The sequence below is a fragment of the Mycobacterium sp. NGS62 genome, assembly GCF_059812285.1.
Genome location: NZ_JCALCK010000015.1, coordinates 1 through 57,258, shown reverse-complemented (window position 1 = coordinate 57,258; position 57,258 = coordinate 1). Strand labels below are relative to the sequence as shown.

The window sequence follows — 57,258 nt, the reverse complement described above, 5'->3', positions numbered from 1 at the left end:
GCGAACGACCGCTTTGACGAGGACCGCGTCGGCTTGGACCATCTCGCCTTCCGGGCCGCCAGTAAGGACGAATTAGACGCTGCGGCCGAGCATCTCGACGATTTGGGTATCGACCACGGGCCGGTCAAGGACATCGGACCGTCCTACATCCTGGAGTTCCGCGACCCGGACAACATCGCCTTGGAGTTGACCGCCCCGAAGTAGTCGACACCCCCCGCGAGTGTGCGCAGAATGACATCAGTTGCGGCGTGTCGACGTACAAACACGCACTCTCGCCGGAGATCTGGAGATATGGAGCAGCACAATGCCGATTGCTTTCAACCACACCATCGTCGCGGCTCGCGACAAGCGGGAGTCTGCGACGTTTCTCACCGAATTGTTCGGGCTGCCCGATCCGGTACCGTTCGGGCACTTTTTGAGCGTCCGACTCGAGCACGGCGCCGACCTCGACTACTCCGAGGTGCCCGACGACGCGGAGATCCATCCACAGCACTACGCGTTCTTGGTTTCCGAAGAGGACTTCGACGCGATCTACGGCAAGATCCGGTCGCGCGGGCTGCAGCACTGGGCGGATCCGCGAGGTCAGCGCCCCGGCGAGATCAACCACAACGACGGCGGTCGCGGCGTGTACTTCCAAGACCCCAGCGGCCATTTTCTGGAGATCATCACCCGGCCATACGGTTCGGGCTAAAACTAATCGCCAGGTGCGCGAGCGAGGCGAGCGTGCGCAAAACCGGGAATTATGTCGGCGTGTCGGCCGGGGACACGCACGCTCGCGCGGTTAGCCGGTAGAGCGGGGGCCGTGGCGCTGGCTTTCCTGGTCCCGATAGTCATCGGCAAGCTGGGCGACGTGTTTGGGCAGGTTGCTCGACGCCACGTCGGCCACCGTCGTTTCCTCCAGCACCGAGCGCATGCTGGCCCGCAGCGCCCGCCACACGTCGGTGAGCGCGGCGGTCGGCCCCGAATACGGCAGATCGCCGAGCCCGATGTCGCGGACACTGGCCAGCGGCCCGTCAATGCAGCGCAACACGTCGCCGATGCTGATTTCGGTGCCGGGACGCGCCAGTTCATAGCCGCCGTCGCGGCCGCGGTGGCTGCGGACCAGACGATCAGTGCGCAGGTCAGACAGAATGTCGACGAGAAACTGCGAGGGTATGCCCTGCGCTTGGGCCAGCTCGTCGGTTTTGACCAGTGCGCCGTCGTCGACCGTTGCTAGTTGCACCATCGCGCGCACCGCGTATTCCGCCTTGGCCGACATCCGCATGCTGTGGATTCTGCCACTGCTCTGCGGTTAGCCGGTTGCAGCCAACACGGCCTTGGCGTATTCGGGCCGGCACACCACCAGGTCGGGCAGCAGCGGATCAGCACGGTTGTACTCCAGTGGTGTCCCGTCGATCCGCGAGGTGTGCAGTCCGGCCGCCCGGGCCACTGCGACAGGTGCTGCGGAATCCCATTCGTATTGCCCGCCGGCGTGGACGTAGACATCGGCCAAACCCTGCACGACGGCGGCGACCTTGGCTCCGGCCGATCCCATCGCCACCAGGGTGCCGTCGAGGTGGTCACGGACCTGCAGGGCAATGGCCGGCGGCCGGGTGCGGGATACCACGATCCGCGGCGGACCGGAATATGCCGGTGGGAACGCGACGTCGGGTGTGGCCAGCGTGACCCCTTGCGCGGGCAGCGCGACCGCCCCGGCAACGAGTTCCCCGGATTCCCACAGTGCGACATGAACTGCCCAGTCATCGCGGCCGAGCTCAGAAAACTCCCGAGTGCCATCCAACGGGTCGACGATCCACACCCGGCGGGCTTGCAAGCGCACCGGATTGTCGGCGCCTTCTTCGGAAAGCACCGCATCCTCGGGCCGCTCACGCGCCAGGGCATCCATCAAGAAATCGTGGGAGCGCTTGTCCCCCGCCGCTTTTCGCTCGCTCTCCGTCGCTTGGGACAGCTCGTCTCGCACGGCAAGCAGCAGCTCACCGGCTTGGCCGGCTAGCTGCGCGGCCAGCTCGTGATCGTTCACGCGCCGGGCTCGAGCAGGTCGAGGACTTGCTGCGCCAACTCCTCGAGGCTGCGGTCCGACGCGAGCCGCAGATCTGGGTTCTTCGGCCGCTGATACGGACTGTCGATACCGGTGAAATGCGTGATCAATCCGGCGCGCGCCTTGGCATAAAGCCCCTTGGGGTCCCGTTTTTCGCAGTCCTCCAGCGGCGTGTCACAGAACACCTCGAGGAATTCGAGGCCGGCCTCGACGTGGACCTGCCGGGCCAGTTCGCGGTGCTCGACAAGTGGGCTGATCGCCGGTACCAGCACGGTGTGGCCCGAATCGGCGAGCAAGGCCGCCACGTGCGCCAGCCGACGCAGATTCTCGGCCCGGTCGGCCATGGAAAATCCCAGATCGGCGTTCAGGCCGTGCCGCAGGTTGTCACCGTCGAGAACATAAGCGGGCACGTCTTGTTCGAGTAGTTTGCGCTCGACCAGCATGGCCACTGAGGACTTGCCCGACCCCGACAGACCGGTGAACCACACGGTGCGACCCCGCGCCATCCGGTCCTCGGCGGTCACCAGCGACTTGTGCTGCACCGTGTTCGGGCTCGAGGTGCGGGCCGAGACGTCGCGCAGCACCATGCCCGCCGCCACGGTGCCATTGGTGGCCGGATCGATGAGGATGAACGATCCGGTGCTGGCGTTACGGCTGTATTCGTCGAGCAGCAGCGGCACCTGGGTGCGCAGTGAGATGCGGCCAAGCTCGTTGAGCTGCAACGCTGTTGCGGACTTGTCGCGGTGCAGAGTGTTGACATCGAGCCGGTAGTCCAGCTCGGTGACCCGCACCCGAGTGGTGCGGGTCGTGTGTTTGATGATGTAGTCGCGGCCGGGCTCCAGGGCCGCGGAATCGGCCATCCAGCACACCGTCGCGTCGAACTCCTGGGCCACCCTGGGCTGATTGGTGGGCCGGGCGATCATGTCGCCGCGGGAGATGTCGAGGTCGTCGGCGAGGCTCACCGAAACCGCCATCGGCGGAAACGCTTCCTCCACCGGTCCGGTCGCCCCTTCGATCGCCGTGATGCGACTGGTTTTGCCGGTCGGCAGCACCGTTACGTCGTCGCCGGGACGCATGACCCCACTGGCCACGGTGCCGGCGTAGCTGCGGTGGTCTTGATGCTCGCGGGTCTGGGGCCGGATGACGTACTGAACGGGGAACCGCACGTCGACCATGTTGCGGTCGCCGGCGATATAAACCTCCTCGAGATGCGACAGCAGCGCCGGCCCGTCGTACCAGGGTGTCTGGTCGGACTTGGTCACCACGTTGTCGCCGTGCAGCGCCGACATCGGGATGGTGGCCACGTCATGCACGTCCAGACGCGTGGTGAAGGCATGGAACTCGTCGCGAATCGCCTCGAAAACTTTAGGATCCCAGCCGATCAAGTCCATCTTGTTGACCGCGAGCACAATGTGCTGGATGCCCAACAGCGACGCCAGGAAGGTGTGCCGACGGGATTGCTCCAGCAGGCCGTGGCGAGCATCGACCAGCACAATCGCCAACTGGGCCGTGGACGCCCCGGTCACCATGTTGCGGGTGTACTGGATGTGGCCTGGCGTGTCCGCGATGATGAATTTCCGCTTGGGCGTGGCGAAGTAGCGGTAGGCCACGTCGATCGTGATGCCCTGCTCACGCTCGGCGCGCAGACCGTCGGTGACCAACGCCAGGTCGGTGTAGTCGTGGCCGCGCTCTTTGGAAGTGCGCTCCACCGATGCCCACTGGTCTTCCATGACGGCCTTGGAGTCATACAGCAGCCGCCCGATCAGCGTGGACTTGCCGTCATCGACAGAGCCCGCCGTCGCGATGCGAAGCAGTGTCGCCATCAGAAGTACCCCTGCCGTTTGCGGTCTTCCATGCCCGACTCGGAGATGCGGTCGTCGGCCCGGGTCGCGCCGCGCTCAGTCAGGCGTGACACTGCAGTCTCGGCGATGACCTCGGCCACGGTGGTCGCAGTCGATTCCACGCAGCCGGTACAGGTGACGTCGCCAACGGTGCGGAATCGCACCGTCGTCTCGAACACCTCTTCCTCGGCGCGGGGTTGCATGTGCCGGTGGACGGCCAGCAGCATCCCGTCGCGCTCGAAGACCTTCCGTCGGTGGGCGAAGTAAATCGACGGCAACATCACCTTCTCGGCGCCGATGTAGGACCAGATGTCGAACTCGGTCCAGTTCGACAGCGGGAACACCCGAATGTGCTCACCCTTGTGATGGCGCCCGTTGTAGAGGTTCCACAGCTCCGGGCGCTGGGCCTTGGGGTCCCACTGGCCGAACTCGTCACGGAAACTGAACACCCGCTCTTTGGCGCGGGCCTTCTCCTCGTCGCGCCGCGCGCCGCCGAACGCCGCGTCGAAGCGGTTCTCCCGGATCGCACGCAGCAGCGTCACCGTCTGAATGGGGTTGCGCGACGGGATGGTCTCGACGACCCGCCCCGCATCGATGTCGTCTTGCACCGACGCCACCACCAGTCGCACGCCTGTCTGCGCGACCAGCTCGTCGCGGGTGGCGATGACCTCGTCGAAGTTGTGCCCGGTGTCCACGTGCATCACTGGGAACGGCAGCCGGCCCGGGCGGAACGCCTTGAGCGCCAGATGCAGCATGACAATGGAGTCTTTGCCGCCGGAAAACAACAGCACCGGACGCTCGAACTCGGCGGCCACCTCGCGAATGATGTGGATGGCCTCGGCCTCCAGCAAACGCAGATGGCTGAGCTCGTATTGCCCGGGAACCGGGCGGCGATCATCGTGTCCGGCCGCTGGGCCGGCGGTCACATGGCTGGTCATGGGCCCCCGCAGGATTCTGGGTAAAGTAGGCTGGATTGGCCATCTTTCTGAGCTTTACCACGTATGAAACCAGCGGTGACCGCGGCTTGTCAATCAACTGGCGCGCGGGACAGGAAGCGCAGGCCGGCGCGCTCGTCCGCGCGCCTAGACGGTGACCTCGTTCAGCTTGCCGGTGGCGACGTCGAAGACGAAGCCGCGCAGCGACTCGTGCTTGGTGACGAACGGGCTGGACTCGATGCGACGTAATGACTGCCGGACATCTTCGGCCGAGTCGGGAAAGGATTCGGCGGCCCAGGACGGTCTGATACCGGTCTCGTCGGCAATGCTGCGCTTGAAGTCGTCGTCGGTGAAGGTGAGCATTCCGCAGTCGGTGTGGTGGATCAGGATGATCTCCCGGGTGCCCAGCAACCGCTGGCTGATCGCCAGCGACCGGATCGCATCGTCGGTAACCACGCCGCCGGCATTGCGAATGACGTGCGCCTCGCCCTCCTCGATCCCGAGCATGCGATAGACGTCCAGTCGTGCGTCCATACACGCGACGATTGCCACGTGTTTGCTTGGCGGCATCGGCAGCGGCCCGTTGAAGGAATTTGCGTATTCGGCGTTGTGAGCCAGGTAGTCATCGGTAACCGTCACGCCAATCTCCTTGATTTGTTTGCTGGATCAAGCACTCGGGTGGCTGATTTTAACAATCGGCAACTCCGGTTTCACCGGTCCGAATCAACCGGATCGGATCTGTTCGCGTGAATCGTTGAGTGCATCTCATACCCTGTGCCCATGCGACACGGGCGGGGCCGGCGGGCATGATCGGCTTCCTGGTGCGCCGGCTACTGAACTACATCGTGCTGTTGGCGTTGGCGTCGTTTTTGGCGTTCTGCCTGACCTCGCTGACCTTTCATCCGCTGGACAGTCTCATCCAGCGCCACCCAGCGCCGCCGCCGGAGGCCATCCACGCCAAAGCCGCTCAGCTTGGCTTGGACAAGCCCATACCCGTCCGGTACGCACACTGGATATCCGGCGCGGTCCGAGGTGACTTCGGCGCCACGGTGGACGGTCACCCCGTCTCCGAACAACTGTGGCGCCGGATCGGGGTCAGTCTGCGGCTGGTCGTGATCGGTTCGGTGCTGGGCACGGTGATCGGCGTCGTCGCGGGGGCCTGGGGAGCGATTCGGCAGTACCGCTTGAGCGACCGCGTGGTCACGGTGTTGTCGCTGATCACCCTGAGCATCCCCACCTTCGTGATGGCGGGTCTGCTCATCCTGGCCGGGTTGCGGGTGAACATGCTGACCGGGGTGCGCATCTTTCTGTACACCGGTGAGACGTCGCCGATTCCGCTCGCTGGATTTTGGGACCAGTTCGTCGACCGCGCGCAGCACATCGTGCTGCCGACGCTCACACTGGCACTTGGCGCGATCGCAAGTTTCAGCCGCTACCAGCGCAACGCGATGCTCGACGTGCTGGGCGAGGACTTCATTCGGACCGCTCGCGCCAAAGGCCTGAGCCGTCGGCGCGCCCTGTTCAAACACGGCCTGCGCACCGCGCTGATCCCGATGGCCACGCTGTTCGCCTACGGAGTCGCCGGGCTGGTCGTTGGCGCGATTTTCGTCGAGAAGATCTTCGGCTGGCATGGCATGGGCGAATGGGCGGTGCAGGGCATCTCGGCTCAAGACACCAACGTTGTCGTGGCGATCACGGTGTTCTCGGGCGCGGCGATTCTGTTTGCCGGACTCTTATCCGACGTCATCTACGCGGCACTGGATCCGAGGATTCGGGTGTCATGACGCAGGAAGCTGCCACACCGGTGCGATCGACCACACACCCGGCCGTCTTCATCTCGCGACGAAACCTCGTGGTACGTCGGTTCCTCCGCAACAGGCCCGCGGCGGTGGCACTGGCTCTATTGGTGTTGCTGTTCGTCAGTTGTTACGCGCTGCCACTGCTCCTTCCCTACGGCTACACCGCTCTCGACTACGACGCGCTGCTGCAGCCGCCGTCATTGCAGCACTGGTTCGGCACCAACGCGCTTGGCCAGGATCTGCTGGCGCGGACCCTGCGCGGCATGCAGAAGTCGATGCTGATCGGTTTCTGCGTGGCAGTGATCTCGACCAGTATCGCCGCCACCGTGGGGTCGGTGGCGGGTTACTTCGGCGGCTGGCGCGACCGGACGCTGATGTGGCTGGTGGACCTGCTGCTGGTGGTGCCGAGTTTCCTCCTGATCGCGATCATCACCCCCCGCATCAAGGGGTCAAGCAGCATTCTGTGGCTCGTCGTGTTGCTCGCGCTGTTCGGCTGGATGGTCAGCTCGCGGATGGTGCGCGGTTTGACGATGAGCTTGCGTGAACGCGAATTCGTCCGGGCGGCACGGTATATGGGAGTGCCAAGCCGCCGCATCATCATTCGTCACATCGTGCCGAACGTCGCTTCGATCCTCATCATCGATGCGACGCTCAACGTCGGATTCGCGATCTTGGCCGAAACGGGCTTGAGCTTCCTGGGGTTCGGTGTTCAACCACCCGACGTGTCGCTGGGCACGCTGATCGCGGACGGCACCCCTTCGGCCACCACGTTCCCGTGGGTCTTCCTGGTTCCGGCGGGGGCGTTGGTGCTGATCGTCTTATGTGCCAACCTCGCCGGAGACGGTCTACGGGACGCACTGGATCCCGGCAGCCGATCACCAGGCCGCAAGAAGCGACACCCACGGTGAGCGCGCTGCTGGAGGTGACGGATCTGAACGTCAGCTTCGAAACCGACGACGCGCGCGTGCCCGCGGTACGCGACATGAGTTATCACATCGATCCAGGTGAAGTCGTCGCTATCGTCGGCGAATCCGGCTCGGGCAAAACCACTGCCGCGATGGCCGTCGTCGGATTGCTACCCGAATACGTTGACGTATCGGGATCAGTACGGTTGCACGGCGAGGAGCTGCTCGGGCGGTCCGACCAAGCGATGTCACGTATTCGCGGTAAGGCGGTCGGCACCGTGTTTCAAGACCCGATGTCGGCGCTGACGCCCGTCTACACCGTCGGCGACCAGATAGCCGAGGCCATCGAGATCCACAACCGCGAGATCAGCCGAGCCGGTGCCCGCAAGCGCGCCGTGGAACTGCTCGAACTGGTCGGCATCGCGCAGCCAGGGCGCCGGGCGCGAGCCTTCCCGCACGAGTTGTCCGGCGGCGAGCGGCAGCGGGTGGTGATCGCGATCGCGATCGCCAACGATCCGGACCTGCTGATTTGCGACGAACCGACCACCGCACTGGACGTCACCGTGCAGGCGCAGATCCTGGACGTCCTGCGAACCGCGCGCGACGCCACCGGCGCCGGCGTGCTGATCATCACCCACGACCTGGGTGTGGTGTCGGCGTTCGCCGATCGCGCACTGGTCATGTACGCCGGACGTCCAGTCGAAATCGCTGCCGTCGACGAGCTTTACCGTGACCGTCGGATGCCGTACACGGTCGGGTTGCTGGGTTCGGTGCCGCGACTTGACGCCCCGCAGGGCACCCGGCTGATTCCGATCCCGGGCGCGCCGCCGGTGATGACGGCGCTGCCGCCTGGGGCCTGCCCGTTCGTTCCCCGCTGTCCGCTGGCGATCGACGAATGCCGTTCGGCCGAGCCCGATCTCGTCACTGTCCGGGATGGCCACTGGGCAGCCTGCATCCGCACCGACGACGTCGCGGGACGCAGTGCGGCCGAAGTCTTCGGCGTGTCAACGGAACCGGTGACCGGCGATAACACGGACGGCGAACCACCGGTGGTGCTGCACGTCACCGACCTTACCAAGACCTACCGACTCACCAAGGGTGTGGTTTTGCGCAGACAGGTAGGTGAGGTACGCGCGGTCTCTCGCGTCAGCTTCACTGTGGAGCAGGGCCGCACCCTGGGCATTGTCGGTGAATCCGGTTCGGGCAAGTCGACGACGCTGTCCCAGATTCTCGAACTCGCCAAGCCCCAGGCGGGTTCCATCGAGATTCTCGGCGCCGACGTTGCGACCCTGAACTCAGCTGCCCGTCGCAAGCTGCGAACCGAGTTGCAGGTCGTGTTCCAGGATCCGGTCGCGTCGCTGGACCCCCGGCTGCCGGTGTACGATGTCGTCGCGGAACCGTTGGTCGCCAATGGGTTTGACAGAAGTCAGCGCGAGGAACGGGTCGCCGAGCTGCTGGCGATTGTTGGGCTGAACCACGCCGACGCCAGCCGCTATCCCGCCGAGTTCTCCGGCGGGCAGAAACAGCGGATAGGTATCGCGCGGGCACTGGCACTGCGGCCGAAGATTCTGGCGCTCGACGAGCCGGTGTCGGCGCTTGACGTGTCGATCCAGGCGGGCATCATCAACCTGCTGCTGGACTTGCAGCAGCAATTCGAATTGTCGTATCTGTTTGTATCGCATGACCTTTCGGTGGTCAAACACCTGGCACACCGGGTGGCGGTGATGTACCGGGGAACGATCGTGGAACAGGGTGACGGCGAGCAGGTGTTCACCAACCCGCAGCACGAATACACTCGTCGACTACTGGCCGCGGTCCCGCAGGCGCACGCAGATGTTCGTTAGCATCGTCCGGGTGATCGTTCGCTGGCTTGCGCTGCTGGCTTGTGTGATCGTCGCCGGCTGCTCAGCCGGGTACCAGGACGTGCCGGAGACACACGCCGCACGGGTCGGCACCACCAGTGACATCAACCCCCGCGACCCGGCGACGCTGCGCGACGGCGGCGACCTGCGGCTCGCGCTGACGTCGTTCCCGCCGAACTTCAACAACTGGAACATTGACGGCAACACGGCAGACCTCGGTTCGGTTATCTCCCCGACGTTGCCGGGGGCGTTCATCACCCAAGCCGACGGGTCGCTCAAACTCAACACCGACTACTTCCTCGGCGCCGAGCTGACCGGCACCGACCCTCAGGTCGTCACCTACACCATCAACCCGAAAGCAGTGTGGAGCGACGGCACCCCAATCACCTGGGAAGACCTCAAATCGCAGGTCGATGCGTGCAGCGGCCGCGACAAGCGGTATTTGATCGCCAGCCGAGCCGGGTTCGAACAGGTGAAGTCGGTGACCAGAGGCGTTGACGAGCACCAAGCGGTGATCACGTTCGACAAGCCGTACGCGGAGTGGCGCGGGATGTTTGCCGGCGGCATGCAACCACGCAGCATGACGGCGAACCCCGACGTCTTCAACAACGGCCAACTCGACGCTCCGGGCCCGTCGGCCGGGCCGTTCATCGTGACCACGATCGACCGGACCGCGCAACGCATTGTGCTGAACCGAAATCCAAGCTGGTGGGGCGCCAAGCCGCGGCTGAACTCCATCACATTTTTAGTCCTCGACGCCACCGCCGTCATCCCCGCCCTGCAGAACAACGCGATCGATGCCGCCGGCGTGAGCACGCTCGACGACATGGTGACCGCGCAACGCACCCCTGGCATCGTGATCCGGAGCGCACCGGCACCTACCTGGTATCACTTCACCTTCAACGGCGCACCCGGATCCATCCTGGCCGACGAGAAGCTGCGGCTCGCGATCTGTAGAGGCATCGACCGTCAGGCCATCGTCAGCGTCGTGCAGCACGGGCTGACCGGCAATCCGGCGCCGCTGGACAACCATATTTACGTCGCCGGCCAGGTTGGTTACGAAAACAACAGCGCGCCAGCAGCTTACAACCCTGACCAAGCGCGCAGGGACTTGGACGTGCAAGGATGGAAGCTCAACGGCTCAGTGCGCGAGAGGAATGGCAAACAGCTCGTTATCCGCGACGTGTTCTACGACGGCCCATCGGCGCGCCAGATCGCCTTGGTGGCCCAGCAGAACCTGGCGCACATCGGTGTCAAGCTGGTACTCGACCCCAAGCCGGGCACCGGGTTCTTCAGCCAGCACGTGGCCGTCGGTGACTTCGACATGGTGCAATTCGGTTGGGTGGGTAACGCTTTCCCGCTGTCTGCGCTGCCGCAGATATACAAATCCGACGGTGACAGCAATTTCGGCAAGATCGGCAACCCCACGATCGACGCCAAAATCGACGAGACGTTATCCGAGCTGGACCCGGACAAGGCCAGCTTGCTCGCCAACCACGTCGACACGATGATCTGGCAGGAAGGCTTCAACTTGCCGCTGTTCCAATCGCCCGGTGACATCGCGGTGCGCAGCAATCTGGCCAACTACGGGGCGCCCGGACTGGCCGACGTGGTGTACACGGCGGTTGGGTTCTTGCGGGAGTAAATCGCTCGCCGAGTGTGAAGCCACTGCGAAAAAACCGCGAAAACATCGCAACAGCTTCACGTTCGGCGAAGCGCACTAACTGCAGATCAGATCCGCAGCTTTCTCCCCGATCAGGATCGACGGCGCGTGGGTATGCCCCCGGATGATGCTCGGCATCACCGACGCGTCGGCAACCCTGAGCGCATCGACGCCGCGGACCCGCAGCTGCGGATCCACGACGCTGGTGTCGTCGCTACCCATCCGGCACGTGCCGACCGGGTGATACAGGGTGTGTGAACAGGTCTCGAGCGCCTCCTCAAGGGTGGCCTCATTGAGTTCAGTGGCATTGCGCGGTCGTGCGATCGCACCGAGGAGGCCCTTCAGCGCCGGGGCTTCGGCGATCTGCGCGCAGATTCGCAGGCCGGCCATCATCGCGGCGCGGTCCACGCCGGCGGGATCGGACAGATACCGCGGTTCGATGGTCGGCTTGGCGTACGGATCGGCCGAGCGCAACAGGATCTGCCCACGGCTTTCCGGTCTGACCAGGATCGGTCCGAACACGACGCCGTGTCCGGGCGGTGCGGGTAGCAGCCCCTCGTCGTAAAACGGTGCGGGGGCGAAGATCAACTCGAGGTCGGGCAGGGCCAACTCGGGCCGGCTGCGGACAAAGCCATAGGCCTCGCCGACATTGGAGGTGAGCATGCCCCGGTGGCGAAGCAGGTAGTTGATCAGCTGTTTGGGCTTCTCGGCGGCGAACAGGCTGTCCTCGGCTACGTCGAAGCCCAGCGGCGTGACCAGGTGGTCGCACAAATTCTGGCCGACCTCGGGCGCATGGCACACCGTGTCGATGCCGTGGTCGTCGAGGTGGTCGCGGTCGCCGATGCCGGAGAGCATCAGCAGCTGCGGGCTGTTGATGGCGCCGCCGCAGAGCACCACCTCCCGGCGCGCGTGCGCCATGCGCCGTTGGCCGTCCTGTTCGAATTCGACACCGACTGCGCGGCCGCCGTCGATGACGACACGGGTCGCGATCGCTTCGGTGAGCACCTGCAGATTCTTGCGGCGCATCGCCGGCTTGAGATACGCGTCGACGCTACTGCATCGACTACCCTTTCGCTGAGTGACGACGGTCTGGCAGAAGCCCTCCGGCTCAGCGGAATTCGGGCGCGCCGCACCGAATCCGCATTCGCGTGCTGCTGCCAGCCACGCTGCCGTCAACGGACGCGCGCTGCGCTGCGGCGACACATGCAGCGGACCGGTCACGCCGCTGTCGTCACCGCTGACGAACGGCCACGCCGCGGTGACGTTCTCGATGCGACGGTAGTAACCCAGCGCCTCGGCGTAGCCCCACTCCGGTCCGGCACGATCGGCCCACTCGTCGTAGTCGGCCTGAAAACCGCGCACCCACATCATCGCGTTCATCGACGACGAGCCGCCAAGCACTTTGCCTCGCGGCCAATAGATTTCACGACCGCCCAGCTCCTTCTGCGGCTCGGTCAGATAATCCCAGTCCACCTCGCTGCGGTAGAGCTTGGAGAACGCCGCGGGGATACGGATGAATTTGTTTTTGTCCGGCGGTCCGGCTTCCAAAGCCAGCACCGTGATCGCTGGATCAGCGCTGAGCCGATTGGCGAGCACCGAACCCGCCGAGCCGGTTCCGACGATCACGTAGTCGCAGTCGACGTCCGCCATGATGTCTCCCCTATTGTCCTGCTCATTGAATCAGCTATCGGCTCACGTGGCTGTCGGATTTGGTGCTCAGCCGGACAGGGGGCCATTGCTACTGTAATGCTACTTCAGTAGTATTCGAGTATGAAGCTGAGCGTGAGCTTGTCCGACGAGGACATCGCGGTGTTGGACGCATACGTCAAGAAAGCGGGTCTGCCGTCGCGGTCGGCGGGTTTGCAACGCGCGGTATCGATGCTGCGCTACCCCGCCCTCGAGGACGACTACGCCGCAGCGTGGGCGCAGTGGTCGGCCGACGAGGATTCCACTGCGTGGGAGACCACCGTTGGAGATGACGTGACCGATGCTGCGCGGTGAGATATGGCAGGTCGATCTGGATCCCGTCCGCGGGAGCGAGGCGAATAAGCAGCGGCCAGCTGTCATCGTCAGCAATGACCGGGCCAACGCTGCAGCGACACGTCTCGGCCGTGGCATGGTCACTGTCGTCCCAGTGACCAGTAACACCGACAGGGTCTATCCATTCCAGGTGCTGTTGTCGGCGGCGGCAAGTGGTCTCGCCGTTGATTCGAAGGCGCAGGCCGAGCAGGTCAGGTCCATTGCGGCGCAACGTCTGTTGCGTCGGATTGGTCGCGTCTCCCCTCCCGAGCTGACCGACCTCGACGATGCGCTTAGACTCCATTTAGCGCTGTAGCCGCAGGAATGTGCAGAAATCGAATATGCAGGGTTACCGGTCTGCCCTGCGTATTCGACGGTGCCGCCTCCCGTGGCGAACCGGCCACCGCGCCCGTTAAGCGCTCAATTCGATACGGTGCGCACCCTTGACGCCGTCGTAGCGGTCAGGAGTGCAGGTCAGCACGATCACCTGTCCGTCGGCGCCCAGGGTGTCGAAGACCTCGCCCATCTTGGCCAGCCGCGCCGGGTCGGTGAACCCGAGCGCGTCGTCGATGAGCACTGGGACGGTGTCCTCCTTGGCCACCAGCGCCGCTCCGGCCAAGCGCGCCAGAATTCCGAGCTGTTCTTTGGCGCCGCCCGACAGCGACTCGTAGGGCACCGTGCACCCGTCGAGGGTGCGGCTACGGATGCACAAGGCGCTGTCGACGTCGACCTCGAAACTCGGACCGAACACCGGACGCCCGAGCCGCTCCAACTCGACGCGGAACGGCTCGACATAGCGCAGCCGGGTGGTGTCGCGGTGACGCGCCATCACCGACCGCAGCAACTGCGCCGCGCGGGCTCGCCGGCCCACCCGGGTGTATTCGTTGTGGGCGTGTTCGCGCTCGATTTCGGCGGTGTCAAGCTTGCCCTGACGTCCCTCGGTGCCGAATACCGTGAGTTCGACGGTGATCTCGCGTACCGCGCGATCGGACTCGTCAAGGCGGGTCCGCAGTGCTTCGACCGCCTTGGTGGCCTCGGCCAACTCGGTGGCCACCGCGTCGGGCGAGGCAGCGGCCAGTTGCTCGGACAGCTCGGCGACCCGCTGCTGCGCTGCGTGTGTCGCGCATTGATCGGCAGCAGCGGTAGCCGCCAGATCGCCGTCGGCGCTCGATGCCCGATGCTGGGCCAGCCGGTCGGCAACCGCAGTCAACTCCGCGCGTTGGGACGCCAGCTTGTCACGCAGAACGGTTGCCTGCGTGGTGATCTCGCTGAGCCTACGGCGGGCTGCGGCCGCGACTTGTCGGTGTGTTTCGCAGTCTTTGGTGGCTTGCACGCTGGCCGCGTCGGCCGCCTCGAGTTCGGCGCGGGCCGCCGCACTATCCATCGCAGCGCCGGCGGGATCGGGTTGATCGGCTCGCAGTTGCGCCAATTGCGAACGCAGCTGCCCGATCTGGTCCTCGCCGCACAGCCCGATCAGAGTGGCAGCGAGCCGGTCACGGCTGTGCTGCAACTCGCGGCGACGCTGGTCGGTGTTTCGCGCTGCTGCGGAGTCGGCGACCTGCCCCGCAGCCAGTGCAGCTGCCAATTCGTCTTGTGCCGCAGCGTAGGTGGCTTGGACCTCGGCTGCGGTGACCCCCGGGCTGAACCGTACCGTCAAAACGCCGGGCAACTCGACTTCGGTTGCTGCACTGGCTGTCAGCGTCCAGCTCTGACCGGCGGCCAGCGACACCTGTTGCTCATCGACGGACAGGTCGACGTCCGCGGCCGCGGTGAATTGCACCGTCGTCGAAATCAACGTGAGTTGCCCGTCGGCCCGGTCGACGGCGGCAGCGGCTTGTTCGATGCGCTGCATCGCCTCGTCGGTCAGCGCGATCGCGGCCAACTCGCCGCAAATCTGGTCATGTTCGCGCTGGGCGGCGTCGATCTTGTCCAACCGGGCAGCCAACCGCTCGGCTTCGTCGCGGCGGGACAGCTCATCGACGATCCGCCGGGCAGACCCGGCCCGCTGCTGGGCAGCCGCCAGTCGCTGGCCGGCCTGTTCGACAGCGGAGTCAGCGGCCGCGACGACCTCAGCAGCCGTCGACTCCGCATCGGCGGCTTCGTGCACCTCGGCGTCCAGCGCAGCGATCGTCGCGGTGCGCGTGCCGATTTCGTTGCCCAACCGCACCCGTTCGCTGTGCGCGACCGTCGACGCGGTACTGGTGGCGGCCGCGGCCGCAGCGATGAGCTCGGCTTCTCGCAACTGTTCGGTGAGCCAGCCGATGTGGTCTGCCGCGGCTTGAGCCGCGATGTGCCGCTCCTTGGTAACCTGCCGTTGCTGCGACAACTCCGCCAACTCCGCGGTCAGCGCGGCATGCCGGTGCAGGCGGTCGTCGATCTCGGCGACCGCGGCCGTGTATTGCTCTACTTTTTCCTCGGCGCTGCGCAGCGCCGACATCGCGGCCGCCCACTCCCCCGTCGGCCGACCGGTCGCGGTGAAATAGCGGCCGTATTCGGTGTCGATCCGTTCGACGAGCGCCGGCTCGGTGCCCGACGGCGTGACCGCGTCGCCCGCGGCAAGGTCGAGCGCCCGGGACAGCGCGTCGCAGCCGGACAAGTCGACCGCCGCCGTCGAAGCTGCCTGCAGCACCCGCTGGGCCTGCCACAACTCGGTGTCGACTGTCTCGGCCAGCATGGCGCGCACCCGCTCGTGCGCCTCGTCACCAGTCAGCTGTTCGCGGCGGGGCGCCAGCACCGTCAACTGCGTCTCGGGCCTTTTGTGGAAGCGCTTGTGATAGACGAAACGGTAAGGGCCGGTGCTGATCTCGGCGGTGATCTCGGAGCCGACGTCGGCGTGAGTCGGCTTGACCTGCTTGACGTCTTTTTTCGTCGAGCGGTCCTTGGATTCCAGCAGCAGATCCAGCGCCTCGATCATCGACGACTTGCCGACCTCATTGGCGCCGCACACCACGACCACGCCATGGTCCGGAAAGTCGACGTCGCGGTGGCCGATGCCGCGGTAATTGGTCAAGACCAGCCGGTGCAACTTCACGCCGCACCTCGGTCTGCGAGCCGTAGGAGCAGCGCCAGCGCCGCCTGGGCATCCTCGGCGGCTTCGGCGTTGTCCGCACGTGCCGTCGCGACCAATTCCTCGACGGCCGCCGCGGCAAATCCCCCGACCCCGAGGTCGTCGAACTCGCCGTCGCCCGGGATCACCGCCAAATCGGTATGACGATCCCAGCAGCCCAGCCAGGCGAATAACCGCGAATATCGGTCCAGGCAGGCATCCAGGGCAGCACGGTCGGTGACGGTCAACGAGCCCTCCAGGGCCAGTCGGATCACCGTGCGGTCCTTGTCGCCGATCTGGTCGAGGTTGAGGTCCAGATCGACGATGTCGCGGTTGTTGTCGAGTTGATGGCGCAGGGTGAGAAACCGCCACCGGCCAACCGGGCGGGCGTCGACGGTGACCGGGCGCTGCGGATCCGCTTCGTCGATGTCGACGACCAATACGTGTCCCGGTCGCGGTTCGATGTCGTCGAAGTTGGTGACTTCCGGTGACCCGGAATACCAGACCCGACCGCTGCTGCCCACCTCGGTGACCGAATGCTTGTCACCCAGTGCGACGTAGTGGATGGCGCCGCGGACCAGCGCGTCGTCGACTCCGGCCAGCCGAATCAAGGATGGCTTTCCGGGATCCGGGTCGAGCACATCAACGCCGCCGTGCGCGACCAGCACCCGGGCGACGCCGTCGGCCGGCAGCGACTCGAGCACCTCGCCGGTCAGGTCGATGGTGGGTGCTTTCGACCGCCACGGGGCGGCCACGAGCTGCAGACCCGGGCGCACTTCATGGCTTCCGGCCCGGCTGAGGACCACCACGTTGTCGGGACATTCGGCGATGAAAAGTGCGCTGGTGTAAACCGATGCCGCATCTAGCGGGTCATGGTTGCCCGGCAACAGGTAGACCGGAATACCGATGGCGCGCATGGCTTCCAACGACTGGCTGACAACCTGCGGGGCGAGCTGGTTGTGTTCGAAGACGTCGCCGGCGACAACAATGAACTCGGCGTTGACCTCGGCGGCCAGCGCGCCGAGGCCGACCACCACGTCGCGCCGCGCTGCCGAGTATCGGGGCTGGGCTTCGCCGGCAAGGAAGTGACGGGTCATGCCGAGCTGCCAATCGGCGGTGTGTAAGAACCGCATATCGATCCCGTCCCCTCTGCCCTTCGTGATCAGGCATCGCGAGTGTAGGACTGGGCCCCGACAAGTGTGGGGAGGCCGATCGGCAGGTCTGAGTTCAGTAGCGGTGCGGTGCCTTACCGTTGGTTGCGTGACTGGTCGACACCACATGCTGGTGCTGCTGCGGCATGCGAAATCCGCGTATCCCGATGAGGTAGCCGACCACGATCGGCCGCTGGCACCGCGCGGCGAAAGGGAGGCGGCTTTGGCCGGTGATTGGCTGCGCGCCCAACTGCCCGCCGTCGACGCCGTGCTGTGCTCGACCGCCACGCGCGCCCGACAGACACTGGCGCGAACGGCTGTCGACGCGCCGGTGCAATTCGTCGAGCGGCTCTACGGCGCCAGCCCCGGAACGGTGATCGATGAAATCAACGCGATCGACGACGAGATCGCCACGCTGCTCGTCGTCGGGCACGAGCCGACGATGTCTGCAGTGGCGATCATCCTGGCCGGCGCCGAGGGGACCAATGCGGCTGCTGTCGACGCGGTTGCGGCGAAGTTCCCGACGTCGGGCATCGCGGCGCTGCAGGTCGTCGGTTCGTGGAAAGATCTCGCGCCCGGCGGCGCCGCCCTGACCGACTTTCATGTGCCCCGCTGAGGCGCGTCGATAAGGAGAACATTAATGAATACGCGCTTCCCTCAGGTTAATCTCAGCTAGTCTCTGACAAGCCGAGTATTGCCTGAGAGCGCGCCTTTAACGCTGAGTAACGACTGCCGTCAGAGGACATGGTCATGGAATCAGTCGTCCGCCCGTATGCGGTGGCGACCGTGCTGCTCATGGGTGCCGGCATCGTCATCGCCAATCCGGTGAGGCCGCCCCTACCCGAAGTGCAGACGCCCTCGACCGAGCTCACCACCAATGAATCGGTGTTTTTCAATCCCGGCGGTATCAGTGCCGACCACGAAGTTCTTACTCCGGGAAGCGAGGCTCTGGGCGGATCGGGGACAAGCGGCGGCATCGGCCAAGTGCCGATCCTCGACGACTTCGACCCGCTCCCGATGCAGGTGGAGGTGTTCGGCAACGCGCCAGATGCGCCGCCGATGATCGGTGACGGCGAAGCCGACGATCCCGACGCCGGCCCAATCCCTGGTGGCGAGTAGCTCCCGGTCAGGAGTTCGTCGACAGCGTCAGCTCCATGAGCTTGATCGCCTGCGCACACGCGTCGATACCGGGCGCCTGCGGATTGACCCACCACCCCACGACACCGGCAGCGTCGCTGGCCACACCGCATGAGCCGTTCGGGTCGTTGGGCCGCATCACGATCGATGGCACGCCGTTGATCGACCGGGTTTCGATCTGGTACTTCAGCCCCTCGGCGACCTTGCGCTCGTTGTCGAGGCTGCCCTGCTCGAACCAGAAGCGGGTGATGTCGATCAGGCCGGCCGGGTTGGCCGCCTGCCAACGGCAAATCGCACCGACGAAGGTGCTCTGGATATCGAGCGGGTCGGCGCCCACGGTCTTGGCGAGGAGATCGGTGGTCAGCACCTCACATTCCTTGAGCAGATTCGGATACTGCTGTTCGGAATTGTTGTTGCGCTGGACGTCGCCCGAGCCCGCTTTGACCGCGGTGCCGCCCACCGACCTGGTGCAGCCGGTCAGTACAGCCAGCGCGGCGAGCACAACGGCCGCGGTGACGAGCAGATGGTGCCGCGCCGATCGACTCATTTCGAGTTCGCAATCGATTGCCGCGTCAGTTCTTTGGCGACGTTGCACGGGTCGGGAAACGGCTTCTGGTTGAAGCTGACCGACCATTCGATGAAGTCGTCCTGGAACTGGATACCGATCTCGCACAAAGAGTCACCCAACGTCGGCTCGCTGCCGATAGCGATGAAACCGCCATGGCCATTGATGTTGATGTCTTCGACGCTCGACCGCGATAACTCCTCGGTCTTGCGTTCCCGCCCGATCGGGCTGCCGCGATACCAGGAGAAGGAAAAGTGTGGGCCGAGGATTCCGCCGCCCGCCAGCCACTGGCAGCCCACCGAGTTCTGGGCGGTGTTGATCAGCCCGCTCATCTCGGTCAGCTGCCCAACCGTCTCGTCGCTGATGCCGCCACATTGCGGGAAGAACGGGCCATGATGTCCCTGCGCGGAGGCCGGCCGCGAGGTATCGCTCGACTGCGGCTGGTCGGAGTTGGAATCGGAACATGCGGCCACCGTCGGGATCAAAGTCGCTACCGCGAGGGTCAGCGCTGCCACACTGCGTCGCACCACTACGCGCACCTTCTGCTGATCACACGATGCACTGTAGCGGCAGCGCCGGTGGTCAACCACCGACACGCTCGCTGACCTGGACTTTGTTATCCCGTCGCGGGTGCGAACGGTGCACCGAGCCAACCGGCGGTCGTCCCGAGTCGGCGCCACCGGATGTGGGACAGTTACCAAATGCTTCTGGCACTGCTGCGCCAGTACGTCCGGCCGTACCGATGGCTGGTCGCGGCGGTGATGACGCTGCAACTGATCAGCACGTTGGCGTCGCTGTATCTGCCGACGTTGAACGCATCGATCATCGACGACGGGGTCACCAAGGGCGACACCGGCGTCATCGTTCGGTTGGGCGCGGTGATGCTGGCAGTCACCGGACTGCAGGCGGTGTGCGCGATCGGCGCGGTCTACTTCGGCTCCCGCACCGGAATGGGGTTCGGGCGGGATCTGCGCTCGGCGATGTTCCATCACGTCACCACGTTCTCTGACCACGAGACGGCCCGGTTCGGTGCGCCGTCGCTGCTGACCCGGACCACCAACGACGTCCGCCAGATCCAGTTCCTGGTGCAGATGAGCTGCACGGTGCTGGTCACTGCACCGATCATGTGTGTCGGCGGCATCTTCATGGCCATTCATCAAGACGCCGGGCTGTCCTGGCTGTTGCTGGTCAGCGTCCCGGTCTTGGCCGTGTCGAACTACTGGATCGTGTCGCACATGCTGCCGATCTTCCGCAGCATGCAAAGGCTGCTCGACAACATCAACCGGGTGATGCGCGAGCAGCTTTCCGGCGTGCGGGTGGTCCGGGCATTCGCGCGGGAGCCGTTCGAACGTCACCGGTTCGACGAGGCCAACCTCGCCTTGTCGAACACTGCGCTGGCCGCTGGAAACTGGCAGGCGCTGATGTTGCCGCTGACGACGCTGACCATCAACTGTTCCAGCGTCGCGCTGATCTGGTTCGGCGGCCTGCGCATCGACCAGGGCCAGATGCAGGTCGGCTCGCTGATCGCCTTTCTGGCGTACTTCACCCAGATCCTGATGGCGGTGCTGATGGCGACGACGCTGGTGATGGTATTGCCGCGAGCCTCGGTGTGTGCGGACCGGATCACCGAGGTGCTGGGCACCCGTCCGGCAATCAGCAACCCGTCGAATCCCGCCCGGCCACCGGCAGAGCTACGCGGGGTGGTGCGGCTCGACCGGGCCACGTTCTGCTATCCGGGCGCGGATCGTCCGGTGCTGCAGGATATCTCGTTGACCGCGACACCGGGCACCACGACCGCCATTGTCGGCAGCACCGGCTCGGGCAAGTCGACGCTGGTATCGCTGATCTGCCGGCTCTACGACGTCACCACCGGCTGCGTTCGGGTCGACGGTGTCGACGTACGGGACCGCGACATCGAACAGCTGTGGGCAGGCATCGGCCTGGTGCCGCAGCGCGGGTATCTGTTCTCCGGCACCGTCGCCGACAATCTTCGGCTGGGCGCGACCCCAGGACAGGTCGTCACCGACGAACAGATGTGGGAAGCACTGCGGGTAGCCGCCGCCGACGGATTCGTGCGGGCGCACGATGACGGCTTGGCGATGCGAGTTGCCCAGGGCGGCATCAACTTTTCCGGCGGGCAGCGGCAGCGGCTGGCGATCGCCCGCGCGGTGATTCGCCGGCCGGCCATCTACCTGTTCGACGACGCTTTCTCGGCCCTCGACGTGCACACCGACGTACGGGTGCGCGCGTCGTTACGCGAGATCGCCGCGGACGCAACGGTGATCGTCGTCGCGCAACGTATTTCCACTGTCACTCAGGCCGATCAAGTAATCGTGGTCGACGACGGACGGGTGGTCGGCACCGGCACGCATGAATCGCTATTGGCCGACTGCGCAGCCTATGCGGACTTTGCGGAGTCGCAGTCGATGTCGGCCGGTGTGGGAGATACCCGATGACCGCTGCAATGAACCGGCCGATGCGCGGTGTGGTGCAGGCGCCGACGGAGCGGTCCCGCGACTTCTGGACTTCAGCCATTCGGCTGGTGAAACGCCTGGCGCCGCAACGCGGGTTGGCGTCGGCGGTCATCGCGCTGGGGATCTGCGGCACCGCGATAGGAGTCGTGGTTCCGCGGATACTGGGCCACGCGACTGATCTGCTCTTCAACGGCGTGATCGGCCGACAGTTGCCGGCCGGTCTCAGCAAGGCAGAGGCCGTCGAGGCGGCCCGGGCGCGTGGCAACAACACCTTCGCCGATCTGCTGTCCGGAATGAATGTGGTGCCGGGTCAAGGGGTGAATTTCTCCGCTGTGGCCCGTACCCTGGCGGTGGCGCTAGCCTTGTATCTTATTGCGGGCGTGATGATTTGGGCGCAAGCTCGACTGCTCAACGTCACCGTGCAGCGCACGCTGCGGGCGCTGCGCTCCGACGTCGAGGCGAAGGTCCACCGATTGCCGCTGGCTTACTTCGACGGGCGGCAGCGCGGTGAGGTGCTCAGCCGGGTCACCAACGACATCGACAACGTGCAGACTTCGCTGTCGATGACGATCACCCAGTTGTTGAGCGCGGTGCTGACCATCGCGACGGTGCTGGTGATGATGCTGACCATCTCGCCGCTGCTGACCGGGATCATCTTGCTGACCGTGCCGTTGTCACTGTTGACCACTCGGGCGATCGCTCGCCGCTCGCAGCGGCTGTTCGTCGCCCAGTGGGCCAACACCGGGCGGCTCAACGCTCACATCGAGGAGACCTACAGCGGCTTCACACTGGTCAAGGCATTCGGTCACCGGGCCGAGGCCGAGGATCAGTTCTGCCGCCTCAACCACGACGTGTACCAGACCAGTTTCGGCGCCCAGTTCTTTTCCGGGCTGGTGTCACCGGCCACCATGCTGATCGGCAACCTGAGTTATGTCGCGGTGGCGGTGATCGGCGGGCTGCAGGTGGCGACCGGTCAGATCACTGTGGGCAGCATCCAGGCGTTCATCCAATATGTCCGCCAATTCAATTGGCCGTTGACCCAAGTGGCGGCGATGTACAACACGCTGCAGTCCGGAGTGGCCAGCGCCGAGCGGGTGTTCGAACTGCTCGACGAGCCCGAGGAAAGTCGCGATCACCCGGCGTTATTGCCGTCGCTCAATGGCCAAAGCCCCACCGGACGAGTGGAATTCGAGCACGTCAGCTTCGCCTACCGCCCGGGAACACCGGTGATCGATGACCTGTCGCTCGTCGCGGAACCCGGCAGCACCGTGGCCATCGTCGGGGCGACCGGGGTAGGCAAGACCACGTTGGTGAACCTATTGATGCGTTTCTACGATCTGGACTCCGGCCGGATCCTGATCGACGGTGTCGACATCGCTTCGGTGAGCCGGCATTCGCTGCGATCCCGTATCGGCATGGTGCTGCAGGACACCTGGCTGTTCGGCGGGACGATCGCCGAGAACATTGCCTATGGTCGGCCGGGCGCCAGCGACGATGAGGTGATCGCGGCGGCCAAAGCGGCCTACGTGGACCGGTTCGTGCACACGCTGCCGAACGGCTACCAGACTCGGGTCAGCGACGACGGCGGCAACATCAGCGCCGGCGAGAAACAGCTGATCACCATCGCGCGTGCTTTCCTGGCCCGACCGCAACTGCTGATCCTCGACGAGGCGACCAGTTCGGTGGACACTCGCACCGAGCTGCTGGTCCAGCATGCCATGCGTCAGCTTCGGCGCGGGAGGACGAGTTTCCTTATCGCGCATCGTCTTTCGACGATCCGCGACGCCGATGTCATCCTGGTGATGGAGTCGGGCAAGATCATCGAGCGCGGCAGCCACGCCGAGCTGATGACGCGCCGGGGTGCCTATTACGAGATGACGCAGGCCTAGCGGCGGGTCACCTTAAAGCTCGGGGCCTTGCGCGCGGAGGTCGTCGACCACCGACATCGCGTCACGCAGCTTGGCCAGCCAGTCCTCGGTGTGCTCGCCGACCAGTTTGACCGCCCACGCCAGCGCATCGGACCGGGACCGGGCCACCCCGGCGTCGACCAGGGTATCGAGCACCTGGCGCTCCGGTTGTTTGAGCCGGGTCATGACCGGAACCGCGATGTGGGTGAACAGGATCCGCTCGCCGGCGACCTCCACTCCCCAGGAAACTTTGCGGCCGTAGCGTTCCTGCGCCTCGTCGGCGATGTTCATGCGCTCCGCGCGGGTGTCTTCGCGGAACCGCGAGACGCGGCCGGAGGAACGCGCTTCGCTTTCTTGCGTATCGGACGCCGCGGGCAGTCTGCCGATGACCGTGATTTCTTCGCGGTCGACGATGACCGCGGGATCGCCGTCGAACCAGCCTTCGGGTAGTCGTCCGGCGAACCAGTCCGCGGCGTCGCCGACGTCCGGTTGATTGGCTTGCTGCCAGCCACCAGGGCGGCCGTAACGCCGCCCGTGTACATGATGATGTCGCATGCTTACATGCTTACATCGTTACAGTCATTGTGGAAGGGCGTTTCACTGGCGGCGAACGCGGTCGGTTGCCCACCACGGGCGGCGCCCCGAAAGCCTGCGTCAGAACCGGCCGGAAGGCCGATGTCGATGGCGAAAACCGTTGATATGGCGCGTCGCGAGTTGTAGCTTTAAGGGCGAAGCAGGTCCGGAAGTGGCTAATCCAAAGTGCCGGCATCAGGGGTGACAGAGCCGGCCGCGCGGCATAAGAGAGACGCAACCCCAGTGCCCTCCGGGCCTGCCTCATGTGGTCTGGCGTCCGAGGCGCTACGGCCCGTCATCAACGCCGTCGCCGCGGCGGGCGCGATACAGCTTTACTTCGCCCTTGATGCCTTTGAGGTGGCGTGCCCCGGCGAATGACCAGCTGAAACCGTTGCCGTCGCCGACTGCGGTCTGCACCGACTCGGCGACCAGGACGGCACCCGCGCGCGCCACCCCGGTCACCCGGCTGGCGGTATTCACCGGGCTCCCGAACCAGTCACCGGCCCGGCTCACCGCCTGCCCGCAGGCGACACCGGCACGCAGCCGGGGCAGGCCCTCGTCGGTGTCAGTGACTTCGACCAACTTCAGCACCGCGTCCAGCAGCGGAACCGGATCGGGGCAAACGAGCATCACCGCGTCGCCGATGGTCTTGACGAACCGCACCGGCGGCACGGCCATGTCACGAGCGAGATCGGCCAGCCGGTTCGCGAGCTGCTCCAAATCCTCGGGTGGGACCGCCTCCCCCAGCCGGGTGAAGCCAACGAGATCGGCGAATGCGATCGTGACCTCTCGGGCGCCCGGCAAGGCACTGCCTGCCGCACGCTCACTGGCGTTGACGGCCTCGGTTTCCATCTGGTGTCGCAGATGCATGAACAGCATGTCCTCGATCCACGGGCCCAGCAACGGGGCGATCTGGCTGACCAGCGCCTGAGATCCCTTGGCGATCTCCAGTTCGGTCGCACCGGGTCGCAGGATGGCCGCGAGTGCGGTGTAGCGCATCACCTCGGCGGCATGCGAAAGTCCTTCGGCGAGCACCCGAACGACTTGTACCAGGTGGTCTGGATCCAGCCCGGTCTCGAGGAACCGTTGCACATGGGCGGCGGCCTCAGCGTCGGCCCGCATGTGCACAGCCGCATCGGGATCCTCGACCCTGGCCAACCCGATGGCACGTTGCACGCGTTGCAACAGATCAAGGTCGATGCCGTAGCGTTCGCTGATTTCCCGCGTCGAGACGTAGACGCCGTCGTCACCGACGACTCGGCGCGACGCCAGCAGCATGGGCGGATCGGCGGTCCTGATCTCATCGACGGTGATCCCCTGGTCGAGCAGCCACTCGATCAGCTCGGCGCGCTCGCTGCGCGCGGTGCCGTCAAGACCTTCGAGCAGGGGCTCGATGTTGGGATCGGACACAGTGGCCAAGGTATATCGTCGGCAGGCCATCATGTGAGGTGATGGCCACAGCGCTGCTGACAGGGTTTCCGCCCGTCGTCGCCGACGGCGCCCGGTTACTGGTCCTGGGATCGTTCCCCAGTGTCCAGTCTTTGAGTACGCGGCAGTACTACGCCAATCCGCGAAACGCGTTCTGGCCGATTATGAGTGAACTCTTCGGCTTCGACGCGCGCGCTCCGTACCAAAGCCGGTTGACCGCATTGCAATACCACCGGGTAGCGCTGTGGGATGTGCTGCACCGGTGTCGTCGGTCAGGTAGCGCAGACGCCAAAATTGAGCCTAAGAGCTTGGTGCCCAACGACTTTGACACGTTCTTCAACGCCCACCGTGGTATCACCAGGGTGTATTTCAACGGCCAGACGGCGGCCACGCTGTTCGGCAAGCTGACCGACGTCGACCTGCCGCTCACCTACCAGCTACTGCCGTCGACCAGTCCGGCTCGCGCGATGCGGCACGGTGAGAAGCTGGCCGCCTGGCGGGTGGTTGCCGCGTCATGACACCGGTGGGCGGCGCTGCGTCCACGGCCGCGCCGCTTCGATCTGGGCGCTGAGCGCCAGCAGCGTCACCTCGTCGTAGGGGCGGCCGATCAACTGGACCGACAACGGCAGGCCGGCGGCGTCGAGATCCCACGGCACCGCGGCGGCCGGCTGACCGGTCAGATTCCAGATCTCGAAGAACGGCACCCGGGCCGAAACCAGCAGCAACGAGGAAATCGCGCCGCGGCGTTGGTAGGCGCCGACACGCTGTGGCCCGGTGGCGTTCGCAGGAGTGACGAGCACGTCGACGTCGTCGAAGATCGACTGGATGCGCGCGGCCAGCGCCGCCTCACCGGCACGCACCGTCGCCATCCGCCGATCGGAGAACAGGCGCCCGATCCGCGCCATGTTTCGGGTGCGCGCCTCCAACCGCTCCGGATGAGGCAATGACCGAAAGTCGTTGTAGATACCGCGGAAATAGCGTGGCAAATAGTTGCCGTAGATCGCCGTCGATGGATAGTCGGGGTCGCGGGCGATGACGTGGTGACCCAAGTTGCGCAGCAGCGCGCCCGCCTGCTCGACCGCCGCCCGCTGCTGCTTGCCGCATCGCACCATCAACGGTGGTGGAACCTTGGTGCTCAACGCGATTCGCAGCCGGCCGGGAGTTCGTGTCGCGGCTGCGACGAATCCGCCCTCGGGGCCCGGCAGCGTCGTCGTCGCATCCAGGAACAGGGCGGCGTCGGTCACCGAACGTGCAATCGGGCCGCTGACGCTCAGGCCACACCAGGCGTCGTCGTGCGGCGCCAGCGAGACCCGGTCGCGCTGCGGTTTGAGACCGAACACACCACACCAACTCGACGGGATGCGGATCGAGCCGCCACCGTCGGAACCCAATGCCAACGGGGCCAGCGCGGCGGCCACCGCCGCGCCGCTGCCGCCGCTACTGCCGCCCGGTGTGCGAGACACATCCCATGGGTTGCGGGTTGCACCGAACGTCACCGATTCGGTGTAGGGCATCATCATCAGCTCGGGCACCGCGGTCTTGCCGAGGATCACCGCGCCGGCCGCGCGTAACGCACGCACCACCTCGGCGTCATGGGTTACCACCGAGCCATGTGCGCTGGTGCCGTAAGCCGTTGTCTGCCCGGCGATGTCGACGTCGTCCTTGATCGCGACCGGCACCCCGAGCAGCGGCAGCCGTTCGCCGGCGTCGAGGCGGCTCTGCGCCTTTAGCGCCTCCTCACGCGCGGTGCCGGCCAGCACGGTGCGATACGACCGCAGCTGCGGGTCCAGCCGTGCGATGCGCTCCAGGTAGACCTCGAGCAGCGCGGGAGCGGTGAGCGTGCCCGCAGCCAACATCCGCGCCTGCTCGGCCGCCCCGGCGAAGGCGAGCTCGCGCGGGTCCATATGCAGGCACACTACTGATATGCAGGACAGCATGTTCGATTTGTTGACCGAGGACCAGTTGCGCGGGCGCAACACCATCAAGTGGAACTTCTTCGAACCCGATGTGTTGGCGATGTGGATCGCCGAAATGGATTTCCCCACCGCACCGGCGGTGCGCGACGCGGTCCGCGCGTGTGTTGACAACGAGGAGTTCGGCTATCCGCCGTTCGGCGAGGACGAACTGCCGCGGGCCACCGCCGATTGGTGCCGACTGCGCTACGGGTGGCAGGTGGCGCCCGAGTCGGTCCGCGTCGTTCCCGATGTGCTCAAAGGTATGGAAGTCGTCGTCAATTTCCTCACCCGCCCGGAGAGCCCGGTGGTGTTGCCCGTTCCGGCATACATGCCGTTTTTCGACGTGTTGCGGGTCACCGGCCGGCAGCGGGTGGAAATCGTGATGAATCAAGACGTTTCGGGCCGGTACGTGATGGACCTGGACGCGCTTGACGCCGCGTTCGCCGCCGGGGCCGGATCCCTGATTCTGTGCAATCCCAACAATCCGCTGGGCACCGCGTTCACCGCCGATGAGCTGCGCGCCATCGTCGACATCGCAGCCGCCCACAACGCTCGGGTCATCGCCGACGAGATCCACGCGCCACTGGTCTACGGGCGACCGCACGTGGCCGCTGCCTCGGTCTCCGAAGCGGCCGCCGACACCGTGGTCACGCTGCTGTCGGCATCCAAGGGGTGGAACCTGCCCGGCCTGATGTGCGCCCAGGTGGTGCTGTCCAATTCCCGTGACATCGACGAGTGGGACCGGATCAACATGCTGCACAAGATGGGCGCCTCTACCGTCGGTATCCGCGCCAACATCGCCGCCTACAAGCACGGCGCCGGCTGGCTGGACGAGCTGCTGGGCTACCTGCAGACCAATCGCGACCACCTGGCCCGCGCCCTGCCCGAGTCGGTTCCCGGAGTGCGGATCAACGCTCCGGAGGCCACCTATATGTCGTGGGTGGATTTTCGCGCGCTGAATCTGCCCACTGAGCCTGCCGACTACCTGTTGGCCAAGGCCAAGGTGGCGCTGTCTCCCGGCATCCCGTTCGGGCCCACGGTGAGCTCCGGGTTCGCGCGGCTGAACTTCGCGACGCCGCGGGCAATCCTGGATCGCGCACTTGCGGCGATGGCGGCCGCCTTGTCGGCGTGAGCTGTCGCTACCGTGGCCTTATGTCCTGTGTGTTCTGCGCGATCGTCGCCGGCGAAGCCCCGGCCATCCGCATCTACGAAAACGACGACTACCTGGCGATCCTCGATATCCGTCCATTCACGCGGGGCCACACGCTGGTGGTGCCCAAACGGCACACGGCCGATCTGACCGACACTCCGCCGCAGACACTGGCCGACATGGTGACAATCGGACAGCGCATCGCCAAGGCGGCCCGCACCACCGAGTTGGCCGACGCGACCAACATCGCGATCAATGACGGGCGTGCGGCCTTCCAAACCGTTTCCCACATCCACTTGCATGTGCTGCCGCGCCGCAACGGCGACAAGCTGGCGGTGGCCAAGGGAATGCTGCTGCGCCGCGACTCCGACCGGGACGCCACCGGGCAGATCCTGCGTGACGCGCTGGCGCGAATCGACGCCCGGCAGTCAGACTGAAGAAATGGACATCTCCCGATTGGTCGAGCAGCAGTTCGGAGCACGACTGCTGCGCGCCCACGACGCAATCTACAAAGGCACCAACGGCAGGATCGGACATCGGTTCCCCGGCATCCCACCGATGTTGCTGCTGCACACGATCGGCGCCAAGACCGGCAAGCCGCGCACCACGTCGTTGAGCTATGCCCGTGATGGCGACTCGTATCTGATCGTCGCGTCGAAAGGCGGCGACCCCCGGTCGCCGGGCTGGTATCACAACCTCAAAGCCCACCCGAACGTCGACATCAACGTCGGGTCACGGCGATTCGCCGTGACGGCGCGGCCGGTACTTCCCGACGACCCGGACTATGCCCGGCTGTGGCAGATCGTCAACGACAACAACGCCGGCCGCTACGAGGCCTACCAGCGCAAGACAACGCGGCCGATTCCGGTGATCGTGCTGACGCCTTAGCGCCGAGCGTGAAACTGTTGCGAAAATTTCTGAATTTTCTCGCAACAGCTTCACATTCGGCGATGGTCGGCCCGTTTAAAACAGCTCTTTCGCCAGCAACTCCAGCGTGGTTTCCCGGCCGGGAGCGGTCGCCGGGTCGGTGCCGCGACGGGCCGCGGCCACTGGGTTGACCATCACTTCGTCGACGTCGAACCGCGCAGCCAGCGCACGCACCTGTTCGGCCGCCTCGGCCGGTGTGCCGACGACCGCGCGCCGCAGGCCGCTTTCGACGATGTGCTGCTGTTGCGGTGTCAGGTTCGCGTTGTCGGCGTCTTCGACGAGCTGTAAAGGCCCCAACGGTTGGCCGGTGCGCAACCGCGCCATCATCTGCAGGTTCGGCAGCATCAATGCCGTTGCCTCGTCCCGCGTTTCGGCGACGACGGCGTTGACGGTCAGAAACGTGAGCGGCTCGGCGGCCAGCTCGCTGGGCACGAACTGCGACCGGTAGAGCGCCAGCGCCTCGTCGGTCCCCTTCCCGGAGAAGTGGTGGGCGAACACATAGGGCAGCCCCTTGGCCGCGGCCAGCCGCGCCGAATACATCGATGACCCCAGCAGCCACAACCGCGGCTCGGTGGCTGCGGCCGGAGTGGCCTTGAGCAGGTAGTCGCCGTCACGCAGTTGCACCTGCACGCCACTACTGCTCATCATCGCCCGCACGTGGTCGAGATAGTCCGGGAACTGCTCGATATCCCGGTCGTCGCGGCCGGCTGCGCCGCGCAGCATCACCGATGTCACCGGGTCGGAGCCCGGTGCCCGGCCGATGCCAAGATCGATGCGGCCCGGCGCGGCCGCTTCCAGCAGCGCGAACTGTTCGGCCACGGCCAGCGGCGCGTGATTGGGCAGCATGACACCACCTGACCCCAGCCGCAGCCGCGTGGTCTGGGCGGCGAGGTAAGCGATCAGCACCGGCGGACTGGTGGCGCCCACCGACGGCATGTTGTGATGCTCGGCGACCCAATAGCGGGTGTAACCGAGCCGGTCAGCGACCTGCGCCAGTCGTACCGTGGCCGCCAGCGCATCGGCGGTGGTCTGGTCGGTGCGCACCGGGACGAGATCGAGAACGGAAAGCCGCATGTTGCCCTCAACGCCACCGGTCATCGGGATAGTCCGGCCAGCGCCGCGGCCCGGCTGAACACGTCGTCGAGCATCGCGGTGGTCAGCTTGCCGGTGAAGGTGTTCTGCTGGCTGGGGTGATAGCAGCCCACCAGCGCCACCTCGCCGTGGGCGCCCCGCACCGTAGCGGTGGCGCCGTGCCCGAACTTCGGTTGCGGCCGCGGAACCTGGCCGCCGCCCGCGCGGACCATGTCCAGCGCCGATCGCCAGCCGAAGCCACCTAGCGCAACGATGACCCGCACGTCGTCGCCGGTCAGCCGCCATTCAGCGGTCAACCACGGCGCGCAGGTGGCCCGCTCGGCGGGTGTGGGCGCATTGGCCGGCGGTGCGCATCGCACCGCGGCCGCGATCCGCGTGCCGTGCAGCATCAACCCGTCCGCGGCGTCCACGCTGATCGGCGAGCTCGCCAGCCCGGCCCGATACATGGCCGCATAGAGCACGTCGCCCGAGCGGTCGCCGGTGAACATCCGGCCGGTCCGATTGGCGCCATTGGCGGCCGGAGCCAGGCCGACGATCATCACCCGCGGCCGCTCGACACCCCAACCCGGCACCGGCCTGCCCCAATACGGCTGATCGGCGAACGAGCGCCGTTTGGTCAGAGCCGCCTGTTCGCGCCACTCGACCAGTCGCGGGCAGGCCCGGCACACCGACACCTCCGCGTCGAGTTGGTCCACCGTCTCGGCGGCCTCGGCCATCGCAACGACCTGGGCCGCCGCGGAAGCCATCGCGGTGTGGGGGGTGGCGGGGTCACCAGGCCAGCCGGTCCCGGGCAGCACCGGCGAATCGAAGAGAGCGCCGGTTCGTGGATGGGCCAGTTGGGCAAGGCTCACCCGTCTACTGTGCACGCCGAACGACATTCAACGGCCGACCGGGGTCGGCATTGTTTCCTCCAGCACGCGAACGGCTAGTCACCGGGTCATGAATGCACTTCGCTCACCCGAGCGGTCCGCCCGCGACGTCGGCCCGCTGCTCGAAACGTTGGCGCGGCGCGTCGAAGCTGCCGATGGCAGTCGGCACCGGCAGATCACCAATGCGATGACCGGCGAGCCGCTGGGCCGGGTGCCGCACTGCTCGTCAGCCGATGTCGCAGCCGCCGCATCGCGTGCCCGCGCCGTCCAACCGGACTGGGCGGCGCGCCCGATCGGCGAGCGGGCAGCCGTGCTGCTGCGTTTCCATGACCTGGTGTTGGCACGGCAGAACGAGGTGCTCGACCTTCTCCAGTTGGAGAACGGCAAGGCGCGCCGGCATGCCTTCGAGGAGGTCATCGACGTCTGCCTGACTGCCCGTTATTACGCGCACACCGCCGAGGAGTACCTGAAGCCCAAGCGGCGCCAGGGTGTGCAATTGGTGCTCACCGAAGTCTGGGAGCACCGCCACCCGAAGGGGCTGGTCGGCATCATCTCGCCGTGGAACTATCCGCTGACCCTCGGCATCAGCGACGCGATTCCGGCGATAGTCGCCGGCAACGCGGTGTTGGCCAAACCCGATGACAGGACACCCTTTTCGGCGCTGTGGGCGGTCAGCCTGCTCGAGGAGGCCGGGATGCCGAAGGGTTTGGTCCAGCTGGTCACCGGACCTGGATCGGAGTTGGGCACCCCGATCATCGAGCAGGCGGATTATTTGATGTTCACCGGTTCCACCAGTACCGGACGCCATGTCGCCAAGCAGGCCGCCGAGCGACTCATCGACTGCTCGATGGAACTCGGCGGCAAGAACGCGCTCCTAGTCCTCGACGACGCCGACGTCTCGCGCGCGGCAGCCGGGGCGGTGCGCGCCGCGTTCTCCAACGCCGGCCAACTGTGTATTTCCATCGAACGCATCTATGTGGCCAAGTCGCTGTGGGAGGACTTCGTCAGCGCGTTCGTCAAAGCAACCAAGGCGATGACATTGTCAGGCGCACTGGACTATTCAGCGGACATGGGATCGCTGATCAGTGAGACTCAGTTGCGAACTGTCACCGATCACGTCGACGACGCGGTGGACAAGGGCGCCACCGTGCTGGCGGGCGGACGGCCCCGACCCGACATCGGCCCCTACTTCTACGAGCCCACGATCCTGAGCGACGTGCGTGAGGGTATGGACGCATTCGCTGACGAAACATTTGGGCCCGTCGTCTCGCTCTATCCCGTCGAGTCGGAGCGCGAGGCCATCGACAAGGCCAACGACAGCGACTACGGGTTGAACTTCGCGGTGTGGACCAACGATGCGGCCCGGGGCCGGCGGGTGGCCGCGCAACTACAGGCCGGCACGGTGAACGTCAACGGGGCGTACGCCGCAGCCTGGGCGTCCGTCGACGCCCCGATGGGCGGCATGAAGGACTCCGGCGTCGGACGGCGCCACGGCGAGCACGGGATCCTGAAGTACACCGAGTCCCAGACCATCGCGACCGAACGCCTGCTGCCGGTGGGCGCCCCGACCTGGGCGCGGGCCGACCGGTATGCCCGGGTGATGACCACCGGTCTGCGGTTGCTGCGCCGGTTGCCCGGGGTGAAATAGGTCGCGGTCCGTAGGATCGCCTGCGTGAGTGCGGAAGTGCTGGCGGGTCTGATCGCCGAGTTGCCGGACGGGATGGTGGTCACCGATCCGGCCGTTACCGAGGGCTATCGCCAAGACCGCGCGTTCGACCCGTCGGCGGGTAAACCGCTGGCGGTGGTGCGACCGCGCCGCACCGAAGAGGTGCAGATCGTCCTGCGCTGGGCCAGCGAGCACCGGGTTCCGGTGGTGACCCGCGGCGCCGGCACCGGCTTGTCGGGCGGGGCCACCGCCGTCGACGACGGGATCGTGTTGTCGACGGAGAAGATGCGCGACATCGTCGTCGACCCGGTCACCCGGACCGCGGTGTGCCAGCCCGGTTTGCTCAACGCCGAGGTGAAGAAGACCGTCGCCGAGTACGGACTGTGGTATCCGCCCGACCCATCGTCCTACGAAATCTGCAGCATCGGCGGCAATATCGCGACCAACGCCGGCGGGCTGTGCTGCGTGAAATACGGCGTCACCACCGACTATGTGCTCGGCGTGCAGGTGGTACTGGCTGACGGCACCGCGGTGCGACTGGGCGGCCCGCGGCTCAAGGACGTCGCCGGGCTTTCGCTGACCAAGCTGTTCGTCGGCAGCGAGGGCACCCTGGGAGTGATCACCGAAGTGACGTTGCGGCTGGTTCCGCCGCAGCAGCCGTCGTGTGTGGTGGTGGCCAATTTCGCGTCGGTGGAGGCCGCTGCCGAGGCAGTGCTGGCGGTGAGTGGGCGAATCCGCCCCGCGATGCTGGAGTTCATGGACTCCGTCGCGATCAACGCCGTGGAGGACAAGCTGCGGATGGGGCTGGACCGCGGTGCGGCCGCGATGCTGCTGGCCGGCTCCGACGAGCGCGGCCGGGCGGGCTGCGAGGACGCCGAGTTCATGGCCGGCGTGTTCACCGAACACGGTGCCTCCGAAGTGTTTTCCACTGACGACCCGGAAGAGGGCGAGGCGTTCGTCGCTGCCCGCCGATTTGCGATTCCGGCGGTGGAGGCCAAAGGCCCGCTGCTGCTCGAAGACGTCGGTGTCCCGCTGCCCGCGCTGGCCGACCTGGTCGGCGGGATAGCCCGTATCGCCGCCGAGCGCGAGTTGATGATCTCGGTGATCGCGCACGCCGGCGACGGCAACACCCATCCGCTGATCGTCTACGACCCCGCCGACCCGGCGATGACCGAGCGGGCGCAGTTGGCCTACGGGGAAATCATGGACCTGGCCACCCGGCTGGGCGGCACGATCACCGGTGAACACGGTGTCGGCCGGTTGAAGCGGCCCTGGCTGGCCGACTATCTGGGCCCGGACGCGATGGCGTTGAACCGCCGCATCAAAGATGCACTGGATCCGCAAGGCATTTTGAATCCCGGCGCCGGGGTATGACGGCGCCGGCGCGGTCCTGGTGGGGCTGGGGCGCCGCCGCAGACGAGTTGTCGCCGTCCGAGTCCGCCGACCTGGTTGCCCGGACCGCTGCCATGTTGCCCGGCCATGACTTCACCGACCATCCCCCGCCCGACCCGGCGACGCTCGGTGTCGCCGCGGCCCGGGTCCGTCCGCCGGCCGCATTGGCACAGCTCTGCAGCGACGACCCCGTCGACCGGCTGTCCCATGCCCGCGGCAAGGCGTTTCGAGACGTCGTGCGCAACCTGCTCGGCCAGCTCGATCATGTTCCGGACCTCGTCGCCCGGCCGCAGGTCGAACAAGACGTGGTCGACGTGCTGGACTGGTGCTCGACCACCGGCACACCCGTAATCCCTTATGGCGGCGGCAGTTCGGTGGTCGGCGGCGTCGAGCCTCGGTTCGACGGTCCGGCGGTGTCGCTCGATCTCGGCCGCCTCGATCGCGTCCCCGACGTCGACCCGGTCAGTCGCACCGCGCGGATCCAGGCCGGCAGCTACGGTCCCGCCCTGGAGGACGCGCTTCGCCCGCACGCCCTGACGTTGCGGCACTACCCGCAGTCGTTCGCCTACTCCACGCTGGGCGGCTGGTTGGCCACCCGTGCCGGCGGACACTTCGCCACGCTCTACACCCACATCGACGACCTCACCGAGTCGATGCGAATCATCACTCCGTCCGGCGTCGTAGCGTCGCGGCGGCTGCCCGGCTCGGGTGCCGGCCCGTCGCCGGACCGGATGTTCCTCGGCTCCGAAGGAATTCTCGGCGTCATCACCGAAGCCTCGATGCGCCTCCAGCAGCGCCCCCGCTGGCAAGTCACCGCCTCGATCACCTTCGAGCAGTACGAGCACGCGGTCGCGGCCACCCGGTCGATCGCCCAGGCCGGGCTGTACCCGTCGAACTGCCGGTTGCTCGACCCCGCCGAGGCTTTCATCAATGCCGGCGTCACCGCCGGCGGCGGCTTATTACTGGTCGCGTTCGAATCCGCGGATCATCCGGTGGACGTCTGGCTGGACCGTGCGGTGCAGCTCGCCGCCGACCACGGTGGCACCGTCACTGCCCGGCGAAGCAAAGATCGCGAGCCTGGCGACTCGGCGTCGGCGTGGCGCTCAGCCTTCCTGCGGATGCCCTACCAGCGCGACGCGCTCGCCCGTCGCTCGATGATCGTGGAAACGTTCGAGACCGCATGCACCTGGGACGGTTTCGAGTCGCTGCATCAGGCCGTCACCGCCGCCGCTCATGCCGCCATCGCCGAGGTCGCCGGCGCCGGGCTGGTGACCTGCCGGTTCACCCACGTCTACCCCGACGGGCCCGCGCCCTATTACGGCATCTATGCCGCCGGCCGCTGGGGCAGCACGGTAACCCAGTGGGACGACATCAAGGCCGCCGTCTCGCAAGCCATCCTCGACAACGGCGGCACCATCACCCACCACCACGCCGTCGGCCGCGATCACCGGCCTTGGTATGACCGGCAGCGGCCCGATCCGTTCGCGGCCGCACTCGCCGCCGCCAAAGCCGCGCTGGACCCAGCCGCAATCCTGAATCCCGGTGTATTGATCCCCGCCAAAGGTTGACACATACTGCGCGTTGTCGTACGAATGAGACATGACAGCTCTAGTGTCTCATAAGCCTCGGTTCGAACTGGCCACCGCCGAGACCTGGCCGAACCCCTGGCCGATGTACCAGGCGCTGCGCGATCACGATCCGGTGCACCACGTTGTTCCCGACTCCAGACCAGACGACGACTACTACGTACTGTCCCGGCACCCCGATATCTGGGCGGCCGCGCGCGACCACGAGACGTTCTCATCGGCCCAGGGACTCACAGTCAAATACGGCGAACTGGAACTCATTGGGCTGCAGGACAACCCACCAATGGTGATGCAGGATCCCCCGGTGCACACCGAGTTTCGCAAGCTGGTGTCGCGCGGCTTCACTCCGCGCCAGGTCGAAGCGGTGGAGCCCAAGGTGCGCGAATTCGTCGTGCAGCGTATCGAGAGGTTGCGCGCCAACGGCGGCGGCGACATCGTCGCCGAGTTGTTCAAACCGTTGCCATCGATGGTCGTCGCCCATTACCTGGGCGTTCCCGAGGAGGACCGGACCCAGTTCGACGGTTGGAGTCAGGCTATCGTCGCGGCCACCACCTCCGACGGTGGGGTGACCACCGCCGGAGACGCCGTGGGGTCGATGATGGCCTACTTCTCCGGGCTGATCGAGCGACGCCGGACCGAACCCGAGGATGACACGGTTTCGCATCTCGTCGCCGCCGGCGTCGGGGCCGACGGCGACATCGCCGGCACCCTGTCGGTGCTCGCGTTCACCTTCACGATGGTCACCGGCGGTAACGACACCACCACCGGAATGCTCGGTGGCTCAACCCAATTGCTGCATCAGCGCCCCGACCAGCGACAGCTGCTCGTCGACAACCCCGAGCTGATCTCGGATGCGGTGGATGAGCTGCTGCGGCTGACCTCCCCGGTGCAGGGCTTGGCCCGCACCACAACCCGCGACGTGACGATCGGCGACACCACGGTGCCGGCCGGGCGTAGGGTCCTGTTGCTCTACGGATCGGGCAACCGCGACGAGCGCCAGTACGGGCCGGATGCCGGTGAGCTCGATGTGCGCCGGTGTCCACGCAACATCTTGACGTTCAGTCACGGCGCCCACCACTGCCTGGGCGCCGCGGCGGCCCGTATGCAGTCGAGGGTGGCATTGACCGAATTGCTGGCCCGCTGTCCGGATTTCGAGGTCGACGAGTCCGGCATCGTGTGGTCTCCAGGGAGTTATGTGCGGCGCCCGCTGTCGGTGCCGTTCCGGGTCAGGTCGTGATGGCGGGCAACGACTGGCTGGCGGCCCGCCGCGGCGAAGTGGCTGCCGACAAGATCCTCGACGCCGCTGAGGAGCTTTTCACCCGCCAAGATCCCGCATCGGTCGGCATGAACGAAATCGCCGGGGCTGCAGGGTGTTCCCGAGCGACGTTGTACCGCTACTTCGAGAACCGCGAGGCGCTGCGGTCGGCGTACGTACACCGCGAGACCTATCGGCTCCACCACGCGATCAAATCGCACATCAGCGGCGTCGACGACCCACGCGAACGACTGGTCGCCGGCATCACCACCACGTTGCGCCTGGTTCGCCAGAGTCCTGCGCTCGCCGCCTGGTTCGCGGCTACCCAGCCGCCACTCGGTGGCGAGATGGCCGAGCGGTCCGACGTGATCACCGGCCTGGCTGCTGCGTTCGTCACCTCGTTGGGCGCCGACGCTTCAGCGGCAACCGAACGCCGGGCGCGCTGGCTGGTTCGGGTGATCACGTCGCTGCTGATCTTTCCGGGCCGCGACGACGTTGACGAGCAGGCGATGATCGAGGAGTTCGTGGTCCCGATCGTGACGCCGGCGGCTCATTCCATCGAGCGTCCGACCATCCAATAAGCCCGCGATGCAATCGATTTGCGCGGGATACCGAAGTCTTCACGGAGCACCTTGGCGACCGACCGGGTGGTGCGAGAGTCGCAGGCGACCCATCCGAAGTGCTCGCTTGCCTCGAAGGCCGCCGACCGCACCGTTTGCACCAGCGCCTCACCCGCATTCTTGCGGTCCACCCAGTTGACGTCGGCACCACGCGCCACCGGTAGGTCCTTGTCCTCGTCGTGTCCCGCCTCGAGGAACACCTGCGCCGGGGCGTCGCCGATCGCTTCGAGCAGTGAGTTGATCGCCGGCAATGACGCGGTGTCTCCGACGATGACGTACCCGGCCGGCGCCGGCTCCGGAATGGCGAACTTACTGCCCATCACGGTGGCCTCGATGGTGTCACCGGGCTGCGCATTCCGCGCCCACTGCGACGCTATCCCGCCGTGCAGTGCGAACTCGATATCCACCGTATCGGCGGTTGGGTCGGGGTCGACCAGCGTATAACCGCGCTGGTGGGCTTTGCCGCGGTCGGCGAACCACATCCGAATCCACATCGTCGGATGTAGGGAATGGTCGGCGAGCAGGCCGCCGGCGTCGAAGCTCAGGCGCAGGTAATGCGGGCTGATCTCGCGCTTACCGGTCACGGTCAACCGATAATCACCGGCGCCCATCAACTTCAGCACCGCACCCGCGAAACCACGGGACCCCTTCTGATCGGCCATTCGCCTTTGCGTCCCTTCCCTCGTGACTTAGGCGAGCCTATCCTATTATGGACCGGTCAGCGGCGCACCCGGGTAAGCCGATGCAACAGCCACGCCAGCGGAATGGTGATCACCAGCGTCGCCACAAACAGGTTCACCGCCGACCCGGTGTAGATCCGATAGCGCACGATCTCAACCATCGCGATCTCCATCGTCACCAGATGGATCAGGAAAATCTCGTAGGAGATCTCGCCGAGCCACACCATCGGGCGGCTCGCCAATAGCGAGCTGTACCAACCGCGGTCACCCAACGCCAGCGGCGCGACCGCCAAGGTGGCGATGGCCGCATAAAACCCGGACTTGACCAGCGCCTCGACCAACCCCTGCGGTGACGTGGTCGGTGCGCCGGCGATCGGCGTGGAGACGATGAAGTAGCTGATCACCGCCAGCGGTATCGCGGCGACGGCGTAGCAGCGCGCGCCCATCGCCTGCAGCACCGCCAGCATCATGCCGCCGATGAACCAGGCCAGGTAGCCGGGCAGCCACACTCGGGCCCCGTTGGGCACCGAGGTGGCGACATGCACGAAGGCCAACCACGCCGGGGTGATCAACGCCAGTACCGCGAGCGCGACCAGCAATCGCACCGGCTGCCATCGCCGTTTGCACAACACCACCAACAGCAGGTAGGCCAGCAGCGGAAGGACGGCATAGAAGGCGACTTCCACTGCCAGGCTCCACATTTGGGTGAGTCCTTGATGCAGATACGACATCAGATAGTTGCCCGTGTAGATCTGCGTCAGGGTGAGGTTGCGAAACAGCCCAAACCAGGTGTGCCCGGGGTTCGGACCGGCGGTCCGGAACTGATAGACCAGGTAGGCGGCCAGCACCGCGACGATGTAGGCGGGCATGATGCGCCGAACGCGATGCCACGCATAACGACTGACCGACGGTGCGGGCGCGCCGGTGGCGACCGACTGCACCCAGGGACGAAACAGCAGGAAGCCCGACAGCACGAAGAAGATCGGCACACCGATCTCCATTCGTGATCCGACCAAACCGAAATAGCCCTGGACGTACTTTCCGGTGGTGTAGGCGGCGTGGGTGCCGACCACCAGCAGTGCGGCGACCGCGCGGATGCCGGTGAGGGACGCGACCCGGTCCGGCCCGGAAGTCTGTTCCAGCCCGCCCTGGGCGGTGGTGGGTTCTGAGACGGTCATCCGGTCTTTTTCCGGCGTGTTTTGCCGGCGCTGGGTCCACTATGGCGGTGATCGGGCCGCAGATTGATGAGTACTCCCGAAATACGGGTGCGTTCAAGGGCTTTGAGTGCTGCACGAGGTAACTTCGCGGGAAGCTCCACTAGCGAGAAGTCCGGCCCGATAGTGATGTGGCCGAAATCGCTGCGGTGCAAACCGCCCTCGTTGGCGATAGCGCCGACGATGGCGCCAGGACCGACCTTGTGCCGCTTGCCCACTGCGATGCGGTAGGTGGCGAATCCCTCCTTCGGCCCTTGGCCCCGTTTGGATTTGACCGGCCGGTCGCGATGTTCTTTAGCGCGCCGCTCGGGCGGTGGTTCGGGAGCCATCAGGAACGCGTCGCCGTCGCGTGACTGCAGCGCCAGCGCCGCTGCGATGTCGGCCATCGGGACGTCGTGTTCGCGTTCGTAATCCTCGACCAGACTGCGGAACAACTCGATTCCCGGCGAGCCAAGCGTGTCGGTGATCGAGTCGGCGAACTTCGCCACCCGCTGCGCGTTGACGTCCTCGACGGTGGGTAGGTCGGCTTCGGCGAGCTTTTGCCTGGTCGCCTTCTCGATGGCCTTGAGCAGGTGGCGCTCTCGCGGGGAGACGAACAGCAATGCGGCGCCCGACCGCCCGGCCCTGCCGGTACGCCCGATCCGGTGCACGTACGACTCGGTGTCATGCGGGATGTCGTAGTTGAGCACATGCGAGATGCGCTCCACGTCCAGTCCACGGGCGGCCACATCGGTGGCGACCAGAATGTCCAGGCCGCCGTCCCGCAGCGCGGCGATGGTCCGCTCGCGCTGGGCCTGCGGAATGTCGCCGTTGATGGCGGCGGCGGAAAACCCTCGGGCACGGAGCTTTTCGGCGACTTCTTCGGTGGCCTGCTTGGTACGGACGAAGACGATCATCGCCTCGAACGGCTCCACCTCGAGGACTCGGGTCAGCGCGTTCATCTTACGCGGACCGGCGACCTGGATGTAACGCTGCGAAATATTCTCTGCCGTCGCGGTTTTCGTTTCGACGGTCACCTCGAGCGGCTCATGCAGGTATTTGGCCGTCAGTTTGCGGATCGCCGGCGGCATCGTCGCCGAGAATAAGGCGACCTGCTTGTATTCCGGGGTATCCGACAAGATGCGCTCGACGTCTTCGGCAAACCCCATGGTGAGCATCTCGTCGGCCTCGTCGAGCACCAGGTAGTCGACCCGGGACAGATCCAGCGTTCCCCGTTCGAGGTGGTCGATGACTCGGCCGGGAGTGCCGACGACGACCTGTGCGCCGCGTTTGAGCCCGGCCAACTGCACGGCATAGGACGACCCGCCGTAAATCGGCAACACATTGATCCTCGGCAGATGCGCGCCGTAGCGGCTGAAGGCCTCCGCCACTTGCAGCGCGAGTTCGCGGGTCGGGGCCAGCACCAGCGCCTGGGTCGCTTTGCTGCTGGTGTCGATCTTGGACAGGATCGGGATCGCGAAGGCGGCCGTCTTGCCGGTGCCGGTCTGTGCCAGGCCCACGACGTCGGACCCCGCCAGCAGCGCCGGGATCGTCGCTGCCTGGATCGCTGAGGGCGACTCGTAGCCGACGTCGACGACGGCCTGCAGCACCGAGGGGTGAATCTGCAGGTCGGCAAACGTCGTAGTCGCGGTATCTGGGGAGGTCATCGGACCTGCAGTCTAGTGGTCGCGACGCGACGAGATCGTTCTCAGCCGCGCCTGCCACGCCCGCATGTCTCGTGGCGGTACGGTGCAGCGTTGTGTGCAGGCATGCCGGAGGCGTCGTGGTCGTGCTGTTGGCCGCGGCCCTGGCCGGTTGCAGTCCGGGCGACTCGACGGTGTCCAAGACGCCACAGGCGTCGACGCCCCCTGCAAGTGCGCCCGCCGGCAAGCCCGGCGCCCCGGTCCAAACTGCCCCGACCAGCACCTCCGCCGGACCGGCCGACCCGTGCGCGATCGATCTCGCCGATCCCGCGATCGCTCGGGCGGTCTCGGAGTTGCCCCGCGACCCGCGCAGCCAGCAGCCCTGGAACCCCGAGCCGCTGGCGGGCAACTACAACGAGTGCGCTCAACTGTCCGCGGTGATCGTCAAGGCCAATACCAACGCCACCAATCCCAATACCAGAGCGGTGATGTTTCATCTCGGCAAATACATCCCGCAGGGGGTGCCCGATACGTTCGGGTTCAACGGCTTGGACACGGCGCAAAGCACCGGCGACACCGTGGCGCTGACATACTCCAGCGGCATCAACGGCTTGGCCAGCGTGGTGAAGTTCCGCTGGAACGGCAATGGGGTGGAGCTGATCGGCAACACCCCCGGCTGACACCCGTTTGCCGCGAGTGTGCGTGTCCCCGGCCGACACGCCGTTGAATTTCCCGGGTTTGCGCACCCTCGGAGCGAGTTGACCGCCCGATTCTGTCGGTGGCCTCACCTACAGTTGCTGCTGTGTTCGTTACCGGCGGGGATGTCATCTACAGCGCGTCGGACCTTGCAGCGGCCTCCCAATGCGAATACGCGCTGCTGCGCAACTTCGACGCGAAGCTCGGCCGCGGCCCCAAGCTGGCCGTCGAGGACGACATGCTGGCGCGCACCGCCCGCCTCGGCGACGCGCACGAACGACGCCGGCTCGAGCGGTTTCGGAGCCAATTCGGCGCCGGGGTCGCCATCATCGGCCGTCCGGCATACACCGCCGCCGGGTTGACCGCCGCGGCCGAGGCCACCCAACGTGCCATCGTCGGCGGCGCGCCGGTGGTGTATCAGGCGGCGATGTTCGACGGGCGTTTCGTCGGGTTCGCCGACTTCCTGGTGCGTGACGGCGACCGCTACCGCGTCGCCGACACCAAGCTGGCCCGCTCGGCCAAAGTCACCGCGCTGCTGCAACTGGCCGCCTATGCCGATACGCTGGCCCGCTCGGGTGTTCCGGTGGCGCCAGAAGCCGAGTTGATCCTCGGCGATGACACTGTGCTGCGCTACCGCGTCGACGAGCTGATCCCCGTCTACCACGCCCAGCGCGCGTCGGTGCAGCAGCTACTCGACGAGCACTACGCCGCCGACGGGCCGGTCCGCTGGGACGACGAGCGGGTGCGGGCATGTTTCCGCTGCCCGGAATGCACCGAGCAAGTCCGCGCCGCCGATGACTTGTTGTTGGTCGCCGGCCTGCGCGTCAGCCAGCGGGCCAAGCTGCTCGACGCCGGCATCGGCACACTGGCCGAGCTCGCCGACCACAGCGGACCTGTGCCGGACTTGGCGACGCGGACGCTCGACAACCTGACCGCGCAAGCTAAACTTCAAGTGCGGCAACGTGATACCGGTATTCCGCAGTACGAGATCGCTGATGCTAAGCCGTTGGCGCTGCTGCCCGAGCCCGACGACGGCGACCTGTTCTTCGACTTCGAGGGCGATCCGCTCTGGACGGCAAGCGGCGGCGAATGGGGACTGGAATATCTGTTCGGCGTACTGGAAGCCAGCGGCGCATTCTGCCCGCTGTGGGCGCACGACCGGGCCGACGAGCGAAAGGCGTTGGCGGATTTCCTCGCAATGGTGGCCGACCGCCGCAAGCGTCACCCCAACATGCATATCTACCATTACGCGTCGTACGAGAAGACCGCACTGCTGCGCCTGGCCGGACGGTATGGTGTCGGCGAGGACGACGTCGACGACTTGCTGCGCAGCGGCACCCTGGTCGACTTGTACCCCCTGGTGCGCAAGAGTATTCGAGTCGGCGCCGAGTCTTTCGGCCTCAAGGCGCTGGAGCCGCTGTTCATGGGACGAGAGCTGCGCTCTGGCGAAGTCACCACGGCCACCGATTCGATCACCCAATACGCCCGATTCTGCGACCTGCGGGCTGAAGGCCGCGCCGACGACGCGGCAACCGTGCTGAAGGAAATCGAGGACTACAACCACTACGACTGCCGTGCGACTCGCGGGCTGCGCGACTGGCTGCTGAGGCGGGCGTCCGAATCGGGCGTCACACCGGTTGGCGCCCAACCGGTGTCGGACGGGGAAGACATAGAACATCACGACCCGCTGGCGACGGCGCTGGCCGAGTTCACCGGCGATGCCGCTGCCGCCGACCGCAGTCCAGAGCAGACCGCGGTCGCCCTGATGGCCGCAGCCCGCGGCTACCACCGTCGCGAGGACAAACCCTTCTGGTGGGCACACTTCGACCGCTTGAACTACCCCGTCGACGAATGGGCAGACGATTCAGACGTTTTCATCGTCGACGCCGGTTCGGTGGCAGTCGACTGGCATACGCCGCCACGCGCGCACAAGCCGCAGCGGCGAGTACGACTAACCGGCGCACTGGCGCGCGGGGAACTCAAATCGTCGGTGTTCGCACTATACGAGGCGCCGGCGCCGGCCGGCATGGTCGAAGATCCGGACCGCCGAGCCGCCGGCAAGGCGACGGTGATCGAGGCCGATGACCCCACAATCCCCACCGAAGTGGTGATCCTCGAGCGAACGCACAAGAACGGCAATACGTTTCACCAACTTCCGTTCGCACTTACCCCGGGGCAGCCCATCCCGACAAACAACCTGCGGGACTCGATCGAATCGGCGGCCGCCGGCCTCGCCGCCGTGTTACCCAAACTTCCCCGCTCCGCCGTCTTCGACATCCTGTTGCGCCGTGCGCCGCGAACCCGCAGTGGCGCCGCGCTGCCGCGCAGCACTGACGCGGCGGCAGACATCACCACAGCGGTGCTGGACCTGGACGCGTCGTACATCGCGGTGCATGGACCGCCCGGAACCGGCAAGACGTATACCGCCGCCCGGGTCGTCACCGGACTCGTCGCCGAACACGGTTGGCGCATCGGAGTTGTCGCACAGTCACACGCCGTGGTGGAGAACTTGCTGGACTGCGCGGTCTCAGCGGGAATCGACCCGCAGCGGGTGGCCAAGAAACGACACGGCAATAAAGAGCCGCAATGGCAGCACATCGACGAGAACCAGTATCCCGGATTCATCGACAACACCGCTGGCTGCCTGATCGGTGGCACGGCATGGGACTTCGCCAACCGCAATCGTGTACCGCCGGCCAGCTTGGACTTGCTGGTGATCGACGAGGCCGGCCAATTCTGTTTGGCGAACACCATTGCGGTGGCGTCGGCAGCTAAAAACCTGCTGCTGCTGGGTGATCCACAACAGCTGCCTCAGGTCAGCCAGGGCACCCATCCCGAACCGGTCGACACCTCCGCGTTGGGCTGGCTGGTCGACGGCAAGCGCACGTTGTCGGCCGAACGCGGATACTTCCTCGATCGCTCATACCGAATGCATCCCGCGGTCTGCGGGCCGGTCTCGAGGCTGTCCTACGAAGGCCGCCTGGAGTCGTATGCCGAGCGCACCGCCGCACGTCACCTTGACGGGTATGCGCCCGGCATTCATGTGGTGGCGGTCCGCCACGAGAACAATTCGATCGAGAGCCCGCAGGAAGCCGAGGCTATCGTCGCCGAGATCGCGCGCCTGCTCGGCTCGTCGTGGACCGATGACGACGGCACGCGTCGGCTGCGAGCCGCCGATGTGCTGGTGCTGGCGCCCTACAACGCTCAAGTGGTGCTGCTGCGACAGTATTTGAGCGCCGCGCGTCTCGGCGACGTCCAGGTCGGAACCGTCGACAAGTTTCAAGGCGCCGAAGCACCGGTGGTCTTCGTCTCGATGACGGCGTCGTCCATCGAGGATATCCCGCGCGGAGTTCCATTCCTGCTCAACCGAAACCGGTTGAACGTAGCAGTCAGCCGTGCGCAATACGCGGCGGTGATCGTGCGGTCTGAAACACTCACCGACTACCTGCCGACTACTCCGGGCGGCCTGGTGGATCTGGGTGCGTTCCTGGCGCTGACATCGACCGGCGCGCTGACTTTTTCAGGTCCTAGTAGCTAGTCGTCGCGGAACGAGTGCCTTCCATATCCCGGCGGCCTTTCGGGATCGGCCTGGTCGGGATCGGCCCGGTAATGCTTGTTGCGCGGGGGTTCATCGTCACCGAATCGGTGGCGGGCGACGTCGCGGTGGTGATTCGCGCGCGGCGAGAGCTGCGCGATCGACCGCAGGCGCCGCTCCTCGTCGACGTGGAAGCCGTTGTGGGCGAAGCCAATAGGACCGGCAGTGTCGGCGGGTGAGTATCGGCGATCTCCGGCGGGGGCTCTGAGCGGCTCCGTATCGCTGTCGTCGGCATCCGGCTGTCGGGGCGGTCGGCGCGGCGCACGGGGAGCGCGAGGTACCAGGTACTCCACGTAATCGTCGAAATCGTCTGAGACGTTCGGCATCGCACGCAGCCGGCCGGTTCGGGTAGCCAAACGATCGCCGGAAACGTCGTCGGCGGCATCGCTACGCCGGGAACTACGTTGGCTGCCAAGGGCCGAAGCGCCGAAGCCGAGCATGAACATCGCAGCGGCCACCCCGAACAGCGCGATGAAGGCGGGTAACAGCATCGACTGGGACATCGCGGCCGCGAACGGATCGCGCAGGAACTCGGGCAACTGCAGGGCCCCGCCGTCCGCAGCTTCTGGGTGCAGACCGCCCGGCATCGGCGGCAACTCCGCAGTGATCCGTGAGGTCATGAATGCGGCGATGCTGGCGCTACCGAGCACCGCGCCGACCTGACGGGTCGCGTTGTAGACACCCGAACCGGCACCCGCCAGGCTGGGCGGCAGGTTCCGTGTTGCGGTGGCGCCCAGCGGTTGCCACACGAACGCCATCCCGAACCCCATTGCGATGAACACCAGCACCAGCTGCCAAATCGGGGTGGATGGTGTCATCTCGATCGAGAGCCAGGTCAGCGCGATCGCCAATACCGAGAAGCCGAAGCCGACAACCGACCGCGGATGGGCCCGGTCGACGATCCTGCCGACGATCGGGGCGAGCAGGCCACTGGTGATCGCCATCGGCGCGGTCAGCAGCGCCGAGCGGGTGGGAGACAATCCGCATACCGCCTGCGCATAGAACATCAACGGCAACACCATCGCGGTGGAGGCGAATCCGATGACCGCTACGCCGAGGTTGGACAGGCTGAAGTCGCGATCGCGGAAGATGTCCAGCGGGATCAGCGGTTCGCGGGTGTTCACCGACTGCCAGTACACGAACGCCACCATGAACCCGATACCGGCCACGATCACCGCCCAAATCCAGGGCGCCCACCCCGCGGACTGTCCCTCCTGCAGGGCGAAGACGATGAGGAACATGCCCACCGCGGACAGCGCGACACCGGCCAGATCGAATCGGTGAGTGTGAATGGGCAACTGCGGAATCAACCAAACTCCGAGTCCCAGCCCGATGATGCCCACCGGGACATTGACGAAAAAGATCCACTCCCAGCCCAGCGCGTCGACCAGCAGGCCGCCGGCCAGCGGTCCGACCAGAGTGGCGACGCCGGCGGTGGCGCCCCACACGCTCATGGCCATCCCGCGACGCTCGGCGGGGAAGATTCGGGTGATCGTCGACAGAGTCTGCGGGGTCAATACGGCGGCACCGATTCCCTGGACCACCCGGGCGCCAATCAGCATGCCGATGCTTCCCGACAGGCCACACAACATCGAGGCAGCGGTGAACAAGGCCAGACCGGCCAAGTAGAGGTTCTTCGGGCCGAAGCGGTCACCGAGTCGGCCCGCCACCAGCAGCGGCACCGCGTAGGCCAGTAGGTAGGCGCTGGTCACCCAGATCACCGTGTCGTATCCGGTTTCCAGCCTGGTCATGATGCTGGGATTGGCGACCGCGACGATCGTCGAGTCCAGCAGGATCATGAAGAAGCCCACCATCATCGCCCAGAGCGCGTTCCAGGGGTTCGGCGTGTTCGCGCGCGTGCGCGGCACCGTCGCAGCGCCGCGGTACGGGCCGCCGGCAGATCGCCCCCGGACCCTCGCCCCGCCCGGCGCCGTCATATTCCCACCTCGTCTCGGCTTTCCATGCTCGTGTCAGCTCGGACCGACTGCGGCCACGGCAGCCGACCGGAACGCAGCGACTCGGCAAGCCCTCGTAGCCAGACAACTTCGGCTTCCACTGTCGCCAGCAGGTAGTCGAACGCCAGTTGATAGGCGCTGGCCGGTGCGACACCACCGTCGCGGAGCGCCATGATTTCGGCGGCCTTGGCCTCCATCGCCCCGACGCGGTCGTCGACGGCGTTCGCCGCGGCTTCCGGATCGAGCGTATCGATCTCGGCAAGCGCGGCGGCGAACTGCGGGAACTCCTCGACCGGAGTGGCCACCATGTGGCGCACCCGCTCGTTGAGCATCTCCACGCCGGCGTCGGTGATCTCATAGATGGCGCGCTCGGGCCGGTTGCCCTCGCGCCCGGCGGTGGCGCAGCGAATCAACTTCTCCTCGGTCAGCCGGTCGACAACGTGGTACAGCGATCCCGGCCGGATTTTCACGATGCGGTCCGCCTGCCGCTGGATCAAGGTCTGGAACATCTCGTAGCCGTGCATCGGGCGCTCCTGCAGCAGCGCCAACACCGCGACGCCCAACGAGGTCGGTTGGTAGGCCATTGCGTGCTTCCTGTTCGCCCGAAGTAGTCGGCCCGGATTATTCCGGGTGGAGTAATCGACCTTGATGCCTCCCCCGGCTTTGGCTGGAGCGGCGCTAACCTGAGGTGACGCCATCTCGTCCGGCAGCGATGCGGACCGTGCAATGGTCCGAGGGAAGGCCGGGCACTGGATTCGGAGGCACTATGAGCGCCCGACGGACCGGGTCAGCGGGGATTCCCCAGACCGCCGGCAACAACAAGCCAAAAGCATCGGTGCGCGCTTTGGCGCACGTCATCGAACGCACCGCGCGGGCACAGGAGCCGGTGGCCAGGGCTTACGTGGAACGGCTGCGCCGCACAAACCCCGGGGCCAACCCGGCCGCCATCGCCTCGAAGCTCGAGAAGCGTTACCTGGCCGCAGTCACGGCCAGCGGTGCGGCGGTCGGGTCGGCAGCAGCCTTGCCGGGCATCGGCACCCTGGCGGCGCTGTCTGCGGCCGCCGGAGAAACCGCGGTTTTCCTCGAGGCCACCGCGTTCTTCGCGTTGGCGACGGCCGCGGTACATGGCATCCCCACCGAAAACCGGGAACGGCGCCGCGCCCTAGTGCTCGCTGTGCTGGTCGGCGACGACAGCAAGCACGCCATCGCTGAGCTGATCGGCCCGGGCCGCACCAGCGGAGCCTGGCTATCCGACGGCGTGGCGTCACTGCCGATGCCGGCGGTGTCGCAGCTGAATTCGCGACTGCTCAAGTACGCCGTCAAGCGCTACACACTTCGCCGCGGCGCTCTGCTGTTCGGCAAACTGCTGCCGGCCGGTATCGGTGCCCTCATCGGCGCGATCGGCAATCGGATGGTCGGCAAGAAGATCGTCCGTAATACCCGTAAGGCGTTCGGCGGGCCTCCCGCCCGGTGGCCGGTGACGCTGCATCTGCTGCCGACCGTTCGCGACGCAGCCGGCTAGCCGGCGAGTCTGCGTCTGGAGTGCCGAGACTGCGGTGACGGTGCCCCAGAGACGCTCGGGCGTGCGCTGGCCGCAGTCTCAGCGTCGTCACCGCAGTCTCGGCACCACCAACCCGATCGTCGACAAAGGGTTAGCCTTTATGGGGCGGAAATTACAGGACCGCCGTAAGTGAGAGGCGAGCAGCTGCCGTGAGCAGTACAAGTTCACCATTCGGGCAGAACGAATGGCTGGTCGAGGAGATGTACCGCAAGTTCCGGGACGACCCCTCCTCGGTCGATCCGAGCTGGCATGAGTTTTTGGTCGACTACAACCCCGAGCCCACGATTGACACCCCGACCACGAGTGACGGGCAACCGGCCACCTCAGCTCCAGCCGCTCCAGAGCCTGCGCCTGCACCGCGCCCCAAACCGTCCGCACCACCCACCACCACCGCAGCGCCGGGCAATGGCGCCGCCAGCGCACCGGTCGCGCCGGCCAAGCCGGCCGGCCCGACACCGGGCGAGGGTGATGAAGTCCAGGTGCTGCGGGGCGCCGCCGCCGCAGTCGTCAAGAACATGTCCATGTCGCTGGAGGTGCCGACGGCCACCAGCGTGCGCGCAATCCCGGCCAAGCTGCTGATCGACAACCGAACCGTCATCAACAACCAACTCAAACGCAATCGGGGCGGCAAGATCTCGTTCACCCACCTGCTGGGGTATGCGGTGGTGCAGGCGATCAAAGAGTTCCCCAACCTCAATCGGCACTTCGCCGAGGTCGACGGCAAACCCAGTGCAGTGACACCGGCGCACACCAATCTCGGGCTGGCGATCGATTTGCAGGGCAAGGACGGTAAGCGTTCGTTGGTGGTGGCCGGTATCAAGCGCTGCGAGAGTATGCGATTTGCGCAGTTCGTCACCGCATACGAAGACATCGTGCGGCGCGCGCGCGACGGCAAGTTAACCGCGGAAGATTTTGCCGGCGTGACGATTTCGTTGACCAATCCGGGCACCATCGGCACCGTGCATTCGGTGCCGCGACTGATGGCCGGGCAGGGCGCGATCATCGGTGTCGGCGCAATGGAATACCCGGCCGAGTTTCAAGGCGCCAGCGCCGAACGCATCGCCGAACTCGGGATAGGCAAGCTGATCACGCTGACGTCGACCTACGACCACCGCATCATTCAGGGCGCGGAATCCGGCGACTTCCTGCGCACCATCCACGAAATGCTGCTCTCGGACGGCTTCTGGGACGAGATCTTCCGGGAACTGTCCATCCCGTATGAGCCGGTGCGCTGGCGCCCGGACAATCCGGATTCGATCGTCGACAAGACCGCCCGGGTCATCGAATTGATCGCCGCCTACCGCAACCGCGGACACCTGATGGCCGACACCGATCCGCTGCGGCTGGACAACACCCGGTTCCGCAGTCACCCCGACCTGGACGTGCTGACGCATGGGCTGACACTGTGGGATCTCGACCGGGTGTTCAAGGTCAACGGTTTTGCCGGCGCGGAGTACAAGAAGCTGCGCGACGTGCTGTCGGTGCTGCGCGATGCCTACTGCCGGCACGTCGGTGTGGAGTACACCCACATCCTCGAGCCCGAACAACAGCAGTGGCTGCAGGACCGGGTCGAGGTCAAGCACGACAAGCCGACGGTGGCCCAACAGAAATACATCCTGTCCAAACTCAACGCCGCGGAGGCGTTCGAGACCTTCCTGCAGACGAAATACGTTGGACAGAAGCGGTTCTCGTTGGAGGGTGCCGAGACCGTCATCCCGATGATGGACACCGTCATCGACCAGTGCGCCGAGTACGGACTCGACGAGGTCGTCATCGGCATGCCGCACCGCGGGCGGCTCAACGTGCTCGCCAACATCGTCGGCAAGCCGTACTCGCAGATCTTCACCGAGTTCGAGGGCAACCTGAACCCGTCGCAGGCGCACGGCTCCGGCGACGTCAAGTACCACCTCGGCGCCAGCGGCGTCTACATCCAGATGTTCGGCGACAACGACATTCAGGTGTCGCTGACCGCCAACCCGTCGCACCTCGAAGCCGTCGACCCGGTGCTGGAGGGGCTGGTGCGGGCCAAGCAGGACCTGCTCGACAAGGGCACCAGCGAGAGCGGGTTCTCGGTGGTGCCGATGATGCTGCACGGTGACGCCGCCTTCGCCGGGCAAGGCGTGGTGGCCGAGACGCTGAACCTGGCGCTGCTGCCCGGTTACCGGGTCGGGGGCACCATCCACATCATCGTCAACAACCAGATCGGCTTCACCACCTCGCCGGAGCACTCCAAGTCCAGCGAGTACTGCACCGACGTCGCGAAAATGATTGGGGCGCCGATCTTCCACGTCAACGGCGACGACCCCGAAGCCTGCGAATGGGTGGCACGGCTGGCAGTGGACTTCCGGCAGAAGTTCCACAAGGACGTTGTCATCGACATGCTGTGCTACCGCCGCCGTGGTCACAACGAGGGTGACGACCCGTCGATGACCAACCCGTCGATGTACGACGTGATCGACGCCAAGCGCGGTTCCCGCAAGAGCTACACCGAGGCGCTGATCGGCCGCGGCGACATCTCGATGAAGGAAGCCGAGGACGCCCTGCGCGACTACCAGGGCCAGTTGGAGCGGGTATTCAACGAGGTTCGCGAGCTGGAGAAGCACGGAGCACTACCCAGCGAATCGGTGGAGTCCCACCAGATGATTCCAGCGGGATTGTCCACCGCGGTGGACAAGTCGCTGCTGGCCCGGATCGGCGACGCGCACCTAGCCGTTCCCGAGGGGTTCACCGTGCACCCGCGCGTCAAGCCGGTGCTGGAGAAGCGGCGGGAGATGGCCTACGAGGGGAAGGTCGACTGGGCGTTCGGCGAGCTGCTGGCGCTGGGATCGCTGGTGGCCGAGGGGAAGCTGGTGCGACTGTCGGGCCAGGACACCCGCCGCGGCACGTTCTCCCAACGGCATTCGGTGATCATCGACCGGATGACCGGCGCGGAGTTCACCCCGCTGCAGCTGCTGGCCACTAATCTCGACGGCAGTCCGACCGGCGGCAGGTTTCTGGTCTACGACTCGCCGCTGTCCGAATTCGCCGCCGTCGGTTTCGAATACGGCTACACGGTAGGTAACCCGGATGCAGTCGTGATGTGGGAGGCGCAGTTCGGCGACTTCCTCAACGGCGCTCAGTCGATCATCGACGAGTTCATCAGCTCCGGCGAAGCCAAGTGGGGCCAGTTGTCCAACGTGGTGCTGCTGCTGCCGCACGGCCATGAGGGCCAGGGTCCCGACCACACGTCCGGCCGCATCGAACGCTTCCTACAACTGTGGGCGGAGGGGTCGATGACCATCGCGATGCCGTCGACCCCGGCGAACTACTTCCACCTGTTGCGCCGGCACGCGCTGGACGGAATTCAGCGGCCGCTGATCGTTTTCACTCCGAAATCGATGCTGCGCAACAAGGCCGCGGTCAGCGACCTCAAGGACTTCACCGAGATCAAGTTCCGTTCGGTGCTCGAGGAGCCGACGTACGAGGACGGCGACGGTGATCGGAGCAAGGTCAGGCGCATCCTGCTGACCAGCGGGAAGATCTACTACGAATTGGTAGCCCGCAAGGCCAAGGACGAGCGCGACGACGTCGCGATTGTGCGGATCGAACAGCTGGCGCCGCTGCCTAAACGACGGCTCAACGAAACCCTGGACCGCTATTCCGACGTCAAGGAATTTTTCTGGGTGCAAGAGGAGCCGGCTAACCAGGGTGCCTGGCCGCGATTCGGTTTGGAGTTGCCCGAGTTGCTGCCGGACAAGTTGACCGGGATCAAACGGATTTCGCGCCGGGCGATGTCGGCGCCGTCGTCGGGCTCGTCGAAGGTGCACGCCGTCGAGCAGCAGGAAATCATCGACCTGGCCTTCAGCTGAGCTTTATTGCGCCGAGCGTGCGTGTCCCCGCACGACACGCCGAGCCAATCGCGTATTTTGCGCACGCTCGCGGCGGGCATTGCTCACAGGTCGAGGACGAGGTCGTCACGGGGCGCCGCGCAGCAGATGAGTACCGTCCCCTGCGGCGGCTCTTCCAACGGCGGTTGCAGGTAGGCCGGTGTGCCCGCGACGATTCCGGTGACGCAGGTGTGGCAGACGCCGCTTCGACAGGCGAATCGTGTTGGCACGTCGCAAGTCTCAGCGAGCTCCAGAATGGAGCCGTAGTCCGCTGACCAATTGACCGTGAGCCCGCTGCGCGCGAAGGTGATTGCCGGGCCCGCCCCCGGGGCGCCCGGGGGCAGATGCGGGCGGGTGGTCTTCGGCGCGGAGACGACGCCGGGGTTGATGGCAGGCAATGCGCCGAACAGTTCGGTGTGGATCTGCCCGGACCTGAATCCGCAGGCAGCCAGCCCGTCGCGCATGGCATCCATGAATGCCTCTGGGCCACAGAGGTAGACAGCCGCGTCGGTGGGTAGCTCCAATGCGGCAATCGATTGCCGGTCCAGATGACCGAGGGTGATGCCGTCGTCGGCTTGCATGGCGGCTGTGTAGAAAACGAATTGCTGAGCATCGGGTAGCGAGGTGATCAGACCAGTGACTTCTGCTGCGAAAGCGTGGCTCTCGGTGTTGCGTGTCGTGTGCAGCCACCTGATGCAGCGGTTGCTGTTGGCCGCGGCCAGAGCGTGCAGCATGGCCAGCACGGGAGTGGCACCGATGCCGGCTGAGATCAAGACGACGGGAGCGCTGCCGTCGGTGAGGCAGAAGTCGCCGCGCGGGGCGGCCGCTTCGACAATCGAACCGACTTTGACATGGGCATGCAGCCAACGACTTACCAGGCCGCGGTCTTCGCGTTTGACGCTGATGCGGTAGTCGCTTGCTGCAGGGTCGCCCGAGAGTGAGTAACTGCGCATCGGCGGTGGATCACCCGCGTCGGGGATCCGCACCGTGAGGTACTGCCCGGGAAGCGGCCTCGGCAGCCCGGCGTCGTCGTCGGATTCAAACCGAATCGACAACACCGAGGCGGTCTCGTGGTCGATTGCGCTGACTCGCAACGGCCTGAATCCCGTCCATCCACGTTCGACGCCGATCGACGGCGCCGCCGGCACACCCGAACTCTGCGTGAGCATGTCATGGAACGACTGTTGCCAGCCCGGGCTGAGTGCCGCCACGTCCACGGCTTTGCGGAGTTGGGCCATGTCGCGGTCGGGTAGATACAACAGCGCGTCGACGTCGGCGACGCTGAGCTCGTGTGGGCCGCGCCGGGTCAACACGATCGCGTCGCCGGCTTGCACCTGACCTTCGGTGATCACCCGGAAGTAGAAGCCGGGGCGGTGATGTGCCACCAGCAGATTGGGCATGTCGGGTTCGCCGAGGCGCATGCCGACCCGGAAGCAGGTGACGCGTGGCTGGGTAACTTCAAACTCAGCATCGCCGATGCGGTATCGGTCGCCGATACAGACGTCCCGGTCACTGAGCCCACGGATAGTGAAATTTTCGCCGAAGTGGGCCGGGCGAAGGTCGTCGCGGCGCAGGTGGGCCTTCCAATAGTCGTACGACTCAAGTTGATAGACCAACACCGCCCGTTGTTCGCCACCATGTCCGGCAAGATCGCCCTGGCCGTCGCCGTCGATGTTGAGCCGGCGCACCATGATCGGGCCGTCCACGGGCACCTTCCAGATTCCGGTGTGCACCGTCTTGCCCCGCCATTGCACGTCTTTGGGCATGCCGACATTGACCGACACAAGCCGCGCCACCGCCGGCCCCGCGGGGTTCCGTACACGCGAAAACGCATCGTCGACCTTGAGCGCCGCCATCGGACCGCCTCCGAGCCTCGGGACAAAATTGGGATGGCTCGCCCAGAATATGCGGGATCTGGCGAATGCGTCAACAGTTACTGGCGCGGCTATTGCGAAGCGCCAACGATGGTGCATACTGGGATGTGCAACCCAGAACAATGGTTTCGACGAATCGACCGAGGAGGATCGCTCATGCCGAGCGTTCATCATCGCTACGCCGCCATCGGTGGTCACCGGTTGTTCTACCGCGAGGCCGGCGACGCCGACGCCCCGACGCTGGTTCTCTTACACGGATTTCCGACCAGCTCCTACATGTTCCGTCATCTGATACCCGCACTGGCCGACCGCTATCACGTGATCGCGCCCGATCATCTGGGCTTCGGGCTCTCCGACGCGCCGGGCGTCGCGGACTTCGACTACACCTTCGATGCCCTGACCGAGTTGACCGCCGGCTTGCTGCGCACGCTGGGCATCGATCGGTATGCGATGTATGTGCAGGACTATGGCGCTCCGATCGGGTGGCGGCTGGCCCTTGAGAACCCGACCGCGATCACAGCGATCGTCAGTCAAAACGGCAACGGCTACGACGCCGGCTTCGTGGAAAGCTTCTGGAAAACGGTGTGGGACTACCACAGTGCGCAGACTCCCGAAACCGAAGCGGCGGTACGACAGTTTCTCACCCTCGATGCCACCCGATGGCAATACGTCACCGGCGTTCCTGACGAGACACTGGTCGACCCGGAATCGTGGTATCACGACTATGCATTGATCTCCCGGCCGGGCAACGCCGAGGTGCAACTCAAACTGTTCCTCGACTACGCGACCAATTCCCCGCTGTATCCGCGGCTGCATGAGTACTTCCGCTCCAGCAGGGTGCCACTGCTGGCGGTGTGGGGTCGCGGCGACGAGATATTCGGTCCAGCGGGCGCCGACGCCTTCGCCGACGACTTACCCGACGCCGAGATTCATCTTCTCGACGGCGGCCATTTCCTGCTGGAGTCCGCACTGGACGAGGTCACCGAATTGATCCGGGGGTTTCTCGGCAAGCACCTACCCGCAGCTGACGCCGACCGATGATGACAAGTGGGTTGGATATCCCATAGTGCCGGGGCGGAGCGGCTAGCCTGAGCACATGGTTAGCGCCGAGATGCCCGGCGGAGAACGGTTGACCGCAAAAGGCCGCGCCACCCGCGACCGGATCGTGGACGCGGCGGCCGAACTGATCATCCGCACGGGATTCTCGACGCTCACCATGGACAACGTACGCAAGGCTGCGTCGGTCAGCGGCTCTCAGCTGGCCCACTATTTTGCCGACAAGCAGGAGTTGGTGCGTGCGGTCATCGCCCGCCAGATCAACGTGGTGCTCGACTTCCACCGCCAACCGCGGCTGCACGGGCTGACATCGTTGCAGGACTTCGAGCGCTGGATTGACCTGAATATGCGCCACTTACGGCGCATCGGCTACGCCGGGACACCCACTTACCATGCACTCGCAGGCCAGCTCGCGAAGTCCGACGACGCGATACGCGACGAGCTGGCGGCAGGCTACCGGCAATGGGTCGCGTTGCTCGAGCACGCGATCGAGCAGCTGAAGAATCAGGGCGTTCTGGTCGCCGACGCCGACGCGCGCCAACTCGCGCTGGTGATCGTTACTGCCCACCAGGGCGGCGCCACCTTAACCTTCACGTACCGCGAGGACTGGCCGCACGCCGACGCAGTGCGATTCGCGGTGAACTATCTTCGGATGTTCGCGGCCGATCCGGCGGAACGGGCGGCCCGGCCACCGCGCCGGCCCCGCGCGCGACGCGAACGGCACTGAACCGCCATGCCGTCGCGCGTCGCAACCCGGTGCCCGGCTGACGGGCGGTACAGTCGAGAACCCGGCGACCAGTGACAACTTCCGATTGACGCGTGCCAAAGGCGTGCCCATGGTGTCCGACGACTCGCGATTGACCCGCAAGGGACAGGCAACTCGAGCCCGCATTGTCGACGCCGCCGCCAAGCTCATGTTCGAAGGCGGTATCGCGGGCACCAGTATCGATCAGGTCCGCAGCGCCGCCGACGTCAGCGGCTCCCAGGTCGCGCATTACTTCAAGGACAAGCGTGATCTGACTCGCCAGGTCGTTGCGGCCCGCCGCAATGATGTCGTGGCGTTTCATACCGCTCCCCCGCTGGCTCCGCTGGACAGCCTTGCAGCGCTGCAGGCCTGGGCTGACACCTGCGTGGCCGACGCCGACACCGTGTACCGGCGGGGCGGATGTGTTTATGGTTCGCTCGCCGGTGAGCTGATCGAAGCCGACGAGGATGTCCACCACGACATCGCCACCGGCTACGAGCAATGGATCGCGCTGTTTTGCGCCGGGCTCACGGCGATGC

At 65.9% G+C, this 57,258-nt stretch carries 49 protein-coding genes (1 of these 49 only partly in view); 28 read left to right on the top strand and 21 right to left on the bottom strand.

Annotated elements, in window-relative coordinates:
* Nucleotides 1-204, top strand: partial view of a VOC family protein gene (locus tag AC5Y49_RS22595; protein ID WP_499891500.1) — the end only. 210 nt of this gene lie to the left of the window's left edge; 204 of the gene's 414 nt are visible here — the last part of the coding sequence; its start codon lies off the left edge, out of view; the stop codon is at nucleotides 202-204.
* A 100-nt stretch (nucleotides 205-304) separates the two neighbouring features.
* Complete coding sequence (locus AC5Y49_RS22590; RefSeq protein ID WP_499891444.1) at nucleotides 305-691, top strand: VOC family protein; 387 nt, start codon at nucleotides 305-307, stop codon at nucleotides 689-691.
* A gap of 90 nt (nucleotides 692-781) precedes the next feature.
* Here AC5Y49_RS22590 and AC5Y49_RS22585 read toward each other — a convergent pair whose 3' ends face one another.
* The 5 genes from AC5Y49_RS22585 to AC5Y49_RS22565 form a co-directional block, all read right to left on the bottom strand.
* Complete coding sequence (locus tag AC5Y49_RS22585) at nucleotides 782-1,264, bottom strand: Rrf2 family transcriptional regulator (RefSeq protein WP_499891443.1); 483 nt, start codon at nucleotides 1,262-1,264, stop codon at nucleotides 782-784.
* Between the two features lie 27 nt (nucleotides 1,265-1,291).
* On the bottom strand, nucleotides 1,292-2,020 hold the full coding sequence (locus AC5Y49_RS22580) for a 3'(2'),5'-bisphosphate nucleotidase CysQ (RefSeq protein ID WP_499891441.1): 729 nt from the start codon (nucleotides 2,018-2,020) through the stop codon (nucleotides 1,292-1,294).
* Complete coding sequence (cysC, locus tag AC5Y49_RS22575) at nucleotides 2,017-3,861, bottom strand: adenylyl-sulfate kinase (RefSeq protein ID WP_499891440.1); 1,845 nt, start codon at nucleotides 3,859-3,861, stop codon at nucleotides 2,017-2,019. Before cysC ends, AC5Y49_RS22580 begins: the two co-directional genes overlap by 4 nt.
* Nucleotides 3,861-4,817: a sulfate adenylyltransferase subunit CysD gene (gene cysD, locus AC5Y49_RS22570; RefSeq protein WP_499891438.1), complete on the bottom strand. Its 957-nt coding sequence runs from the start codon at nucleotides 4,815-4,817 to the stop codon at nucleotides 3,861-3,863. The genes cysC and cysD overlap by 1 nt, the downstream gene beginning before the upstream one ends.
* Before the next feature lie 144 nt (nucleotides 4,818-4,961).
* Entirely contained in the window at nucleotides 4,962-5,453 is a 492-nt protein-coding gene (locus tag AC5Y49_RS22565) for a beta-class carbonic anhydrase (RefSeq protein WP_499891435.1), read from the bottom strand.
* A gap of 167 nt (nucleotides 5,454-5,620) precedes the next feature.
* On the opposite strand from AC5Y49_RS22565, the gene AC5Y49_RS22560 reads away from it, so the two are divergent.
* The 4 genes from AC5Y49_RS22560 to AC5Y49_RS22545 are packed head-to-tail and all read left to right on the top strand — an operon-like array spanning nucleotide 5,621 to nucleotide 11,025.
* A complete protein-coding gene (locus AC5Y49_RS22560; protein ID WP_499891433.1) occupies nucleotides 5,621-6,598 on the top strand; it encodes an ABC transporter permease in 978 nt (325 codons plus the stop codon).
* Complete coding sequence (locus tag AC5Y49_RS22555) at nucleotides 6,595-7,521, top strand: ABC transporter permease (RefSeq protein WP_499891430.1); 927 nt, start codon at nucleotides 6,595-6,597, stop codon at nucleotides 7,519-7,521. Before AC5Y49_RS22560 ends, AC5Y49_RS22555 begins: the two co-directional genes overlap by 4 nt.
* Nucleotides 7,518-9,362 carry a dipeptide ABC transporter ATP-binding protein gene (locus AC5Y49_RS22550; protein ID WP_499891427.1) on the top strand — a complete coding sequence of 615 codons (1,845 nt, stop codon included), beginning with the start codon at nucleotides 7,518-7,520 and terminating at the stop codon, nucleotides 9,360-9,362. Before AC5Y49_RS22555 ends, AC5Y49_RS22550 begins: the two co-directional genes overlap by 4 nt.
* Nucleotide 9,363: 1 nt before the next feature.
* Nucleotides 9,364-11,025 carry an ABC transporter family substrate-binding protein gene (locus tag AC5Y49_RS22545; RefSeq protein ID WP_499891496.1) on the top strand — a complete coding sequence of 554 codons (1,662 nt, stop codon included), beginning with the start codon at nucleotides 9,364-9,366 and terminating at the stop codon, nucleotides 11,023-11,025.
* Between the two features lie 75 nt (nucleotides 11,026-11,100).
* Here the strand turns inward: AC5Y49_RS22545 and AC5Y49_RS22540 are convergent, their stop codons facing one another.
* The gene (locus AC5Y49_RS22540) at nucleotides 11,101-12,693 is read right to left on the bottom strand and encodes a GMC family oxidoreductase (RefSeq protein WP_499891425.1); all 1,593 of its coding nucleotides are present in this window, start codon (nucleotides 12,691-12,693) and stop codon (nucleotides 11,101-11,103) included.
* Between the two features lie 120 nt (nucleotides 12,694-12,813).
* Here AC5Y49_RS22540 and AC5Y49_RS22535 point away from each other — a divergent pair, with 120 nt between their 5' ends.
* Both AC5Y49_RS22535 and AC5Y49_RS22530 read left to right on the top strand, forming a co-directional pair.
* The gene (locus AC5Y49_RS22535) at nucleotides 12,814-13,044 is read left to right on the top strand and encodes a ribbon-helix-helix domain-containing protein (protein WP_499891424.1); all 231 of its coding nucleotides are present in this window, start codon (nucleotides 12,814-12,816) and stop codon (nucleotides 13,042-13,044) included.
* Nucleotides 13,031-13,378, top strand: a complete 348-nt coding sequence (locus AC5Y49_RS22530) for a type II toxin-antitoxin system PemK/MazF family toxin (RefSeq protein WP_499891422.1) — start codon at nucleotides 13,031-13,033, stop codon at nucleotides 13,376-13,378. Before AC5Y49_RS22535 ends, AC5Y49_RS22530 begins: the two co-directional genes overlap by 14 nt.
* Nucleotides 13,379-13,474: 96 nt before the next feature.
* Here AC5Y49_RS22530 and AC5Y49_RS22525 read toward each other — a convergent pair whose 3' ends face one another.
* A complete protein-coding gene (locus AC5Y49_RS22525; RefSeq protein WP_499891420.1) occupies nucleotides 13,475-16,093 on the bottom strand; it encodes an AAA family ATPase in 2,619 nt (872 codons plus the stop codon).
* The gene (locus AC5Y49_RS22520) at nucleotides 16,090-17,241 is read right to left on the bottom strand and encodes a metallophosphoesterase family protein (RefSeq protein WP_499891418.1); all 1,152 of its coding nucleotides are present in this window, start codon (nucleotides 17,239-17,241) and stop codon (nucleotides 16,090-16,092) included. Before AC5Y49_RS22520 ends, AC5Y49_RS22525 begins: the two co-directional genes overlap by 4 nt.
* Nucleotides 17,242-17,386: 145 nt before the next feature.
* On the opposite strand from AC5Y49_RS22520, the gene AC5Y49_RS22515 reads away from it, so the two are divergent.
* Both AC5Y49_RS22515 and AC5Y49_RS22510 read left to right on the top strand, forming a co-directional pair.
* Entirely contained in the window at nucleotides 17,387-17,875 is a 489-nt protein-coding gene (locus AC5Y49_RS22515) for a SixA phosphatase family protein (protein ID WP_499891492.1), read from the top strand.
* A 134-nt stretch (nucleotides 17,876-18,009) separates the two neighbouring features.
* Nucleotides 18,010-18,378: a hypothetical protein gene (locus AC5Y49_RS22510; protein ID WP_499891416.1), complete on the top strand. Its 369-nt coding sequence runs from the start codon at nucleotides 18,010-18,012 to the stop codon at nucleotides 18,376-18,378.
* Between the two features lie 7 nt (nucleotides 18,379-18,385).
* Here the strand turns inward: AC5Y49_RS22510 and AC5Y49_RS22505 are convergent, their stop codons facing one another.
* Both AC5Y49_RS22505 and AC5Y49_RS22500 read right to left on the bottom strand, forming a co-directional pair.
* A complete protein-coding gene (locus tag AC5Y49_RS22505) occupies nucleotides 18,386-18,943 on the bottom strand; it encodes a DUF3558 domain-containing protein (RefSeq protein WP_499891412.1) in 558 nt (185 codons plus the stop codon).
* A complete protein-coding gene (locus AC5Y49_RS22500; RefSeq protein WP_499891488.1) occupies nucleotides 18,940-19,488 on the bottom strand; it encodes a DUF3558 domain-containing protein in 549 nt (182 codons plus the stop codon). Before AC5Y49_RS22500 ends, AC5Y49_RS22505 begins: the two co-directional genes overlap by 4 nt.
* 174 nt (nucleotides 19,489-19,662) lie before the next feature.
* Between AC5Y49_RS22500 and AC5Y49_RS22495 the strand changes: the two genes are divergently transcribed.
* Both AC5Y49_RS22495 and AC5Y49_RS22490 read left to right on the top strand, forming a co-directional pair.
* Nucleotides 19,663-21,417 (top strand): ABC transporter ATP-binding protein, encoded by a 1,755-nt coding sequence (locus AC5Y49_RS22495; RefSeq protein ID WP_499891411.1) that lies wholly within the window; start codon nucleotides 19,663-19,665, stop codon nucleotides 21,415-21,417.
* Nucleotides 21,414-23,324, top strand: a complete 1,911-nt coding sequence (locus tag AC5Y49_RS22490) for an ABC transporter ATP-binding protein (protein ID WP_499891409.1) — start codon at nucleotides 21,414-21,416, stop codon at nucleotides 23,322-23,324. Before AC5Y49_RS22495 ends, AC5Y49_RS22490 begins: the two co-directional genes overlap by 4 nt.
* Before the next feature lie 12 nt (nucleotides 23,325-23,336).
* Here AC5Y49_RS22490 and abmR read toward each other — a convergent pair whose 3' ends face one another.
* Together abmR and AC5Y49_RS22480 are read right to left on the bottom strand one after the other, a co-directional pair.
* Nucleotides 23,337-23,897 carry an ATP-binding transcription factor AbmR gene (gene abmR, locus AC5Y49_RS22485; protein ID WP_499891406.1) on the bottom strand — a complete coding sequence of 187 codons (561 nt, stop codon included), beginning with the start codon at nucleotides 23,895-23,897 and terminating at the stop codon, nucleotides 23,337-23,339.
* A 303-nt stretch (nucleotides 23,898-24,200) separates the two neighbouring features.
* Nucleotides 24,201-25,325 carry an adenylate/guanylate cyclase domain-containing protein gene (locus tag AC5Y49_RS22480; RefSeq protein WP_499891403.1) on the bottom strand — a complete coding sequence of 375 codons (1,125 nt, stop codon included), beginning with the start codon at nucleotides 25,323-25,325 and terminating at the stop codon, nucleotides 24,201-24,203.
* Nucleotides 25,326-25,366: 41 nt separating this feature from the next.
* Here AC5Y49_RS22480 and AC5Y49_RS22475 point away from each other — a divergent pair, with 41 nt between their 5' ends.
* Nucleotides 25,367-25,861 (top strand): DNA-deoxyinosine glycosylase, encoded by a 495-nt coding sequence (locus AC5Y49_RS22475; protein ID WP_499891400.1) that lies wholly within the window; start codon nucleotides 25,367-25,369, stop codon nucleotides 25,859-25,861.
* Here the strand turns inward: AC5Y49_RS22475 and AC5Y49_RS22470 are convergent.
* Nucleotides 25,856-27,247, bottom strand: a complete 1,392-nt coding sequence (locus AC5Y49_RS22470) for an amidase (RefSeq protein WP_499891398.1) — start codon at nucleotides 27,245-27,247, stop codon at nucleotides 25,856-25,858. The two genes, AC5Y49_RS22475 and AC5Y49_RS22470, sit on opposite strands and share 6 nt — an antisense overlap.
* A gap of 19 nt (nucleotides 27,248-27,266) precedes the next feature.
* Between AC5Y49_RS22470 and AC5Y49_RS22465 the strand changes: the two genes are divergently transcribed.
* The 3 genes from AC5Y49_RS22465 to AC5Y49_RS22455 are packed head-to-tail and all read left to right on the top strand — an operon-like array spanning nucleotide 27,267 to nucleotide 29,336.
* The gene (locus AC5Y49_RS22465; RefSeq protein ID WP_499891397.1) at nucleotides 27,267-28,430 is read left to right on the top strand and encodes a MalY/PatB family protein; all 1,164 of its coding nucleotides are present in this window, start codon (nucleotides 27,267-27,269) and stop codon (nucleotides 28,428-28,430) included.
* A gap of 20 nt (nucleotides 28,431-28,450) precedes the next feature.
* Nucleotides 28,451-28,885: an HIT family protein gene (locus tag AC5Y49_RS22460; protein WP_499891395.1), complete on the top strand. Its 435-nt coding sequence runs from the start codon at nucleotides 28,451-28,453 to the stop codon at nucleotides 28,883-28,885.
* Nucleotides 28,886-28,889: 4 nt separating this feature from the next.
* Entirely contained in the window at nucleotides 28,890-29,336 is a 447-nt protein-coding gene (locus tag AC5Y49_RS22455) for a nitroreductase family deazaflavin-dependent oxidoreductase (protein WP_499891394.1), read from the top strand.
* A 75-nt stretch (nucleotides 29,337-29,411) separates the two neighbouring features.
* Here the strand turns inward: AC5Y49_RS22455 and AC5Y49_RS22450 are convergent, their stop codons facing one another.
* The gene (locus tag AC5Y49_RS22450; protein WP_499891485.1) at nucleotides 29,412-30,449 is read right to left on the bottom strand and encodes an LLM class flavin-dependent oxidoreductase; all 1,038 of its coding nucleotides are present in this window, start codon (nucleotides 30,447-30,449) and stop codon (nucleotides 29,412-29,414) included.
* Between the two features lie 20 nt (nucleotides 30,450-30,469).
* Nucleotides 30,470-31,345: a uracil-DNA glycosylase gene (locus AC5Y49_RS22445; protein WP_499891392.1), complete on the bottom strand. Its 876-nt coding sequence runs from the start codon at nucleotides 31,343-31,345 to the stop codon at nucleotides 30,470-30,472.
* Nucleotides 31,346-31,406: 61 nt separating this feature from the next.
* On the opposite strand from AC5Y49_RS22445, the gene AC5Y49_RS22440 reads away from it, so the two are divergent.
* Genes AC5Y49_RS22440 through AC5Y49_RS22420 form a run of 5 tightly spaced genes read left to right on the top strand, consistent with a single transcriptional unit; the run spans nucleotide 31,407 to nucleotide 37,816 of the window.
* Entirely contained in the window at nucleotides 31,407-32,984 is a 1,578-nt protein-coding gene (locus tag AC5Y49_RS22440; protein ID WP_499891391.1) for a succinic semialdehyde dehydrogenase, read from the top strand.
* A gap of 24 nt (nucleotides 32,985-33,008) precedes the next feature.
* The gene (locus tag AC5Y49_RS22435) at nucleotides 33,009-34,376 is read left to right on the top strand and encodes an FAD-binding oxidoreductase (RefSeq protein ID WP_499891390.1); all 1,368 of its coding nucleotides are present in this window, start codon (nucleotides 33,009-33,011) and stop codon (nucleotides 34,374-34,376) included.
* The gene (locus AC5Y49_RS22430) at nucleotides 34,373-35,962 is read left to right on the top strand and encodes an FAD-binding oxidoreductase (protein ID WP_499891388.1); all 1,590 of its coding nucleotides are present in this window, start codon (nucleotides 34,373-34,375) and stop codon (nucleotides 35,960-35,962) included. The genes AC5Y49_RS22435 and AC5Y49_RS22430 overlap by 4 nt, the downstream gene beginning before the upstream one ends.
* Before the next feature lie 31 nt (nucleotides 35,963-35,993).
* Entirely contained in the window at nucleotides 35,994-37,217 is a 1,224-nt protein-coding gene (locus AC5Y49_RS22425; RefSeq protein WP_499891385.1) for a cytochrome P450, read from the top strand.
* A complete protein-coding gene (locus AC5Y49_RS22420) occupies nucleotides 37,217-37,816 on the top strand; it encodes a TetR/AcrR family transcriptional regulator (RefSeq protein ID WP_499891381.1) in 600 nt (199 codons plus the stop codon). Before AC5Y49_RS22425 ends, AC5Y49_RS22420 begins: the two co-directional genes overlap by 1 nt.
* Here AC5Y49_RS22420 and AC5Y49_RS22415 read toward each other — a convergent pair.
* The 3 genes from AC5Y49_RS22415 to AC5Y49_RS22405 are packed head-to-tail and all read right to left on the bottom strand — an operon-like array spanning nucleotide 37,786 to nucleotide 41,395.
* On the bottom strand, nucleotides 37,786-38,517 hold the full coding sequence (locus tag AC5Y49_RS22415; protein ID WP_499891379.1) for a siderophore-interacting protein: 732 nt from the start codon (nucleotides 38,515-38,517) through the stop codon (nucleotides 37,786-37,788). The two genes, AC5Y49_RS22420 and AC5Y49_RS22415, sit on opposite strands and share 31 nt — an antisense overlap.
* Nucleotides 38,518-38,573: 56 nt before the next feature.
* Complete coding sequence (locus tag AC5Y49_RS22410) at nucleotides 38,574-39,713, bottom strand: acyltransferase family protein (RefSeq protein WP_499891378.1); 1,140 nt, start codon at nucleotides 39,711-39,713, stop codon at nucleotides 38,574-38,576.
* Nucleotides 39,710-41,395: a DEAD/DEAH box helicase gene (locus tag AC5Y49_RS22405; protein ID WP_499891376.1), complete on the bottom strand. Its 1,686-nt coding sequence runs from the start codon at nucleotides 41,393-41,395 to the stop codon at nucleotides 39,710-39,712. Before AC5Y49_RS22405 ends, AC5Y49_RS22410 begins: the two co-directional genes overlap by 4 nt.
* 92 nt (nucleotides 41,396-41,487) lie before the next feature.
* Here AC5Y49_RS22405 and AC5Y49_RS22400 point away from each other — a divergent pair, with 92 nt between their 5' ends.
* On the top strand, nucleotides 41,488-42,051 hold the full coding sequence (locus tag AC5Y49_RS22400) for an LppP/LprE family lipoprotein (protein WP_499891374.1): 564 nt from the start codon (nucleotides 41,488-41,490) through the stop codon (nucleotides 42,049-42,051).
* Nucleotides 42,052-42,173: 122 nt separating this feature from the next.
* Entirely contained in the window at nucleotides 42,174-45,605 is a 3,432-nt protein-coding gene (locus AC5Y49_RS22395; protein ID WP_499891373.1) for a TM0106 family RecB-like putative nuclease, read from the top strand.
* Here the strand turns inward: AC5Y49_RS22395 and AC5Y49_RS22390 are convergent.
* Both AC5Y49_RS22390 and AC5Y49_RS22385 read right to left on the bottom strand, forming a co-directional pair.
* Nucleotides 45,602-47,599 (bottom strand): MFS transporter, encoded by a 1,998-nt coding sequence (locus AC5Y49_RS22390; RefSeq protein WP_499891371.1) that lies wholly within the window; start codon nucleotides 47,597-47,599, stop codon nucleotides 45,602-45,604. The genes AC5Y49_RS22395 and AC5Y49_RS22390 overlap by 4 nt on opposite strands.
* Nucleotides 47,596-48,201 (bottom strand): PadR family transcriptional regulator, encoded by a 606-nt coding sequence (locus AC5Y49_RS22385; RefSeq protein ID WP_499891370.1) that lies wholly within the window; start codon nucleotides 48,199-48,201, stop codon nucleotides 47,596-47,598. Before AC5Y49_RS22385 ends, AC5Y49_RS22390 begins: the two co-directional genes overlap by 4 nt.
* 182 nt (nucleotides 48,202-48,383) lie before the next feature.
* Here AC5Y49_RS22385 and AC5Y49_RS22380 point away from each other — a divergent pair, with 182 nt between their 5' ends.
* Both AC5Y49_RS22380 and AC5Y49_RS22375 read left to right on the top strand, forming a co-directional pair.
* A complete protein-coding gene (locus tag AC5Y49_RS22380) occupies nucleotides 48,384-49,139 on the top strand; it encodes a hypothetical protein (protein WP_499891368.1) in 756 nt (251 codons plus the stop codon).
* A gap of 188 nt (nucleotides 49,140-49,327) precedes the next feature.
* A complete protein-coding gene (locus AC5Y49_RS22375; protein ID WP_499891367.1) occupies nucleotides 49,328-53,026 on the top strand; it encodes a multifunctional oxoglutarate decarboxylase/oxoglutarate dehydrogenase thiamine pyrophosphate-binding subunit/dihydrolipoyllysine-residue succinyltransferase subunit in 3,699 nt (1,232 codons plus the stop codon).
* 83 nt (nucleotides 53,027-53,109) lie between these two features.
* Here AC5Y49_RS22375 and AC5Y49_RS22370 read toward each other — a convergent pair whose 3' ends face one another.
* Entirely contained in the window at nucleotides 53,110-54,840 is a 1,731-nt protein-coding gene (locus AC5Y49_RS22370) for an MOSC domain-containing protein (RefSeq protein WP_499891481.1), read from the bottom strand.
* Nucleotides 54,841-55,074: 234 nt separating this feature from the next.
* On the opposite strand from AC5Y49_RS22370, the gene AC5Y49_RS22365 reads away from it, so the two are divergent.
* The 3 genes from AC5Y49_RS22365 to AC5Y49_RS22355 all read left to right on the top strand — a co-directional run.
* Nucleotides 55,075-55,959, top strand: coding sequence for an alpha/beta fold hydrolase (locus AC5Y49_RS22365; protein WP_499891365.1), 885 nt, complete (start codon nucleotides 55,075-55,077; stop codon nucleotides 55,957-55,959).
* A gap of 55 nt (nucleotides 55,960-56,014) precedes the next feature.
* On the top strand, nucleotides 56,015-56,701 hold the full coding sequence (locus tag AC5Y49_RS22360) for a TetR/AcrR family transcriptional regulator (protein WP_499891363.1): 687 nt from the start codon (nucleotides 56,015-56,017) through the stop codon (nucleotides 56,699-56,701).
* Between the two features lie 109 nt (nucleotides 56,702-56,810).
* A partial coding sequence (locus tag AC5Y49_RS22355) for a TetR/AcrR family transcriptional regulator (protein ID WP_499891361.1) occupies nucleotides 56,811-57,258 on the top strand: 448 nt, incomplete at its 3' end.

Bases quoted from the DNA above. Each gene is read 5' to 3' on its own strand.
- AC5Y49_RS22535 (WP_499891424.1), top strand. From the start codon at position 12,814: ATGAAGCTGAGCGTGAGCTTGTCCGACGAGGACATCGCGGTGTTGGAC.
- AC5Y49_RS22465 (WP_499891397.1), top strand. From the start codon at position 27,267: ATGCAGGACAGCATGTTCGATTTGTTGACCGAGGACCAGTTGCGCGGG.
- AC5Y49_RS22425 (WP_499891385.1), top strand. From the start codon at position 35,994: ATGACAGCTCTAGTGTCTCATAAGCCTCGGTTCGAACTGGCCACCGCC.
- AC5Y49_RS22385 (WP_499891370.1), bottom strand. From the start codon at position 48,201: ATGGCCTACCAACCGACCTCGTTGGGCGTCGCGGTGTTGGCGCTGCTG.
- AC5Y49_RS22505 (WP_499891412.1), bottom strand. From the start codon at position 18,943: ATGAGTCGATCGGCGCGGCACCATCTGCTCGTCACCGCGGCCGTTGTG.
- AC5Y49_RS22530 (WP_499891422.1), top strand. From the start codon at position 13,031: ATGCTGCGCGGTGAGATATGGCAGGTCGATCTGGATCCCGTCCGCGGG.
- AC5Y49_RS22515 (WP_499891492.1), top strand. From the start codon at position 17,387: ATGCTGGTGCTGCTGCGGCATGCGAAATCCGCGTATCCCGATGAGGTA.
- AC5Y49_RS22455 (WP_499891394.1), top strand. From the start codon at position 28,890: ATGGACATCTCCCGATTGGTCGAGCAGCAGTTCGGAGCACGACTGCTG.
- AC5Y49_RS22585 (WP_499891443.1), bottom strand. From the start codon at position 1,264: ATGCGGATGTCGGCCAAGGCGGAATACGCGGTGCGCGCGATGGTGCAA.
- AC5Y49_RS22445 (WP_499891392.1), bottom strand. From the start codon at position 31,345: ATGTCGTTCGGCGTGCACAGTAGACGGGTGAGCCTTGCCCAACTGGCC.
- AC5Y49_RS22540 (WP_499891425.1), bottom strand. From the start codon at position 12,693: ATGGCGGACGTCGACTGCGACTACGTGATCGTCGGAACCGGCTCGGCG.
- AC5Y49_RS22590 (WP_499891444.1), top strand. From the start codon at position 305: ATGCCGATTGCTTTCAACCACACCATCGTCGCGGCTCGCGACAAGCGG.
- AC5Y49_RS22560 (WP_499891433.1), top strand. From the start codon at position 5,621: ATGATCGGCTTCCTGGTGCGCCGGCTACTGAACTACATCGTGCTGTTG.
- AC5Y49_RS22440 (WP_499891391.1), top strand. From the start codon at position 31,407: ATGAATGCACTTCGCTCACCCGAGCGGTCCGCCCGCGACGTCGGCCCG.
- AC5Y49_RS22415 (WP_499891379.1), bottom strand. From the start codon at position 38,517: ATGGCCGATCAGAAGGGGTCCCGTGGTTTCGCGGGTGCGGTGCTGAAG.
- AC5Y49_RS22520 (WP_499891418.1), bottom strand. From the start codon at position 17,241: ATGCGGTTCTTACACACCGCCGATTGGCAGCTCGGCATGACCCGTCAC.
- AC5Y49_RS22555 (WP_499891430.1), top strand. From the start codon at position 6,595: ATGACGCAGGAAGCTGCCACACCGGTGCGATCGACCACACACCCGGCC.
- AC5Y49_RS22380 (WP_499891368.1), top strand. From the start codon at position 48,384: ATGAGCGCCCGACGGACCGGGTCAGCGGGGATTCCCCAGACCGCCGGC.
- AC5Y49_RS22405 (WP_499891376.1), bottom strand. From the start codon at position 41,395: ATGACCTCCCCAGATACCGCGACTACGACGTTTGCCGACCTGCAGATT.
- AC5Y49_RS22450 (WP_499891485.1), bottom strand. From the start codon at position 30,449: ATGCGGCTTTCCGTTCTCGATCTCGTCCCGGTGCGCACCGACCAGACC.
- AC5Y49_RS22510 (WP_499891416.1), top strand. From the start codon at position 18,010: ATGGAATCAGTCGTCCGCCCGTATGCGGTGGCGACCGTGCTGCTCATG.
- AC5Y49_RS22420 (WP_499891381.1), top strand. From the start codon at position 37,217: ATGGCGGGCAACGACTGGCTGGCGGCCCGCCGCGGCGAAGTGGCTGCC.
- AC5Y49_RS22430 (WP_499891388.1), top strand. From the start codon at position 34,373: ATGACGGCGCCGGCGCGGTCCTGGTGGGGCTGGGGCGCCGCCGCAGAC.
- AC5Y49_RS22470 (WP_499891398.1), bottom strand. From the start codon at position 27,247: ATGGACCCGCGCGAGCTCGCCTTCGCCGGGGCGGCCGAGCAGGCGCGG.
- AC5Y49_RS22390 (WP_499891371.1), bottom strand. From the start codon at position 47,599: ATGACGGCGCCGGGCGGGGCGAGGGTCCGGGGGCGATCTGCCGGCGGC.
- AC5Y49_RS22475 (WP_499891400.1), top strand. From the start codon at position 25,367: ATGGCCACAGCGCTGCTGACAGGGTTTCCGCCCGTCGTCGCCGACGGC.
- AC5Y49_RS22410 (WP_499891378.1), bottom strand. From the start codon at position 39,713: ATGACCGTCTCAGAACCCACCACCGCCCAGGGCGGGCTGGAACAGACT.
- AC5Y49_RS22490 (WP_499891409.1), top strand. From the start codon at position 21,414: ATGACCGCTGCAATGAACCGGCCGATGCGCGGTGTGGTGCAGGCGCCG.
- cysC (WP_499891440.1), bottom strand. From the start codon at position 3,861: ATGGCGACACTGCTTCGCATCGCGACGGCGGGCTCTGTCGATGACGGC.
- AC5Y49_RS22495 (WP_499891411.1), top strand. From the start codon at position 19,663: ATGCTTCTGGCACTGCTGCGCCAGTACGTCCGGCCGTACCGATGGCTG.
- abmR (WP_499891406.1), bottom strand. From the start codon at position 23,897: ATGCGACATCATCATGTACACGGGCGGCGTTACGGCCGCCCTGGTGGC.
- cysD (WP_499891438.1), bottom strand. From the start codon at position 4,817: ATGACCAGCCATGTGACCGCCGGCCCAGCGGCCGGACACGATGATCGC.
- AC5Y49_RS22365 (WP_499891365.1), top strand. From the start codon at position 55,075: ATGCCGAGCGTTCATCATCGCTACGCCGCCATCGGTGGTCACCGGTTG.
- AC5Y49_RS22360 (WP_499891363.1), top strand. From the start codon at position 56,015: ATGGTTAGCGCCGAGATGCCCGGCGGAGAACGGTTGACCGCAAAAGGC.
- AC5Y49_RS22460 (WP_499891395.1), top strand. From the start codon at position 28,451: ATGTCCTGTGTGTTCTGCGCGATCGTCGCCGGCGAAGCCCCGGCCATC.